At 44.2% G+C, this 57,671-nt stretch carries 47 protein-coding genes, 1 tRNA gene and 2 riboswitches (2 of these 50 cut by a window edge); of the genes, 25 read left to right on the top strand and 23 right to left on the bottom strand.

Annotated elements, in window-relative coordinates; genetic code table 11:
• The 9 genes from Q0230_RS13580 to Q0230_RS13540 form a co-directional block, all read right to left on the bottom strand.
• Window positions 1–433, bottom strand: partial view of a lipopolysaccharide biosynthesis protein gene (locus Q0230_RS13580; protein ID WP_298610697.1) — the 5' portion only. The gene continues 1,013 nt to the left of window position 1, outside the view; the window shows 433 of its 1,446 coding nt (coding positions 1–433); it begins with the start codon at window positions 431–433; its stop codon lies off the left edge, out of view.
• 1 nt (window position 434) lies between these two features.
• Entirely contained in the window at window positions 435–1,496 is a 1,062-nt protein-coding gene (locus Q0230_RS13575; protein ID WP_298610696.1) for a glycosyltransferase, read from the bottom strand.
• Window positions 1,493–2,692, bottom strand: coding sequence for an O-antigen ligase (locus Q0230_RS13570; protein ID WP_298610695.1), 1,200 nt, complete (start codon window positions 2,690–2,692; stop codon window positions 1,493–1,495). Before Q0230_RS13570 ends, Q0230_RS13575 begins: the two co-directional genes overlap by 4 nt.
• Entirely contained in the window at window positions 2,680–3,795 is a 1,116-nt protein-coding gene (locus Q0230_RS13565) for a glycosyltransferase family 4 protein (RefSeq protein WP_298610863.1), read from the bottom strand. Before Q0230_RS13565 ends, Q0230_RS13570 begins: the two co-directional genes overlap by 13 nt.
• Window positions 3,752–5,308 carry a hypothetical protein gene (locus Q0230_RS13560; protein WP_298610694.1) on the bottom strand — a complete coding sequence of 519 codons (1,557 nt, stop codon included), beginning with the start codon at window positions 5,306–5,308 and terminating at the stop codon, window positions 3,752–3,754. Before Q0230_RS13560 ends, Q0230_RS13565 begins: the two co-directional genes overlap by 44 nt.
• Before the next feature lie 85 nt (window positions 5,309–5,393).
• Window positions 5,394–6,917: an EAL domain-containing protein gene (locus Q0230_RS13555; protein ID WP_298610693.1), complete on the bottom strand. Its 1,524-nt coding sequence runs from the start codon at window positions 6,915–6,917 to the stop codon at window positions 5,394–5,396.
• Window positions 6,918–7,021: 104 nt separating this feature from the next.
• Window positions 7,022–8,683: a hypothetical protein gene (locus Q0230_RS13550; protein ID WP_298610692.1), complete on the bottom strand. Its 1,662-nt coding sequence runs from the start codon at window positions 8,681–8,683 to the stop codon at window positions 7,022–7,024.
• Window positions 8,684–8,776: 93 nt separating this feature from the next.
• Entirely contained in the window at window positions 8,777–11,233 is a 2,457-nt protein-coding gene (locus Q0230_RS13545) for an FtsX-like permease family protein (RefSeq protein ID WP_298610690.1), read from the bottom strand.
• On the bottom strand, window positions 11,230–11,940 hold the full coding sequence (locus Q0230_RS13540) for an ABC transporter ATP-binding protein (protein WP_367274139.1): 711 nt from the start codon (window positions 11,938–11,940) through the stop codon (window positions 11,230–11,232). The genes Q0230_RS13545 and Q0230_RS13540 overlap by 4 nt, the downstream gene beginning before the upstream one ends.
• A gap of 210 nt (window positions 11,941–12,150) precedes the next feature.
• Here Q0230_RS13540 and Q0230_RS13535 point away from each other — a divergent pair, with 210 nt between their 5' ends.
• Complete coding sequence (locus Q0230_RS13535; RefSeq protein WP_298610689.1) at window positions 12,151–12,858, top strand: GntR family transcriptional regulator; 708 nt, start codon at window positions 12,151–12,153, stop codon at window positions 12,856–12,858.
• A gap of 3 nt (window positions 12,859–12,861) precedes the next feature.
• Here Q0230_RS13535 and Q0230_RS13530 read toward each other — a convergent pair whose 3' ends face one another.
• The 5 genes from Q0230_RS13530 to Q0230_RS13510 form a co-directional block, all read right to left on the bottom strand.
• Window positions 12,862–13,395 (bottom strand): membrane integrity-associated transporter subunit PqiC, encoded by a 534-nt coding sequence (locus Q0230_RS13530; protein ID WP_298610687.1) that lies wholly within the window; start codon window positions 13,393–13,395, stop codon window positions 12,862–12,864.
• 17 nt (window positions 13,396–13,412) lie between these two features.
• On the bottom strand, window positions 13,413–15,317 hold the full coding sequence (locus tag Q0230_RS13525; RefSeq protein WP_298610685.1) for an MlaD family protein: 1,905 nt from the start codon (window positions 15,315–15,317) through the stop codon (window positions 13,413–13,415).
• Between the two features lie 33 nt (window positions 15,318–15,350).
• Window positions 15,351–15,974, bottom strand: coding sequence for a paraquat-inducible protein A (locus Q0230_RS13520; RefSeq protein ID WP_298610683.1), 624 nt, complete (start codon window positions 15,972–15,974; stop codon window positions 15,351–15,353).
• A 7-nt stretch (window positions 15,975–15,981) separates the two neighbouring features.
• Window positions 15,982–16,593 carry a paraquat-inducible protein A gene (locus tag Q0230_RS13515; RefSeq protein ID WP_298610682.1) on the bottom strand — a complete coding sequence of 204 codons (612 nt, stop codon included), beginning with the start codon at window positions 16,591–16,593 and terminating at the stop codon, window positions 15,982–15,984.
• Between the two features lie 113 nt (window positions 16,594–16,706).
• Window positions 16,707–17,888, bottom strand: coding sequence for a DUF481 domain-containing protein (locus Q0230_RS13510; protein ID WP_298610681.1), 1,182 nt, complete (start codon window positions 17,886–17,888; stop codon window positions 16,707–16,709).
• A gap of 180 nt (window positions 17,889–18,068) precedes the next feature.
• On the opposite strand from Q0230_RS13510, the gene Q0230_RS13505 reads away from it, so the two are divergent.
• The 6 genes from Q0230_RS13505 to Q0230_RS13480 all read left to right on the top strand — a co-directional run bounded on the left by Q0230_RS13505 (window position 18,069) and on the right by Q0230_RS13480 (window position 24,362).
• On the top strand, window positions 18,069–18,530 hold the full coding sequence (locus Q0230_RS13505) for a RimK/LysX family protein (RefSeq protein WP_298610680.1): 462 nt from the start codon (window positions 18,069–18,071) through the stop codon (window positions 18,528–18,530).
• Window positions 18,531–18,570: 40 nt separating this feature from the next.
• On the top strand, window positions 18,571–19,476 hold the full coding sequence (gene rimK / locus Q0230_RS13500) for a 30S ribosomal protein S6--L-glutamate ligase (protein WP_298610679.1): 906 nt from the start codon (window positions 18,571–18,573) through the stop codon (window positions 19,474–19,476).
• A 31-nt stretch (window positions 19,477–19,507) separates the two neighbouring features.
• Window positions 19,508–20,539, top strand: a complete 1,032-nt coding sequence (locus Q0230_RS13495) for a succinylglutamate desuccinylase/aspartoacylase family protein (protein WP_298610678.1) — start codon at window positions 19,508–19,510, stop codon at window positions 20,537–20,539.
• Window positions 20,502–22,904 (top strand): mechanosensitive ion channel domain-containing protein, encoded by a 2,403-nt coding sequence (locus Q0230_RS13490; RefSeq protein ID WP_298610677.1) that lies wholly within the window; start codon window positions 20,502–20,504, stop codon window positions 22,902–22,904. Before Q0230_RS13495 ends, Q0230_RS13490 begins: the two co-directional genes overlap by 38 nt.
• A 23-nt stretch (window positions 22,905–22,927) precedes the next feature.
• Window positions 22,928–23,002 (top strand) — tRNA-Arg (locus Q0230_RS13485).
• 142 nt (window positions 23,003–23,144) lie between these two features.
• Entirely contained in the window at window positions 23,145–24,362 is a 1,218-nt protein-coding gene (locus Q0230_RS13480; RefSeq protein WP_298610676.1) for an MFS transporter, read from the top strand.
• Here the strand turns inward: Q0230_RS13480 and Q0230_RS13475 are convergent.
• The 4 genes from Q0230_RS13475 to Q0230_RS13460 all read right to left on the bottom strand — a co-directional run bounded on the left by Q0230_RS13475 (window position 24,324) and on the right by Q0230_RS13460 (window position 30,440).
• Window positions 24,324–25,613: a hypothetical protein gene (locus Q0230_RS13475; RefSeq protein ID WP_298610675.1), complete on the bottom strand. Its 1,290-nt coding sequence runs from the start codon at window positions 25,611–25,613 to the stop codon at window positions 24,324–24,326. The genes Q0230_RS13480 and Q0230_RS13475 overlap by 39 nt on opposite strands.
• Before the next feature lie 3 nt (window positions 25,614–25,616).
• On the bottom strand, window positions 25,617–27,194 hold the full coding sequence (gene guaA, locus Q0230_RS13470) for a glutamine-hydrolyzing GMP synthase (RefSeq protein ID WP_298610674.1): 1,578 nt from the start codon (window positions 27,192–27,194) through the stop codon (window positions 25,617–25,619).
• Window positions 27,195–27,282: 88 nt separating this feature from the next.
• Entirely contained in the window at window positions 27,283–28,740 is a 1,458-nt protein-coding gene (guaB, locus tag Q0230_RS13465) for an IMP dehydrogenase (protein ID WP_298610673.1), read from the bottom strand.
• A 131-nt stretch (window positions 28,741–28,871) separates the two neighbouring features.
• The gene (locus Q0230_RS13460) at window positions 28,872–30,440 is read right to left on the bottom strand and encodes a hypothetical protein (RefSeq protein ID WP_298610672.1); all 1,569 of its coding nucleotides are present in this window, start codon (window positions 30,438–30,440) and stop codon (window positions 28,872–28,874) included.
• Window positions 30,441–30,880: 440 nt separating this feature from the next.
• On the opposite strand from Q0230_RS13460, the gene xseA reads away from it, so the two are divergent.
• Entirely contained in the window at window positions 30,881–32,224 is a 1,344-nt protein-coding gene (gene xseA, locus Q0230_RS13455) for an exodeoxyribonuclease VII large subunit (RefSeq protein ID WP_298610670.1), read from the top strand.
• 15 nt (window positions 32,225–32,239) lie between these two features.
• Here xseA and trxA read toward each other — a convergent pair whose 3' ends face one another.
• Both trxA and Q0230_RS13445 read right to left on the bottom strand, forming a co-directional pair.
• Entirely contained in the window at window positions 32,240–33,109 is an 870-nt protein-coding gene (gene trxA / locus Q0230_RS13450) for a thioredoxin (protein WP_298610669.1), read from the bottom strand.
• A 154-nt stretch (window positions 33,110–33,263) separates the two neighbouring features.
• Window positions 33,264–35,585 (bottom strand): DVUA0089 family protein, encoded by a 2,322-nt coding sequence (locus Q0230_RS13445; protein WP_298610668.1) that lies wholly within the window; start codon window positions 35,583–35,585, stop codon window positions 33,264–33,266.
• Window positions 35,586–35,838: 253 nt separating this feature from the next.
• Window positions 35,839–35,923: riboswitch (S-adenosyl-L-homocysteine riboswitch) on the top strand.
• A gap of 25 nt (window positions 35,924–35,948) precedes the next feature.
• Here Q0230_RS13445 and metK point away from each other — a divergent pair.
• Window positions 35,949–37,109 (top strand): methionine adenosyltransferase, encoded by a 1,161-nt coding sequence (metK, locus tag Q0230_RS13440; protein ID WP_298610667.1) that lies wholly within the window; start codon window positions 35,949–35,951, stop codon window positions 37,107–37,109.
• 8 nt (window positions 37,110–37,117) lie between these two features.
• A riboswitch (S-adenosyl-L-homocysteine riboswitch) is annotated at window positions 37,118–37,215 on the top strand.
• 22 nt (window positions 37,216–37,237) lie between these two features.
• Window positions 37,238–38,656: an adenosylhomocysteinase gene (gene ahcY / locus Q0230_RS13435; RefSeq protein WP_298610862.1), complete on the top strand. Its 1,419-nt coding sequence runs from the start codon at window positions 37,238–37,240 to the stop codon at window positions 38,654–38,656.
• 56 nt (window positions 38,657–38,712) lie between these two features.
• On the opposite strand, the gene Q0230_RS13430 is transcribed toward ahcY, so the two are convergent.
• Together Q0230_RS13430 and Q0230_RS13425 are read right to left on the bottom strand one after the other, a co-directional pair.
• The gene (locus Q0230_RS13430; RefSeq protein ID WP_298610666.1) at window positions 38,713–39,066 is read right to left on the bottom strand and encodes a YajD family HNH nuclease; all 354 of its coding nucleotides are present in this window, start codon (window positions 39,064–39,066) and stop codon (window positions 38,713–38,715) included.
• Window positions 39,067–39,224: 158 nt separating this feature from the next.
• A complete protein-coding gene (locus tag Q0230_RS13425) occupies window positions 39,225–41,339 on the bottom strand; it encodes a molybdopterin-dependent oxidoreductase (protein WP_298610665.1) in 2,115 nt (704 codons plus the stop codon).
• 89 nt (window positions 41,340–41,428) lie between these two features.
• On the opposite strand from Q0230_RS13425, the gene Q0230_RS13420 reads away from it, so the two are divergent.
• The 8 genes from Q0230_RS13420 (at window position 41,429) to dapE (ending at window position 48,662) form a co-directional block, all read left to right on the top strand.
• Window positions 41,429–42,376, top strand: coding sequence for an ADP-ribosylglycohydrolase family protein (locus Q0230_RS13420; RefSeq protein WP_298610664.1), 948 nt, complete (start codon window positions 41,429–41,431; stop codon window positions 42,374–42,376).
• A 374-nt stretch (window positions 42,377–42,750) separates the two neighbouring features.
• Complete coding sequence (gene purB / locus Q0230_RS13415) at window positions 42,751–44,118, top strand: adenylosuccinate lyase (protein WP_298610663.1); 1,368 nt, start codon at window positions 42,751–42,753, stop codon at window positions 44,116–44,118.
• Window positions 44,115–44,975, top strand: a complete 861-nt coding sequence (locus tag Q0230_RS13410; protein WP_298610661.1) for a cupin domain-containing protein — start codon at window positions 44,115–44,117, stop codon at window positions 44,973–44,975. The genes purB and Q0230_RS13410 overlap by 4 nt, the downstream gene beginning before the upstream one ends.
• 86 nt (window positions 44,976–45,061) lie before the next feature.
• Window positions 45,062–45,298 (top strand): hypothetical protein, encoded by a 237-nt coding sequence (locus tag Q0230_RS13405; protein WP_298610660.1) that lies wholly within the window; start codon window positions 45,062–45,064, stop codon window positions 45,296–45,298.
• 36 nt (window positions 45,299–45,334) lie between these two features.
• Complete coding sequence (cysG, locus tag Q0230_RS13400; protein WP_298610659.1) at window positions 45,335–46,774, top strand: siroheme synthase CysG; 1,440 nt, start codon at window positions 45,335–45,337, stop codon at window positions 46,772–46,774.
• 3 nt (window positions 46,775–46,777) lie between these two features.
• Entirely contained in the window at window positions 46,778–47,149 is a 372-nt protein-coding gene (locus Q0230_RS13395) for a S24 family peptidase (RefSeq protein WP_298610658.1), read from the top strand.
• Window positions 47,149–47,496, top strand: a complete 348-nt coding sequence (locus Q0230_RS13390; protein ID WP_298610657.1) for an ArsC family reductase — start codon at window positions 47,149–47,151, stop codon at window positions 47,494–47,496. The genes Q0230_RS13395 and Q0230_RS13390 overlap by 1 nt, the downstream gene beginning before the upstream one ends.
• 38 nt (window positions 47,497–47,534) lie before the next feature.
• Entirely contained in the window at window positions 47,535–48,662 is a 1,128-nt protein-coding gene (gene dapE / locus Q0230_RS13385) for a succinyl-diaminopimelate desuccinylase (protein WP_298610656.1), read from the top strand.
• 25 nt (window positions 48,663–48,687) lie between these two features.
• Here the strand turns inward: dapE and Q0230_RS13380 are convergent, their stop codons facing one another.
• Window positions 48,688–49,134, bottom strand: coding sequence for a DNA-binding protein (locus tag Q0230_RS13380; RefSeq protein ID WP_298610655.1), 447 nt, complete (start codon window positions 49,132–49,134; stop codon window positions 48,688–48,690).
• A 227-nt stretch (window positions 49,135–49,361) separates the two neighbouring features.
• On the opposite strand from Q0230_RS13380, the gene Q0230_RS13375 reads away from it, so the two are divergent.
• From Q0230_RS13375 to rsxD, 7 genes are all read left to right on the top strand, one after another.
• Window positions 49,362–51,536 carry an LPS-assembly protein LptD gene (locus Q0230_RS13375; RefSeq protein ID WP_298610654.1) on the top strand — a complete coding sequence of 725 codons (2,175 nt, stop codon included), beginning with the start codon at window positions 49,362–49,364 and terminating at the stop codon, window positions 51,534–51,536.
• Window positions 51,523–52,857, top strand: a complete 1,335-nt coding sequence (locus Q0230_RS13370; RefSeq protein WP_298610653.1) for a peptidylprolyl isomerase — start codon at window positions 51,523–51,525, stop codon at window positions 52,855–52,857. Before Q0230_RS13375 ends, Q0230_RS13370 begins: the two co-directional genes overlap by 14 nt.
• Window positions 52,858–52,875: 18 nt before the next feature.
• Window positions 52,876–53,868, top strand: a complete 993-nt coding sequence (gene pdxA / locus Q0230_RS13365) for a 4-hydroxythreonine-4-phosphate dehydrogenase PdxA (RefSeq protein WP_298610652.1) — start codon at window positions 52,876–52,878, stop codon at window positions 53,866–53,868.
• Between the two features lie 240 nt (window positions 53,869–54,108).
• Entirely contained in the window at window positions 54,109–54,690 is a 582-nt protein-coding gene (gene rsxA / locus Q0230_RS13360) for an electron transport complex subunit RsxA (RefSeq protein ID WP_298610861.1), read from the top strand.
• Between the two features lies 1 nt (window position 54,691).
• Window positions 54,692–55,246: an electron transport complex subunit RsxB gene (gene rsxB / locus Q0230_RS13355; RefSeq protein WP_298610651.1), complete on the top strand. Its 555-nt coding sequence runs from the start codon at window positions 54,692–54,694 to the stop codon at window positions 55,244–55,246.
• Complete coding sequence (rsxC, locus tag Q0230_RS13350; protein ID WP_298610650.1) at window positions 55,246–56,847, top strand: electron transport complex subunit RsxC; 1,602 nt, start codon at window positions 55,246–55,248, stop codon at window positions 56,845–56,847. The genes rsxB and rsxC overlap by 1 nt, the downstream gene beginning before the upstream one ends.
• On the top strand, window positions 56,844–57,671 hold the 5' portion of the coding sequence (rsxD, locus tag Q0230_RS13345) for an electron transport complex subunit RsxD (RefSeq protein WP_298610649.1). 207 nt of this gene lie beyond the right edge of the window; the window shows 828 of its 1,035 coding nt (coding positions 1–828); its start codon is at window positions 56,844–56,846; its stop codon lies beyond the right edge, outside the window. Before rsxC ends, rsxD begins: the two co-directional genes overlap by 4 nt.

Genomic DNA, 57,671 nt, shown 5'->3' with positions numbered 1-57,671 from the left:
TGACACGAATGAGTTCAATTTTCAAATAGCGCTCAGCTTGAAGACTAGCAGAATTAATACGCTGATAAGCCATATAAAGTGCATTGCTAATCATTAAACTCGCTAAAGCCGCCGTCATAAGAGCATCTGCTGTGAAAGCAAAGTAACTGACTGCGCCTAGTAAAATTACCATACTGCCAATAGCAAGAACAATTAAGAGTAAGCTAATCAGTTCAGCTTGCTTAAAATCAGTATCATTCCAATAGCGTAGCAAGGCAACATAAAGCCAATTAAACAAAATAATATTCGCACTATTTGCCACGATCAGCAGGGTACTATAAATCCCATAAGCTTCTGGGCTAATCCAACGTGTGTAGACCGCAAGTGTGAGAAAGGCAACGAATGCAGGAATCCCGTGGGCTAGTAGGTAGAGAATGCTATGGCGCATCTGCATCTCAGACTGCCAACCAAGCATCAGCAACTTGGCGAATATCATTACCTTGCACTGAGCTAGGAGCTTGTCGAGAAAGACGCTCACGTAATTGTGCATCTGTACACAAACGCTCTATACCACCTGCTAGTGCTGTTTCGCTCATTGCTGCCAATAAGCCGTTTTCACCATCACGTATAATTTCGCGTGGCCCACTTGGACAATCTGTACTTAAAACGGGACAACCTAAGCTTAAAGCCTCAATCAAAACAACTGGATAAGCCTCTGTATCACTACTCATAACCAAGTATTCTGCTCGAGTCATATATTTATAAGGATTAGACTCATAACCTAAAAGCAATACACGTTCATTTAAGCCCAAAGCTTGGATTTGTTTCTCTAAGCTGGCTCTCAATTCACCCTCGCCTAAAATGACCAGTAAGCATTTAGCGGAAACATTCGCTTGAGCATAGGCAGCAATAAGGCGGTCAAAGCGTTTTAAATGATTTAAGCGCCCTACCGCTAAAATGAAAGGCTGATCAAGCTGAATATTTTCCTTAGCCCGTTGATGCACTAAATCCGTCATCACCGGATTATAAATACGCACTACATTGTCTAATTGTAGCCGAGTTTGCAGTTTATTCTGCATGCTATTAGTGAGAGCCACGACTTTATAAGCACGCCTAAAAGCAAGCTTAATAATTGTTTGCTGACGTTCAGTCCATTCATCTGGATCAATATGAACTGATACCCGTGCTAAGGGACTGGCTAAAGCACAAGGCACATTAGCAGACTCTAAAAAAGAAAAAATATGCGTAAACTGTTCACGCTTAAAAATCTTGCGAAAAGTCCAAACTCGCTCTGCTAATAATCTTAACTGGTTAAATAGACCACCTTCACGGGAAGGCATAGAGAGATGTAAGTGCTTAGCAGGTGTTTGTAAATAACCTGATTTTTTCTTTTCTTCAAAAGTGATTACAGTCACATCATGCCCACGTTGATGAAACTCCGTAGCCAAATCAGCAGCTACCTTTTCCGCTCCACCTGGCATGCCTAAATCACCAATAACAATTGCTATTTTTTTCATGCCAGCCTCAATTGATAGTTTTGATTAATTTGCTGAGGTTGATACTCAAGATTAGCTTTAATTACAATAAATAAATAAGCGAACCAAATAAACATACGCCCATTCAAAGTTAAAGTAAACTGACCTGCAATGGCAATAAATAATAGAGAGAGCATTAACAGGCGTTGTTCAGTTGGTATTTTAAAAGCCTGCAACAATACTGTAATAATAACTGCTAAATAAGTCAGTAAACCAACAATACCTTGCTCTACCATAATAGCAATATAACTATTATGCGCAGTATAATCGATATTGTATTTATTAATCACTCGTCGAAATGAACTTAAACCATTACCAAAAAAGGGAGCTTCATTAATTTCCAACCAGGCTCGGGACCAAGTAATACTACGCGAGCTTAGAGTGCCTTGACTTAATTCAGTACCTGAAGAAAATAAACGATCTAAAGTTTTTTGTGGCACCATACTTGTTACACCTAAGGCGATTACTACGAAAAAACCTAGACCAACTAATTTCCAAATAAATTTGGTACGCCAAAACCAAGGGATCAACCCAATAAAACCCAGTAAGGCAGTGATAAAGCCGGTTCGTGAACCCGTAATAAAAATCCCAAAGAGAACAATGGGAATATAAACTAAACCTAGACCACGCAACAACCATGACTTAGCAAGCAATAATAAATACAAAGCCATTGGCAAACCCAATGATAATTGCAAGGAGGTTTCATTAGCGTCAAAACCTCTAATTTCATGTCTAACTGTGGTACTATTAGGATCATAACCACGAACTAGAAAATAAGTTAGGCCAATTGCGCCCAATAAATACGCAGCAAAAGCCAAGTTTAAATCTTGTTCAGTACGCACTACTTGAAAAGCAAGCAAAACTGCCATAAATAAATAGAGATATTCTTTAATCGATTGCTCACTATTAATGGCAAGGCTGGTTTCATAATTAACAGGCATCCAAGTCCAGAGAAAGCTAAATAGCATCCAGCAAATATAGGCGGTCATGGTGATAAAAAACCAAGGTGACCCACGCATACTATCACCACTAATGATTAGTAATGCCACCATTCCAAATAATAATAGGCCTGATATTTTCACTAATGCTAATCCGGCAATAGTCCATAAACCATCCGTTGGAACTGCAAAAATGAACAACAGTAGACAAAGCAAGGCTAATTTTCTTATGCTTTCCATGCTAACGCCTCCCATTGAGTTGCAATCGCATCCACTGATAAATGGGCTACTGACGATGCAGCATTGTGACTTAAGTGTTGATATAAAGGTTTATTAAAAAAAAGCTCATCCAACGCATCACGTAAAGCTAAAGTATTTTCGACAGGTACTAATAAACCATTCTGCCCATGCTGAATAATTTCATTTGGTCCAGTCGCACAATCTGTAGAAACGACAGGTTTACCAATCGCTAAAGCCTCAATCAATACCATGGGAAAGCCCTCATGATCACTAGAGAGAGCCAAAAACTCAGCCTTAGCTATATTAGGATGTGGATTTTCTATATTACCAGGCATTAAGACCTGACCACTCAAGCCTAGATCATCAATTTGCTTTTTTAGTTGGGAACGTAAACTACCCTCCCCCAAAATCAAAAGTTTTGCCTCATGGCGTAACTTGCTCTCAGCATAGGCTTGTAAAAGTCGATCAAGGCGTTTTTGTAATTCTAGACGTCCCACTGCAATAATATATTTTCCATCTACATGAACTGCAGCTTCTTGTTGAGCATAATAAGCTAAACGCCCAAAATCCACTGGATTATAAATAGTGCCTAAGAGAGTACTGGGAGGTAATTTATTTCTAAATACCTGCATAGCCACTTGTGAAACACATATTATTTTTTTTGCTTTAGGAAATAAATATTTTGCGAGCTTCCATTCAGCATTAGAAAAATATAAATCTGGATTACAGTGATTAGAAGCAATGGTTTGTGGATTAACTAGAATTGAAGGGAAACTCGCAGATTCCATAATTGCAATAACTAGGTCAAAATTTGTTTTTTGATAAACTTTCTTCAAGCGCCAAGCACGCTTTAATAAAATTATTCCACGCTCAATAAAACTTTCTCCAGAAGGTAAGTCTAAATTAATTAACTCTCCACCAACTGGATAACCTACTTGATTATCAAACAGGATCAGACTGACTTTATAACCTTTTTTTTGCCAATAAATTGACAATTCAGAAACGACTTTCTCAGCCCCTCCCCGTCCTAGGGAATGAATGACGAAGGCAATTTTTTTGTTAGACATATGCTTTCTGCCAACGCTTACGCGTATAAATACCATCACTGATGACAGTATTCCCTAGGCAAGAAAAGGAATGCATCCCATGTAAAGATGCTTGGCCTTGAGGAATACACTGAGCTACCGTTTTTTCTTTATAAGTATGCTCATTCCACTCGATAATGGCATTTAGATTCAAGCCACGTCCGTAAGAGCCTGCACAATTTTGAGACGGCCGGTAGATTACCCCATCACGCTCAAATAAAGCACCCGCAGAGCGGGCTTTATCTGCATGATTTATAATAGGATTAGCTGGATGTGCTTGCCAATGATCAGCTAGCAAATCATCTGCTGAGAACAAATAAAGCAGTTCATTTGGCGAAGTACTTGGATGAGGGCGTAAATTGACAAACATCCACCAACGCCCTAAATACTGATAAAAAGTAGCATCATAAGCATCGATATTCGTCATTAAGGATTTTACAAACTCCCACTGATCAGGAAACCGTACACAACGATACAAATCTATCGTGCGATTTTCTGCCGACTCTGGAACTAAATACCAAAGACCTTCACTCTTAAAAACAAAAGGGTAAGATAGGTGATAATCTTTTTCTAAAACAATTAGAGGTTCTGGTTTAGTCGAACAGTCCTGTAGCTTCAAACAAACTAAGCGACCACGCTGAGTAGCTTCAACATATTCTTCAAAAAAAACATATTGCTCCCCGTTTTCTTCTATCAAGCAAGGATCAGCAACAAAACCTGTAGCCACAGTGTACAGAACTTGTGCTTGATCGGTTTTTTTAAAATTTTGTACTGGATCTTGCTCAGATTTTAATAAGATCCAAGTTTTATTGAGTGCCAGCTTATAAACTAAGCGTTTGATATGTGCGTAAAGAAATCCAAGTGCTAATACTAAAAAATTTTCTGTCCATAAAGCGCAATAACAAATACTTTCTAAGCTAACTACTTTATCAATTAAGGTAGCAAGATGGCGGCTTTGGATAAAGCTTTTACCATATTCAAATCTAGCAGCCTGCTGGCAGAGTACTGGCATAAATTCGAGCATCTTCCATAGCAAATTATCTCGTGTTTTACTCAGCAAACATTGCTTACTCGTATAAGAAACCCATAAATAGCGTGGTTTTGTAAAATAACTGCTGTAAACCATTACACCGCTAAGGATACCTTCTTGATTTAAATTAAACTCTTGTATACCTGCCCAGCTGACATCTCGTTCTAAGTGACTATTATAAAAATAATGCCAAACTCCATAATTCGAATGCTCAATTAGATAACGAGGTAACTTAGAACTACTACTTAAGTTAATTACTAGATTAATTGCTTTTTCGAAATACTGTTGTCTAGCACTATCAGCTGTTAATTTGATAAAGCTCCCATCAAATAAACCACTAATATTTTCAAGTTGGTCCGCAGCTTCAGTGGCTTCTAATAGTTTAGATTCCAATCGTTGTATTTTTTTGAAAAAACTAAACTTTGCTGGATTTAATGGCCAACCTTTAGGTTTATCTGCTAATAAAACCAATTCAATTTTTAAGCCTTCTTGAGTAGCCAAACGTCTCAACATAGCTACTTGCCAGGCAGGTAAGTAAATATCTTCAATGACTAAAGCAATCGTAAGTGGATGATTTTTCATAGGCTTAGCGTGTAAACTTATTCAAGATTTCACCTTGCAAATACGTAGCGGCCGTTAAACACAGCAAATTAAGAGAAGTAATATCACGTACCCCATCGACAATAACGGCTAGCTCAGCTTGGGAAAAAGTCTGAATCAAATCATAGAGCTGTTGTGAAACAACTTGCTGCCCCACTATGGAGTGGGCCAACTCGGGAGCTAGGCGTACTAATTGAATATCTAATTGTTTAATTTGAGCCAACAGGGAGGCATTAACTGAACTCACTTGGTCTAAAGCTAAACGCGCACCGCTATGTTTTAAAGCCGGCAAGACTTGGCGTGCCAACACGGAATGAGCAAGGCAAGCATCTACTGGGATAGCAAGCACTAATTGGCGTGCTAGACGCTGATTAGCATTCAACAGCTTTACTAAGGCTTTTACTTGGGTGGCTTGCTTAAATATCCAGTCTCCTAAACTAATTAAAATTAGATTATTGTTATTTTGTTTGCGCTGTAATAAAGGATGTAATAAAGCACTACGCACATTCCACCAATCTAATTGAAAACGCCCGCGCTGCTGTGCACTTCGAACCAAGCTTGTATAATTTAATGTCTTACCATTCGCTAGCAGTAAATTCGGCTCAGCCACTAATAAGGAGGCATGGGTATTCGCATGTAGATTTAAAGTTTCCTGAAACTGTGCTTGTAATTTCTGTCCTGCCCCATTCTTTCCAGGAGGATGTGCAACCACAGGTTGACTCCAAGGATTTGGTAAGTTTTGTTCTTTGGCTTCTACTAATGCGTGTACATGTAATTGCACACAGCGCTGACCACGAAATACTGAAGGAATAAAGCGTATTTCAGCGCGGAATGGCTTGTTATCAAACCGCTTTAAAGTCAATAGTAGCTTGTTGGAAGGACAAGCACTACGTTCAGCATTCGCACATAAAGAGCTAAAGACCTCACGTTCATCTGTAGAAATTAAACGCAATAACGGAGTCGCTAAGGCCTCAGATTCTGAGCTAAAGCCAAATAAGGATAGATAGGCCACATTGGCATGTAAATGCCGTCCACGGGCTACAAAGGCTACAGGTTCACGTGCATAATCGACTAGCCATTGACAGCGTAGCTCGGCAATACTGAGCAAATGTTTACACTGCCGAAAGCGATGTTTTAAGCTGCTATAATTTAATAGATAGTCGATTTGCTGCTGAAGTAAGTCCGCGTCCCCAACAGAAATGGCACACAATTCAACTGCTAATACCCGAGTGCTTAAAGGTTCCCAATGTCGTTGAGAAACTTTGACACAAATCGAATCAGGGGAACGCTGTTGGATTAAATCTAGAATACGCTCTTCGCGTTGTTGCATTAAATCGCTGGGGCAAAAGACTAAGGCTGGTGCAGCGACTAAGGCAGTTTCTAACTCAGCCCAGCTTTTGGCATAGTTTAGTTGGATTTCAAAATGAGTCTTGCGTAGAGCAGCCTCCAAGATTTGGCTAAAGGTGACGCTCTGATGAACAATGACACAAGACACAGTATGCTGACTCATACTGTGGAAGATACCAAGTTATCGGCTAGGCAAAAGTCAGAAGGCCGGTTTTCCCGACCATCGTATCGAGTGGCTTGACAGACTGATTAAGCTATCAAATTTATCTATAGCTCTGCCCATAGACTATCAAAATCATCCTCAGCTGGTTTTTTATCTTCCTCGGTAAGCAGCTTATAGCGGAAATGTGCAAAAGTACCTAGACATTCATCAAGTGAGGATAAGACCACTTGTTCTGCACGGCCTTGTAAATCAATCGCTACTTTATCGCCCGTCTGAAAAATATACGAAGGTAAAATTAATACTGGATCTTCACGCAAACCATCGACTCTCGGTAACATTAAACCTTGTTGTGGAAATTTATTGGTAACCTCGCGGTTTAAGACTGCACTTGCTGTTAAAGTTTGTACTTTAATCGAGAGTAACTCTACGCCGCAATATAAGCCCTGCTTAGCAATATACTCCATCCATTTAACCACACCGACTACCCAGCCATTATCATCATGGGAAATGTCACGTAACCCAATTAACTCACCAACACGAACCGCAGAACTTTCCTTATGTGTCCAACGCAAACCATAGCCACCAATACTACTATTAATCAAATCCCAGATTTGCATATTACTCGTCAGCTCAGCGATATTGCGTTTACTCCCTGTGACTAAACTCGCTTCACCATATAACATATTATCAAATAAAATATCCTCCTCACGCTTTTGAGCAGAACTACCACCACGATAGGCTTGATGTATAGCGTCTAATACCCCTTGCATCCCCAATACAACCGCCATCTTTTCTTCTTTAGGGAAACGGTTAAATTGACGATTACGAATCGAGGTTAAATGAAAAACCATGCGTTTCAGTAAATTTCGGCTTAGACCATTTCTTAAAATTAAACCTGAATTTTGTTCTTTAGATATTTCCTGAATCTGTCGATCTAAATCTAAAATAACTGGCGCTAGATTAAAAACTCGGACAGTCGGTGAATGCGGTAAGTCTCGATAGGGCATAATCACAGCAGGTTCATCGTTATTTAGTATAGCCGCATGAACGAAATCCTGATTAGCCTCTAAATGCGTAGGCTCATTAGAAATTTTTATTAAATGCGTAACCGACTGTACATACCGTGCAATTCGTACAACTTCTTCTTGGCGCAAGCTATAGGGCTTAAAGAGTGTTAATACATTTAATTGAACATATCGCTCTTCAATACTATTGGCACCCTCACGCCCATCACTCAGACGCGTTTTATCTAAGCCATATTCACTAGCTAATAGATACATATGATGAATATCATGCCAAATTGATTCGCGAGTTCGCACATACACCGAATAAGTACTAATCAAATACAAACCTAAATAGTCAATTACTCGATAAATTGCGGTTTGCAAAGCACGTTTATTCACCTCATCGCGAGTGATCATATCCAGCGCAGCTAATTGATAAAGACCTGAAAACTCTAGGAGTAAAGATTGGTTTAGATCGAAAATACGCTGACCGCGCTCAGGTAAAGGAAAAGCTCGACAACTCAAATGCCGATTAAGATTTTTCAGCATTAATTCGAAGGTAGGACGTAAGCGCTCGCCAAGACGAATCCGTACCACAGGAGAGAGTGAGCGCCGATTCAAATCGGCTAGGCCATGATAGACACGCTTAGTCGTATCACCAAAGTCGGTAATCGATAAAGAATCAATCCATTCTTTCGCTTTCGACTCACTTAAAGGAATCGTGTAACGCGAAATATCCTGACGTTCTGCTGTCGTGTCCATCCCTACCTCACTCAGATACGGTTGCTTATTTTTATAATTACCTCCGATTGTAGCTAATATTTTACCGATAAACTTGAGTCAACCGATAAACTGTTAAGTTTTCAACAAGACCATCGGTGCTACTCGCAATAAACTACGCAAATTTAACCAAGCCGCACTTGCCACCAGCACAGCACCAACCAAAGCTCCAAGAATAATTAGCCATGGATTGAGGCTGACAGTTAAATCAAACATATAATAACCTAAGAGATTTGCCGCTAGCATCGTTAAGCTGCCTGCTAATACGCCAGCTAAACCGCCCAAGAGTAAAAACTCCAGCCAAATACGCTGACGCAAACCTTGCGAGCTTGCCCCTAAGGACTTTAAAACAGCTAACTCGCGTTGACGCTCAGGCCTCTGTGCCTGCAAAGCCGACCACAACACTAACAACCCGGTCACCAACGTAAAAGCAAACACCCCTTGCACTGCTAGCGTCGCTTGTTCAACCAACGAACGCACTTGCCCCAAAATCGCGCTAGTATCAATCGCGGTAATGCTCGGAAATTGGTGAATTAGCTGCGGAATCAACTCGGGCTTAGTGCTTGGTACATGTAAGCTGGTAATGAAGGTATAAGGCTTATCGAGTAAAGCTCCGGGCGCTGCAATCACAAAGAAATTCGGTTGCATACTGTCCCAACGAACCTCCCGCACACTGGTAATTTTTTCAGTAAAGCGTTGCCCCGCAATATCAAAACTTAAACTATCACCTAATTTAAACCCTAAAGTTTCACCAATGCCTTTTTCAATGGAGAAACCTTGAGTTTGCGTATCAAACCATTTGCCCTCTAACAAGGTATTACTTTCAGGGAAATTCGCAAAAGAAGAAAGGTTAAACTCACGCTCCAACATGCGCTTAGCTTCAGCCTTGGGATAATCTTCAGACGTAACAGGCTGTTGATTAATTTCCACTAAGCGCCCGCGAATCATTGGATAGAGCGTGGCTTGTAATTGGTTCTGCTGAAAAAACTGCTCTACCGGCGCTTGCTCATTAGCCTGAATATTAATCAAGAAATAATTAGGCGCATCTGTAGGTACACTCGCTTGCCAACGATTGATCAAATCGGTACGCAAGGCAGTGAGCAATAATAGAGTGAATAACCCCATCGCGAACACGACGACTAATAGCAAGGAGCGGCGACTTTGGCGCATCAGTGCCAACCATTGCCAAGCAGGGCGAGTACTTAGGCGTGCCAAGCCATTTAAGACTAATTTAGTGACCCACCAAAACAACAAAACCGCAACAATTAAGCCGAAAAACACCCAAACCGTTAAACGCAACTCGCGTGCTTGAATCCATAGCAAAAGAAAAATAGCCGGTAAAATACTTAAAATGAGCACCTTGGCTAAAGTTTTCTGTGCTGGCAAACTGCCCTGCAAAATCTGCATAGGCGAGGTATCTAATAAACGTAATAAGGCCGGCAAGGCAAAACCTGTGACCATTACTAAAGCCGTCACAATACTGACCCAAGCTGAAGTCCAACTTGCACCAGGAAGATCAATCGCTACCACCTGTACTAACCAGTGTGCGAGCAAAGCTTGCAAGAAAAAGCCTGCCATTGCACCTAATACACCAGCGATTAAAGCGAGCAGCCAGAGATTACCTAGATAATCAACTAAAATGCGCCGCCGTGCTAACCCAAAAGCCTTAAGCACGGCCACCGAACGGGTTTCATGCCGAACTAAGCTAGCCGCCGTCAGGACAATCGCTGCCCCGGCTAAGACCACACTAAGCAGTGCCGCTAAACCTAAAAACCGCCCTGCTCTTTGTAAAGCTTGCTCAACATTCTGCGCACCCTCCTGCAAAGAGCGAATCCGCTCAGTCGGCGTTAGCTTGGCTTCTAAATTAGCTTTTAGCTCACGAATAACTTGCTCTGAACCGGTGAAAAGTAAAGAAAATTCCGCGCGACTTGCGGGCGATAATAAGCCCGTGGCGGGTAAATCCGCCAAAGGGATGATCACTTGCGGCGCAATCTGGAAAAAATTCACTCCTTGAGAGGGGTCTTTTGTCACTGCAGTTGTTAGAGCAAATTGGCTTTTGCCTAAGACTACGGTGGCATCCATTGGCACTTGGAGGGCATGAAATAAACGCGGCTCAGCCCAGACCTGACCACTCGCAGGTAATTGTCCTTTTAAGGAGATACTTGCCGCATTTAAGTTCTTGGTACCCTGTAATTCGCCTATCAAGGGATAAGAGGTCGACACCGCTTTCACTTGAACCAACTGAGTAGACTCATCAAAGGACAACATACTGCGGAAACTAATCACCTCAGCCCTATTTGCGCCTAACTTAGCGGCAAGTTGCCGATAGTCATCTGGCAAAGGCCTTGAGGAGCTTACGACTAAATCGCCCCCTAAAACTTGGCTAGCCTGGCGTTCCATTGCGGACTCAACCCGATCAGTGAAAAACCCTACCGCTGCAACCGCTAAGGCTGAAATCCATAAAGCTAAGAATAACAGGCGCATTTCTGACAAACGCCAACGTCGTGCCCATTGCCGCCAGTACACGTTCATGCTGATGGCTCCTGTTGTTGCAAACGCCCGTCAGCAAGGCGATACCAAACATCACATTGAGCCGCTAAGGACTCATCATGAGTGACTAAGACCAATGTTGTTTGATAGTCGTGCTGTAGACGAAATAGTAAAGCAGCCACTTCTTGGCCTGTGTGCCGATCTAAATTACCAGTAGGTTCATCCGCAAATAGCAGTTTCGGCTGAGTGACAAAAGCCCGGGCTAAGGCCACTCGTTGCTGCTCACCACCGGATAATTTGGTAACTAATTGTTGAGCACGTGCAGCTAAACCGACTTGCTCTAATGCGGTTAAAGCACGTTGTGTTAGATCACCGCTATTGTTGCCTAGTTCAAGCGGTAATAAGACATTTTCCAGCGCGGTTAAATGCTCTAATAAATGGAAAGACTGGAAAACAAAGCCAACTTTACCCAAGCGCAAAGCAGCCCGCTGATCTTCTGATAACGTCGTTAACGCCTGCCCAAATAAAGCAATATTACCCGCACTCGGTAAATCTAAACCGGCTAATAAACCTAGCAAGGTGCTTTTACCCGAACCGGAAGCACCTGTTATTGCGACTGAAGTTCCACAGGAGATACTTAAGTTAATATCAGAAAGAATGCTTAAGGTAGCTTGATTATTATTGGCATCGGCAGCGAGCACTTGTTTTTGGAGATGGCTGACAGCGATTACAGTCTCAATTTCACTCATATCTAGCAGTAGTCGGCAAAATAAAGCAGCTACTATACAGAGATCTACTCAGCCTCACATTTGCGCCCTGAACCATCATGGTTATTAATTCATTTTGACTGAAATAAAATTGTCGACAATCTTGTGTATATTCTTTAAAAAACAGTCTCTTTGGACTATGATCGTCAACATAAAAACACAGAACACGTAAATCGACTTGAGACCACTAGCATGCCATTTCACCCTGCCTGTCATTCTTATGAACCAGTGACGATTGCTGATCGCCTGTTCTTAGATTTGCGTCGTGCCATCTTGGAAGGCGAACTACCTGCAGGCAAAAAGATCAGTGAACCTGAACTTGCCAGTATTTATGGGGTAAGCCGTGGTTCGCTACGCGAAGCAATTAGCAAACTCGAAAACTGTAACCTCGTCACTCGCCGCCCCAATATTGGTGCGCGTATTGTCAACTTTTCGATTGATCAGTTGATGGAAATTTATCAAATTCGCGAAGCGATGGAAGGCATGGCGGCACGCTTGGCAGCGAAGAATATGACTGAGGCTGAATTAGCTCATCTTAAATCCTTAGTTGCGCGTCACAAAGATAGCCTGTTGCACACGGAGCGCCCTGCTAAAACCGATTATAGTCAAGATGCAGATGTCGACTTCCATTTCTGTATTATTCAGGGCAGTAAAAATCAACGCTTACTGACGATGCTCTGCCAAGACTTATATGATTTAGTGCGTTTTTACCGGATGCGTTTAAGCCCTGCTTTTTCTAGCACCGCTATGCAAGAACATGAATTGATTGTGCAAGCTTTAGAGCGGCGTGATGGCGAAATGGCTGAATTACTCATGCGTTACCATGTGCGTGCGTCGCGGGATCGCGCTAAGCAGCGTTTAGAAAGTATGAGCCCTGAAGAGTTAGGCAGTCATCACTAAGCTTTAGGGCAAAACCGCTAGCACTTGGCGAATTAAATCGCCGATTAATTCATTCTGCACCTGTACGACATCCTGCAATTCTTTGCCAGCCACAGGCCGTTTAAAACTCATACTGCCGGCTTTAATCAACCGATTGGAAGAGCCTTGTAATAATTGCCAACTGCCGCGCAGTTTAGCCTCAGCTTGCGGCGCACCATCAAACTCCAAAATACTCACAGCTAAATAATACTGTGGCGTTTGCTCTAACTCCCAAGGGGCTACTTGCACCCGCGCACTGGGTAAAGCGGCTTGCAAGCCTGAAACTAAACTTTCATTCACCTCATCGCGTAATACGCCTGCCCACTGTGCCTGCTCAGAGACTTCAACTCTGAAATTATCCTTACGTACCACCATGCCTTGCCGATCTAACAGGCTGGGTAAACGAATCCGTGCAACACCAATACTAGTCACAGGTTTATGCTGGCTTTCCACCGAGCTTAGATTAGGGGTACCCAAAGTATAATATTGTGGCTTGACACTGCTACAAGCGCTCAACACCAAACAACTCAACAGAATTAACGCTCTTCCCAATCTTTCTTACCCTGAATTAACGCCTCTGGCTGACGCTGTAAAGTTTCTGTGAGCGCACGTACAGCACGTGACATCGCGGTGACTTCATCTAACATTTCAGTGACTTGATATTGAGTCGGCGAGTTTTGCGCTAATAAGCGATCCAGATGTGTCAAAGAAATTTGTAAGCGCTGTAAAGTCTTATCAAACTCCACGGAGCTGCGATTAAAATCTGTGCCCGCTTGTTTAGCTGTCCCTGTCATACTGGTGAGTGATTGGTTTAAAGTGCCAGATACTTTATCTAAGTCACTAGTAACCGCCTTTAATGAGCTATTCAAAGTACTAGAGACTTTGTCGACATTCGCACCCACCTGATTTAAAGCCTCAGTCAAGCTGGCGGTAGCCTTATCCAGATTGGTATTTACCCCTGGCAGGGTTTTAGTTTGAACCTGGTGTAAAACTGCACGCGCATCGGTGACAGCTTTTTTAGCCTCAGTCATGGTGGCTTCGGTGGCGACTAGGACTTTGTTAGCATTATCCACCGTTTTATCTAATTGGCCGCTCTCAATAAACCCTCGCACACCACCTAGAGTAGACTTCAAATCATCCGCAATACTGGAAGCCATTTTTGACAGTTCTTCCACAGGGGTGGGTGAAGTCGGAAAGACATCGTAGAACTGCCCTTTCGTAATACTATCGGGTTTAGCTTTTTCGTCTAAGCTTAAACCGACAAACATTTGCCCTGTAAGCAGATTGCCATTTTCTAATTTAGCGCGCATGCCGCGCTCGACCAAACTAGCCATAAACTTAGGCGCTTCGGCTAAAGTTAATTCCTCAGAAAAGCGTTGTGGCTCAATTGAAACCAGTACTGGAATACGCACATCCAAAGACTTAGGATCTAAATGCAGCTTAATCTTTTCGACCTGCCCCACCCGAATCCCTTGGAATTCGACTGGAGCTTTTTCGGCCAAACCACGCAAAGAGCCATTAAAATATAAGGTGTAGTATAAACGATCTTGGTATTGCTTTTCGCGACTGCTGGGTAAGTCGGGATAGAGATTGAAGACGGTGTTAGCAGCACTCACTGGTAAACTTTTGTTTTCCTCGGGCGGCGTTTCAAAAGCAATACCACCAATTAATAAGGAAGTTAAAGATTCCATCCGCACTTCAGCGCCCACCGAATCGACACGCACATCAATCCCACTCACATCCCAGAAGCGGGTGTTTTTATTGATTAAGCGGTAATAAGGTTCACTGACAAACACATCCAGCTCTACCTTGCCGCTATCGGCTGATAAGCGATAATTGATGATTTCTCCAACCTGCAGCTGCTTATAAAATATCGGTGTACCAATATCGAGAGAACCCATCGAATCAGTGATTAGCTTAAATTCGCGGCCGGGTCGATTGGGTTTAGTCGCAGGCGGCTCTTCTAAAGCCTGATAGCAGATCGAGGTTTCATTCTCTTTGAGTTCACCTTCGGCACGCTGGGGCAACATCCCGATATAAGTACCCGAGAAAAGAGTGGTAATTCCTGAAATTTCTGCACCGCGAATACGTGGACGAACCACCCAAAACTGTGCACTACAATCTAGCACATCGCTAATATCCCGATTTAAGGCCAAGGTGACTAAGGGGTCCATATTCGCATCAAACTTGACACTTTTAACCTTACCCACATTGACCGCTTTATAGCGTACTTGGGTATTGCCAGGATCAATGCCCTCAGCACTGGGAAAATGCACTGTGATAATGGTGCCTTGCTGCAGCCAATTTTGCACTAAGAGCCATAAACCAATCAAAGCAGCCGCTAACGGCAATAACCAGACAGGCGAAGGCCAACGCTGGCGACGTACTTTCACCACTGGGATAGCTGTTGGTTCAGGGAGATTGTTAGTACCCGAATTCAAAATACCGCGTTTCCTAATTGCGCGCTTCTTAATTTACGGCGAATTATTGTTATCAACCGATGCCCAAATCAAACGCTCATCTAAATGTGCAGCTGCGAGCATGGTTAATACGACCACAGCGGCAAAGCAAAAGGTGCCTGCATTTGCTTCGATATGCGCTAAATTCCCGAATTGTACCAGCCCTGAGAGGATCGCGACTACAAATACATCCACCATCGACCAACGCCCAATAAACTCCGTCACTCGAAACAACCACATACGTTCTTGTTGGCGTTTGTTCTCGCCACGCTGAATCGTAATCAGCAGATAAGATAGTGTAATTAATTTTAATAGCGGTATAACGATACTGGCCAAGAAAATCAGCACCGCTAAAGGCCATTGCCCTGCTTGATAGAGATGGATCACTCCGCCCACAATCGTATCCGGCTGCCCTTTACCCAATAGATAAACGCTCATCACAGGCATTAAGTTCGCCGGAATATACAAAATAGTGGCTGCTAATAGTAAAGCCCAGATGGTTTGTAGGTTAGTGTGCTCAGTCCGTAAATGATGCCCACAACGTGCACAGTATAAAAAGTCATGCTTATGCAAAAGCGCTGGTCGCTGCCCAACACAGCCACAGACTTTGCAATGAATCAATTGAATTGAGGTGGTCATACCAGTATTAAACTGAATTAGGACAAGCTTTCAAGGCTCGCCAAACTGTAAAACGATCTAGGTTTGCGGTTAAAGCCGCCATACTGAGTACTAAAAAGATAAATGCCCAAAAAGCAGAGCCCATCACTAAGACCGCAATATCCCCTAATTTAACCACTGCCACTAATAAGCCTAACATGAAGACCTCTAACATGCCCCAAGGCTTCAGCTCACTCAGCCAACGGAAAATTTGAATCGCCCAATACGGCTGCCAAGCCAAGCGGATCGTTAATAAGACCCATAACAAACCTAATAGCTCAAAGAGAGGAAAAATTATTAAATTGAGTGCCAATAAAGCAGATAGCCAGTAATAATCTTGCTCCCAGAATGCCGCAGTCGCTTTCCAGATAGTCAGCTCTTGTGTGACTCCTTGTGCTTTTAAGGCAATTAAAGGAAAGGCATTTGCCATAACAAACAAAATTAACCCAGTAACAGCCAAAGCTAAACAAGCATCCAACATATATTTGCGCTGTCGATACAGCACTGAGGAGCAGCGTACACAGCAAGCTTCCTCACCATTCTTAATAGCTTGATAGCTATTCAACTGCCCACAATGGGTACAAGCAAATGGATCAGTCATTGATTTTTAAGTGCCTAACAGCCTCTATCTAGGAGGCACTCAACTTAGCATACTTAGACATAAAAAAAGGAGAGTCAGTGACTCTCCTTGGTGTTTATCCGCAAACTTTGGGATTAACGTAAGCGATAGGTTACACCCATAGTTAAAGCACGGTCAGTACCATCAGCCGAAGCTTGATCAATAGAACTACTACCATTCACATTCGTAATACTTGCAGTTGTGGTAAAGTCTAAAGAATTAGCAATTTCATAGAAAAATGTAGAACTTAGAACATTAGTTGTTACATCATCCCCATTCAGGGTATTTTTAGAATAGAGTAACTGCCATGCATTTTCCCAATCAATGCGATCATCAATTTCGTGAGTTACTGATAAAGTATTGTCAAAATCATAGCCATTATCGCCATCATTGAGGATCGCGTTAAAGTTTGCCTTATCAGAGAATTGAGTTTGGTTGCTTAAGGGACGGTGATATTCACCACCGACTTCTAATAGAGGCTTATCAGTTAAACCATCAAAGTTCGACCCCATATAGCCTAAGCCTGCACGGACTTTCCAACCAATACGACGTGTAGAAATGCGCTCATCAAACAATACATCACGAGCTTTTAGAGTACCAGCAGCACCTAAGCTATTGGCTAAACCACTTTGCTGAACAGCTGCTTCGATATCAGAAATCCATTTAATTTCATAATCTTTAGAGCCGTAGCGGGCTTTATACTCATCTTGCTTAGAAATAATACGAGCAATATCTTGGTAAGTTTGTACACTAGGCTTTGAACGTAAAACATTACGACGCACTAGCTCATCTACGACACGAATAGCCTTTGCCATTGGGGTAACATTAGTTACACGACCATAACCAACCCCAACCGTTGCTTCTGTATACATATCATCAATGCCGCTAACTTTCTTAGCAGCAGCCGAGCCGTACCAAAAGGCACCATTACTACCAGGTACAAAATAATTATCTACACTCACACCCGCTGAGGCTGTATAGCTATCTACACTTTCAGAACCTTTCTTACCATCACGGCTTACACCGCCAGTCACAGCACCACCAAAATTCACATCACGATCAGGAGTACTAATTGTACGGTCATACTCAGCCTTTAAATTCAATGAGTAAGCATTTTGGTCATCATCTCGGTTCTTGTGAAAATCTAAAGCACCCGTCACATAAGCATCTTCATAAGCGCTTGTGCCTTCTTTGTAATCGTATAAAGTAACCTCAGCTTGTGCAGCGCCCACGCCTAGGAAAAGACCTATAGTTGAAGCTAGTATTGTCTTTTTCATTGTTCATTCTCCTGATAATAAAATAATCAATATTATTTAAATCTTATGGTTTCTAAGATGACTGTAGCATTAAAACAACAAACTACACTATCTGTAAATATACTAAGCTTAGCAGCCCTTTGTGAAAAATTGCCAAAGCTTACAAACTAGTGGGGAATTAATCGTCTTTAGGTAAAGCAAATGGATAGTCTGTCTATTGGATGGCGAGAATGGGTAGCTCTACCCGATTTAGGTATTCCCGCTATTAAAACAAAAGTGGATACAGGGGCTAAAACCTCAACATTACATGCCCAGCAAATCGAGGTTTTTCAAATAAATAAACAAGATTTCCTGCGATTCAACTTGCAGCCTATTCGGCGTTATCCAAAGCTAATTATTCACTGTCAAGCTCTGATTTTTGATCAACGTTTTATCACCGATTCTGGTGGTCGGCGTGAATTAAGATATGTCATTCAAACCTTAATCAGTATAGCTGATAGAACCTGGCCGCTTGAGATTACCCTTACTAATCGTAATAGTATGCAATTTCGCATGTTGCTTGGGCGTAGTGCTTTACAGCAAGGCGGACTAATCGTTCATCCACAAAATTCTTATGTTTGCGGTAAAAAATCCATCAAAAAATACTATAGTCTGCCACAGTAGTAAATGACAACTACTGTACTCAGCCCCCCTAGGATCGACCATGAAACTTGCGCTGCTCACTCGAAACCCGAAGCTTTATTCTACGCAGCGTTTAGCGCAAGCCGCTCAAGCGCGTGATCATGAAATTCAATTACTAGACACCTTACGCTGTTATTTAGCGATTAAACAACCAACCCCACTGGTTTATTATCAAGGCCAAGCTTTAGAGCAAATCGATGCGGTATTGCCACGGATTGGTGCCTCGATTGGCTATTATGGAACCGCTGTGGTACGCCAATTTGAGCTAATGGGAACTTATACCCTCAATACTGCGCAAGCGATTAATGCTTCACGTGATAAATTATTGACAGCCCAATTACTTACTCAGCAAGGTTTAAATATTCCTTACTCAGGATTCATGCATCATCAAGAAGATATTCGCGCGACTGCGCAATTAGTCGGGGGTGCACCTTTAGTTATTAAGCTCCTAGAAGGCACACAAGGGTTAGGGGTGATACTGGCAGAAAAGCAACAACTAGTAGACAGTGTAGCTGAAGGCTTGCACGCAGTGAAAGCAGCTATTTTATTGCAAGAATTCATCGCTGAAGCAGAAGGTGCTGATATTCGCTGTCTAGTTCTAGGTGAGGAAGTCATTGCCAGCATGCAACGTCAAGCTGCTAAAGGGGAGTTTCGTTCCAATCTACATCGGGGAGGCAGCGCTGCTGCTATTAGTTTGAGTCCTGAGGAAACTACTTTAGCCATTCAAGCGACTCAAGCTTTAGGTTTAGAGTTCGCTGGTGTCGATCTGATTCGCACCCAGCGTGGCCCTGCTATTTTAGAAGTAAACTCTTCTCCTGGTTTAGAAGGGATTGAAGCCCTTACTGGAACGAATATTGCTGAACTAGTGATTAAGTTTATTGAAGATCGTTTAGAATCGCGCCACACTGTCAAGCCAACAACTAGCTAAGCATTGCATTAAGGCTATTGGGGCAAGCATCTTGACAACTCAAACACCTATTCTGGTGGGAGATCGCACCATCACCGCTGGTGAACAGCGCTATGTGCATCTGCCACTCCCACATTTATATACCCATGCACGTATTTCTATGCCCGTCTATGTGATGCATGGTGTACAAGCTGGCCCACGCTTATTCATTTCTGCAGCTATACACGGTGATGAAATCAACGGGGTTGAAATCATTCGCCGCGTACTTAGCACTGTAGATATTAAAACCTTCAGTGGTACTTTATTAGCTGTACCAGTAGTAAATGTTTATGGTTTCTTAGATAAATCACGTTATCTTCCTGATCGTCGTGATCTTAATCGGTCTTTCCCTGGTTCTGAACATGGTTCCATGGCAGCCCAATTAGCGCATCAATTTTTACACGAAGTAGCAAGCTTATGTACGCATGGGATTGATCTACATACCGCTGCACTGGGACGGAACAATTTCCCGCAAATTCGAGCACACTTTAAACAAGACCCTGAATTGCTAAGCATGGCTCAAGCCTTTAATCCCCCCTTGATTTTAAGTACTGCGTTAAGAGAGGGTTCTTTGCGTGAGGCTAGTTTTAGGCGGGCAATTAAAGTGATTTTGTATGAAGCGGGTGAAGCCCTGCGTTTTGGTGAAGAGGCGATTCAAATTGGCGTAGATGGTATATTTTCAGTGATGCGCCATTTGGGGATGTTGCCTGCTATTGACACGGCCGTTCCCAAACCCGAACCGTTATTAAGTGATAGCAGTGCTTGGGTACGCGCACCCCAAAGTGGTATTTTGCACATTAAAGTGGGTTTAGGTACTCAAGTCATGCAGGGTGAACTGTTAGGGCATGTAGCAGATCCTTTTGGTGCACATCTTGAGAAAATATACTCGCCCAAAAATGGTTTAATTATTGGTGTCAGCACCTTACCGCTCGTACATGAAGGTGAAGCGATTTTTCACCTTGCACATCTGATGCAATCCGATACGATTGCCAGCGCTGAGCCTCAGCATGAAATTGAGCCAGAACCCGAGCCTGCTAGCCTTTAATCGCATGAATAGTCTGAATTTATTACGTACTCTGTTACTCATTCTTCTTTGTTGTTTACCACTCAGTAGCTGGAGTGCTGAAGAAACTACTGCAGTTACTGAAGCAACTGCTGCTACTCCTTCTTTGACTTTAGAAGACCATACTAAAGTCTTGGAAGACGCGGAAAAACGCTTAAGCATCAAAACCTCAGCCGCAGAACTCTTAGACCCCATCGCCTTGGAAGCTTTAAATGCAAATCAATTTGCAACCGCTTGTATCAGCCAACAAGAGGCTGAGCAAACTAAGGTTAAACAAGGCTTGGATAGTATTGGTACCGAACCTGCCCAAGAAGACAAAGAGCTACAAAACAAACGTAAAGATTTAGATAAGCAAAAAAAAGAGGTGGAAACCCGTCTGGCTCAATGCCGGTTGTTGGCTTTACGTGCTACTCAGATTCAAGAACAAGTCAGCCTTAATAAACAAACGATTGTTAAAGAGCGCTTGTTCGCCGCCAGCCCTTCGGCTTTAAGCTTTGCCTTACAGACCTTACAACAACCTAGTTTGTGGGCAACTGAAACTCAGCAAATTATCTCTACCTTATTAGCCTTACCGATTAATTATCGGAATGTCACCATTGCTTTAATGTACGGTTTTGCGGGTCTATTAGCTGGCTTGGTTTGGAGCATTTATAAGCACACTTACTCACAGCAAGATATTTCTGTATTAGTTGCGACCAGCCCAACCTTTGCTTCAGTCTGGCGTAGCATTATTCGCTTTATGGCTTGGATTTTGCTGTTTGGTTTAACCAGTTTGGCCTTGTTGTATAACCATCCGGGTGTAACCGCCATTAATGAGCTGGCCTCTACCCTATTTTTGTTCACGATTAGCTATGTGATTATCAGCGCCATGCTGCGCCCAGCTACTAAGAGCAAAGACTTTACGCCAGTTATTCCCGAAACTAGCAAAAAGCTTTATTACTGGGCACGCACTTTTCTACTCGCCATTTTATTGGGCTTGCTCTTCCATTCAACCTTATTTGATATGGAACCGCCCAGCAGCTTAGTCGGCTTGATTCGGATTGTTCTAGGAACTTTTTCTAGCTTAGCTCTGATTCGTCTTTTATGGCTATTGCGGCGCTATGTACCTTGGTTACAACAATATCGCTTATATATATTGGGCGCAGTGGCTTTGGGTGCAGCGATTGTTGCCTTGTGGTTAGGTTATCGGAATTTCTTCGTTTTCCTCTTCAACGGCACATTTGGCACTTTATTTGTCATTTTAGTCGGTTGGCTCCTGCTGCGTATCCCCACTGAAATCTTTGATGGCATTGATGAAGGCGTTGCACCGTGGCAAAAACGCTTACGCAAGCGCTTAGGGATTGAAGATGGTAAACGCGTCCCCGGCTTAATTTGGCTACGTTTAGCGCATGCCGTCGCGATTTTCTCCTTAATGGGCTTAGTGTTATTACGCCTCTGGGGTATGTCTGAACAGTCCCTAGAATTGATGCTGACTAAGCTAATGGATGGCATCAAAATCGGCAGCTTCAGCCTTGAACCGATGCGAATTATTATTGGCTTGTTGTCCCTAGCTATTTTAATCAGCCTGACTCATCTGATTAAAAGTAGCTTAGCCAATCACTGGTTGAACCGCACTAACATGACTCGTGGTGCTAAAGAAACCACAGTGACGATTGCAGGCTATATAGGCATTATTCTCTCGATTTTAATTGGCCTCTCAATTGCCGGTATCCAATTTACTAATCTAGCAATTATTGCAGGTGCCTTATCGGTTGGGATTGGTTTTGGTTTACAAAATATTGTTAATAACTTCGTCTCAGGATTAATTTTATTGTTTGAGCGCCCGATTCGTAAAGGTGATTGGATTCGCGTGGGCACGACAGAAGGCTATGTCAAAGACATTAATATTCGCTCGACCGTGATTCAAACCTTTGATCGCTCAGATATTATTGTGCCGAACTCTGAACTCATCGCTAACCAAGTCACCAATATGATGCTGAGTAATCAATATGGCCGAGTGATTATTCCTATCGGCGTTTCCTATGGCTCCGATCCAGAAAAAGTCTTATTTATCCTCCGTGGTGTGGGTGAAGCCAATCCTGCCGTACTGCGCGAATATGGCGAATTAAAAGTACAAGTGTTCTTTCGAGGTTTTGCAGAAAGCTCGCTTAACTTTGAACTCCGCTGTGTGATTAAAGATGTGGAAAAACAAATGGTTGTGACCAGCGAGCTAAACTTAGCGATTGAGAAGGCTTTCCGAGAAGCCAAGATTGATATGCCCTATCCGCAGCGCACGATTCATATTGCCTCTGACTCCGCACCGCTGAAAGCACCGCAAAAGACTAGTAAACCTGCGGATTTAAGCTAGAATACCCCAAACTTTCACCCAGCGGCCTCATAGTTCAATGGATAAAACGACCCCCTCCTAAGGGGTAGCTACAGGTTCGATTCCTGTTGGGGCCGCCAGCTAGCTGTTTATATGATCTCTAGAAACTTGAAGTGTCTTTGCCACTTAACCACGATTAGTTAAGTATTAGCTACTTATTGATTAATTACATAAAGACTTAATGCTAAGCTTCTCCAATCCGCTTAAGGGAGCTTAACCTAGATGCAAACTCAATTTACTCAGACACCCAGTCAAACAGAAACCTCAAACTCAGCCAACACCTTTTTGGGTCTGGTCATTTGCATCTATACGTTTATTGTCACTCTTGATCTAATGATTTTACCCTTTATTTATCAAGGTTTAAGTTCCAATCAACTTGAATCCACTCTTGAGCTAAGTACATTATTTAATCTTAACATAGCAGGCTTAGTCGTTTCTGGTATATTTGCCTATTTTTGGTTAAGTCGAGTTTCTTGGCAATTAGTAGCTTTAGCTTCTGGATTATTATTCGCAGCTTGCCTAATACTTACTAGCTTTTTACAAGGCAGCATGAGCTTAGTTATTTTATTTTTTTTAAAGGGTTTTGCTGCTGGCTGCTTAGAGGTTTTATGTTTTGTAAGTGCTGGACTTAGTCAAGAAAAGATACGTCTATTTGCTTGCGCAACGCTTGGTGCACTCTTAGCTCAAGCTTTTTATTTAGTAATCAGTTGGTGGCTAGCTAGCTTTCTCTACTACTCAACTTATTACTGGCTCTTAGCTATAGTTACTTTGCTAAGCTTAAGCTTGATTCAAGCGTTTAAAGCTCCACAACTGATTAGGCCTAGTATGAACAGAACTAAGTCCTTGTCTAGTGAAGAAAAATTAAAAATAGGTTTAGGCTTACTCATTCTCTTTTGTTGGTCTTTAGCGATTAACTTAAGCAGTAATAGCACGAATTTAGCCTTACTTATTTACAACCACTCTAGTAGTGATAAAACTTGGATTGAATGGATATATTTTGCTAGTTATTTTTTTAATTTATTAATAATTATTCTAGTATTAGCTTTAGGTAAGCTACTAAATAACTTCTCAGTGCAGGTAAGTGCTTATGTTTTACTGACTAGTTGCTTATTATTTTTAACAGGGATTCATTTCCTACATTTGCAGTTAACGCTTATTATAGTGCTGCTTAGTATTGTTATACATGCTTGCATCGTTTTTCTAAAGCCCATATTACTAGCTAGCCTTACTAGTATTCAAGTCAGCTACAACTACCTCAATAGTTTGTATTTAGCTAGTTTAACCAGCTTGTTAGTGAATAACTTCATAAACCCCATGTTTAACGGTGATCTTAATAACAAGGATCATTTACCTATGCTATTTATTAGCCTAGATTTATTAGTAATCGCTGGTTTGGCACTTTTATTTAGCCAAGCCCGCACCAAGCAGCATCAATACTAAAGAACTAAGTAGCCACATCAGCATTACATATTTAAGACTCCAACGAAACGCATCATGGCCTGACACACCAAACTGCCCATGCAACATGACATTCGTGCCGGAAATAGGGTTCGCCACGACACCTAAACTCCACATACTTAAGAATAAAGTTGCTAAGAGTTCTAAATTAGGTTGCAAGGGTAAAACTAGTGGACCAACTACTGAAATACTAATAATCGGATGAATCCCCAGCATGGATACCAGAATTGCTCCGCCTAGCAATAGGGACGCTTCTACCCCGCCAAACTGCTTGAGAAGCTGAAATTCGCCAACAGTGCCTAATAAAGTCTGCAAACCTAAAGTTAATACTCCAGCCCCTAAAAATAAGGCTAACTCCCGCCCCATACGCGGGGCTGCATCCAACAGGCTCTGCCTAAATTGCGGCCAAGCCGTCTGTTTATTTCTCAGTAGCAATACCAGAAAAACTACAGTAATTGAGCTAATTGAGACCAAAGCTAGCACAGTGATAGTGGGTAATAGCACATGTAGACCAATCACCAAAGCCGCCAAGGTAGTTGGAATGATTAGGCTGTTTAAATGCATCGGATAGCCCGGAAAATCTCGTACTTTTTGTAAGCGCCAGCCGCCAGCCAATACAGCCATTAAAGCTAAAGAAACCAGCGTTAAGATTAAGCCATAAGCTATGACCTCTAATAATTGCGCGCCGGGTGCATAAGTTAGTGCCACCCCCATTGCAGCAAAGAATGGAGACCAAAAAGCGGCGGCAGAAAAGGCTTGCCCCATTAAGCTTACGGTATCACGACGCAATAAACCGAGTGTATGATAGCGACCTGCTACTAACACCAAGATAGATAAATTAATAACTGCGCCTAAGACATGAATGCCCAGCATAGTTTTAAGAAAAGCCATGCGACCCTGTGGCAATGCTCCTGCTTCCGCGGCAGGAATAGCTACTAAGCGCAAGAAACTCACACTATACAGCATCACCAATAAGCTATTATTTTGCACTAGCAAATTAGGCAGCACGAGTGAAGCACCTCGGCTTACACCCCAAAACAAAAGCACAGCACCTAAACCCGCCAGTACCAGAAACTGAAGCAGGTTACGCCAAGGGGTGAAGGTAAACAGCAGCGCAAGACTTAACCAAGCGCATAAACCACTGAGCCAAGCTGGAATACTTGGCTCAGCAATATGCAGGAAGTTGAAAATAGCCATAAACGCTAGCAGGATACTAGCGCTTAGTCTCAACATGGCTTATTCCCACTCAATCGTAGCAGGTGGCTTTCCAGAGACATCATAGACTACACGCGAAATACCCTTGATTTCATTAATAATTCGGCGTGACACTAAATCGAGGAAATCATAAGGCAAATGCGCCCAGCGAGCCGTCATAAAATCAATCGTTTCCACCGCACGTAAAGCAATCACATAGTCATAACAACGCCCATCGCCCATCACACCGACCGATTTCACTGGTAAGAACACGGCAAAAGCTTGCGAGGTTTTCTCATAGAGATCATGGCGATAGAGTTCTTGAATAAAAATATGATCAGCCAAACGCAGGAGATCAGCGAATTCTTTCTTCACCTCACCCAGAATACGCACGCCTAAACCTGGCCCTGGGAAAGGATGGCGGTAAACCATTTCATGTGGCAAACCTAATTCCACCCCGATCACACGCACTTCATCTTTGAATAATTCACGTAATGGCTCGACCAATTTTAGTTTCATATTTTCTGGCAAACCGCCGACATTATGATGCGATTTAATCACATGCGCTTTGCCGGTTTTACTGCCTGCAGATTCAATCACATCAGGATAAATCGTGCCTTGCGCTAGCCATTTAGCATTAGAAAGCTTTTGCGATTCTTCATCGAAAATCTCCACAAATAAACGGCCAATGATTTTGCGCTTTTTCTCTGGATCAGTTTCACCCGCTAAGCCAGTTAAGAATCGTGCTTCAGCATTCACGCGAATCACTTTTACGCCCATATGTTGCGCAAAAGTCGCCATCACTTGATCGCCTTCTTGATGGCGCAACAAGCCAGTATCAACGAATACACAAGTGAGCTGCTGGCCAATGGCACGATGCAAAAGTGCTGCAACGACTGAAGAGTCCACCCCGCCGGATAAACCTAAGATCACCTCATCTTGACCGACTTGCTCACGCACCCGCTCAATGCTGTCTTCAATAATATTGGCAGTCGTCCATAAACGTGCACAGCCGCAAATGTCACACACAAAGCGCTCTAATAAACGCTTACCTTGACGGGTATGGGTCACTTCAGGGTGGAATTGCACTGCGTAGAACTGGCGCTCTTCATCTGCCATACCAGCAATTGGCGCACCCTCAGAGCTAGCCATTAATTTAAAACCCGCTGGCAACTCAGTGACTTTATCGCCATGAGACATCCACACATCCAGCATACCGAAACCTTCTGCTGTCACATGATCCTCAATACCTTGAAGTAATTGCGTATGACCACGAGCACGCACTTGTGCATAGCCAAATTCACGGTGATCCGAATTTTCAACTTTGCCACCCAATTGAGCAGCCATAGTTTGCATTCCATAGCAAATCCCTAATACAGGCACACCCAAGGTAAAGACATTTGCAGGAGCAAATGGCGCATCTCCCGCCGTAACGGATTCAGGCCCCCCAGAAAGAATAATCCCTTTTGCGCCAAACGCAGCAACTTCTGCCTCACTCACATCCCAAGGATAAATTTCGCAATACACACCCACCTCGCGCACACGTCGCGCAATCAATTGGGTGTATTGCGCACCGAAATCGAGGATTAAAATACGTTGGGAATGAATATCTTGGCTCATAAGTCAACTCTCAAAAAAAAATCCCCTAAACGGGGAATGAGTTGCAGCTGGTAAAAGCACTTAAGACTCTACCAGCTTGCAGCTTGCCTTAAACGCGGTAGTTTGGTGACTCTTTAGTAATTGTCACATCATGCACATGTGATTCACGCATACCTGCACTAGTAATCCGCATGAACTCTGGTTTGGTACGCATTTCTTCTAAATTGGCACAGCCCACATAGCCCATACTAGCGCGTAAACCGCCCATGAGCTGGTGCACAATCGCCGATAAAGGACCTTTGTGTGGAACTCGCCCTTCAATCCCTTCCGGAACTAATTTATCCACTGCATTTTCTGATTCTTGGAAATAGCGGTCGCTCGAACCTTGTGCCATCGCCCCCAAAGAACCCATGCCACGATAAGATTTGTAGGAACGACCTTGGAATAATTCAACTTCACCCGGCGCTTCATCTGTGCCCGCAAATAAACCACCTAACATGACCAAATGCGCACCAGCAGCAAGGGCTTTAGCGATGTCACCAGAGAAACGAATCCCGCCGTCGGCAATTAAAGGCACATCGGTTCCATTCAGTGCGGCAGCTACATTCATTACTGCGGTAATTTGCGGCACACCCACACCTGCCACAATCCGTGTGGTACAAATTGAACCAGGGCCAATCCCTACCTTCACAGCATCAGCACCTGCTTCAACTAAAGCTAAAGCGGCTGCACCAGTAGCAATATTGCCGCCAATCACTTGAATGTGGGGAAAGTTGGTTTTCACCCAACGTACTCGATCTAGTACACCTTGCGAGTGACCATGAGCGGTATCTACCACGATGACATCGACACCGGCCTCACTCAAAGCGGCAACTCGCTCTTCCGTGCCATGTCCAACCCCAACTGCAGCGCCTACACGCAAGCGACCCTGATCATCTTTACAAGCATTGGGGTAGTCATGCGATTTTTGAATATCTTTAACGGTAATCAGACCACGTAACTGGAACTGATCATTCACCACCAGAACTTTTTCAATCCGGTGTTTATGGAGTAAATACTGAATTTCATCTTTTTCAGCACCCTCGTTCACAGTCACTAAACGCTCTTTGGGAGTCATAATAGTACTGACCGGGGCATCCAGATGCGTTTCAAAACGTAAATCACGCCCCGTAACAATCCCCACTAAATCCTCGCCTTGCACCACTGGCACACCGGAAATTCTACGCGCCCGGGTCAGTTCTAAAACATCGCGGATGGTGGCATCGGGCGTTACGGTAATCGGCTCTTTGATAATTCCACTTTCGTATTTTTTAACTTCAGCGACTTCTTGAGCTTGCTTAGCAATACTCATATTTTTATGGATGATCCCCATACCACCTTCTTGGGCTAAAGCAATCGCTAAACGTGCTTCAGTGACGGTATCCATCGCCGCAGAAACTAGGGGTAAATTCAGATGAATACTACGAGTCAGGCGGGTTTGCAGATTGGTATTGGCTGGCATCACAGTGGAATGGGCAGGAACCAGCAAGACATCATCGAAAGTGAGGGCTTCCTGAAGAATACGCATAGGGGGTCATCCGGCTCTTAAAATAAAAGCGCTTCATTATAAGGTTTGGTCTAGATGCGGTAAACTGCTATCACACAAATGTCAGCAAGTGCTGATTTTCATAAAAGTTTATTACTCGCATCGACAACAAACTAAGGCTTTTTAGGTAAAGCGGGTATGTGTGCCCATAACTGTTGCAACACCCGATGAGCACCGCCTGGAAGATAATGCATCACCTGTTGGCTCGCTTGGAAAAAATCAGGGTAATCCCCCACCAGTTTTAGGTATTCATGCCGCCCCTGCTCTAGCTTATTATTACAATGTAGCAACGCAGTACGCAGCATGGGTGTCCAAAAATGCTTGAGCCTAATCCTTTTTGCTTCTTGCATAGCTTTTAGATAATGTCCTTGTTGAAAATGACACACACAGAGGGGAAGATGGTACCAATCTGGATAATTAGGGCTGAGATTAATACTCCCTTGGAGCAAGTTAGCTCCAAGCTCCCAATCACCTAAAGCTAAGTAAATCAAGCCAAGCTGCACATCCAGATAGCTATCTAAAGCATTCAGCGTTTGAGCTTGCTCTAAAGCAAGTCGGCAAGCGTCATAATCCTCTCGAAAGAGGCAGGCTAAAGCATAATAAAGCTGCGAATAAGGATTATCGGGTGCCCATTGCAACATGAGACTAGAGGCACGAATAATTTTAGCTTTTGGATCAGCAATCACATTAAATTTCATTGCATACTCAGTAAAGCAATGATTGGCATAAACAAATAAAGCGATGACATCCTGCGGAAAAGCTTCTAAGCGCTGTTGACAGCTACGAAAGCTTTGCTCAAAGCTACTAGCAGAGTTTGTCCAGATAAACTGACGTACTGCCACCAAGACTTGATGTTGTGCTGCAATCGGCTTACTGGAATCTAGTAACTGCCGCGCCCAATGACTATGAATAATGCCTGGATCATAAGCTACAATTTCATGTGCCAGTCGTTTAAAAACTAGCTCAAGTAAGTTTGGCTCAGGATAAGTTGTTCCCAAAGATAGGCTGAGCGCCCAAATGATTTGTTGAGTATGGGTTTGTACCAAGCTCGATTTTAGGTTAAAACCCTTTTCATCAACATATAAATCCAGCAATTGAACAAAATCCGCACCAGATGGCAGCCCACTATCTAGCGTAAAGCAAGTCGACTTACTGATTTCCTCGGCCAATAAGATTTGGCAAAAACTAAAGCGCCTGAGGCTTTTCACATAATCACGCCCAAACTGACTGATATAAAACCAATCCCGCTCCTTATCTGGGGTAAAGCTTCTAGGCACACAAAGCAGGCTAGGCCCTTGGGAAAAAACAGCAGTATGGGACAAAATAGGATAATGAGTAGAATTAGTGTTATCCCTTAGTGTGGGTTGATAACTGCCTTTTGCTAGCTTAATTTGTAAGGCATTATGCCGCCCTTCCGTAGCATAGTAGTCATCTAACTGCTTACGTAAACGCCCCACTTGTACTCTTACTAGTGGATCAATGCCTGAATCAAAGTCAGTTGATTTACCGAAAACTTCAACTGCAATTTGGTTTTGAGTAAGCTGTTGTTTTTTATCTAGAAGGGTTGGTTTAACTAGATAACTGAGCAAGCGTTTTAAACTTCTCCGTGAACGGAAACAGCGACTGGATAAAACCCGCTCTAACTCAGCCTCTATAAGACGTGTATCTAACTCTGACTGCATTATCTACTTGGTGGCAAAGTGCTTCCCACAAGTATAACAGTGATAATGAAAAAGTTTTCTAGAAAAAAGACGCTGCCACCAACTAGGGTGCCTGCGCCTAGCATTAGCACCACAATGCGGGCAGGCAAATAAATTTGCACCTAGGACAATTTTACGGGAATGATTTACCTCTATGGGTTTTGCCATAATCACTTTCGCTACCCTAAGGCCAAAAATAGACTTTTACACACCTGACACTAGTTACAATTTAATCAACTCGACCTTAGTCACGCTAGTAACAAATATCTGTTACTATGTCATTTCTGTAGAAAAGCAAAATATTTAAGCAAATTGTTTTATCCCCGATCAAATAACAACCTGAGTCGTCAACCATCAAGCTTTAATTGATACATTTAGTTAAAACTTTATTGATTAGCCTAAGTGATTAACACAACGAAATAATGACTAACCAACGCCTAGTTCTGAGTGTATCTCAGCTCAATGCTGACGTGAGCCAATTACTCCTGCAGGGTTTTCCAGCCTTATGGATAGAGGGTGAAATTTCGAATCTTTCCCGCCCAAGCTCTGGACACCTTTATTTTGTGCTGAAAGATAGCCAAGCTCAATTGCGTTGTGCTTTGTTTCGCCCTAAAGCTTTTGGTTTACGTATCAAGCCTGAGAACGGCAGTAAAGTTTTAGCCTATGGCCGGATTGGTTTATACGAACCACGAGGAGAGTATCAGTTCATTGTCGAGTGCATGGAAGCGGCTGGTGAGGGTGAACTACAAAGACGTTTTGAAGAACTTAAACAGCGCTTAGCTGCAGCCGGTTTATTTGCCTACGAACACAAAAAAGCGTTACCTCGCTATCCAAAATGCATTGGCATTATTACTTCGCCGACTGGGGCTGCAGTACAAGATATTTTAAATGTACTGCAAAGACGCTGCCCACAAATTCTAGTCTTGATTTATCCTGTGGCTGTCCAAGGTGAAACCGCTGCATCACAAATTGTCCGCGCTTTGCAGCAAGCAAATCGTGAGTCTTTATGTGAGGTACTTATTTTGGCGCGTGGAGGCGGGTCTTTAGAGGATTTATGGGCCTTTAACGAAGCCATAGTTGCGGAGGCAATTCATGCAAGCGTCATACCCGTCATTAGTGGAGTTGGGCATGAAATCGATTTTACGATTGCCGATTTTGTAGCTGATGTTCGCGCACCCACGCCTTCAGCTGCTGCTGAACTAGTTAGCCCTGATACAGAAGGTTTAAATAAACAAGTTAATACTTTAAAAACGCAGTTACAGCGCTGTATCCAACACACTTTAGCCTTGCAAACCCAGCAACTGCATCAGTTATACCAACGCCTGCAACGTCAACATCCGCTCAATAATCTACAGCAAAAAGCGCAGCGTTTAGATGAGTTAGAACTGCGTTTACAACGCGCCCTAGGGCTGAAACTTGAACGAATGCATTTGCGTCTGCAAATTTTGCAACAACGTTTACAATGGCAAAATCCTGAGCCACAAATCCAACACTTACAAGCTCAATTACAACAAAACCATCAGCTTTTATTGCGATTAATGGAGCAAAAACTGACGCAACAGCGTCAGGCCTTGGGTTTACAGGCAGCACGTTTACAAGCCTATAGTCCACTAGCGACTCTAGATCGAGGCTATGCACTAGTCTTAACTCAAAAGCAGCAAGTGATTAAAAGTGTGCAACAAGTAAAAACTGGGGAGTTTGTACAGATACGCTTACAAGACGGAAGCTTAGACTGCCAAGTATTGGCCACTAAACTAGAGGTTTAGTGGCTGAATAATGTTTTAATACAGCAATGAGAACATTTTACTACGATATTTTTTCACTAACGGATCACTAGCACCTAAGAGATCAAAGCTTGCAATCAAACCTTGGCGCCCCGCATCCTCACCAAAACTACGATCAGCTTTCATCACTTTTAAATACAACTCTAAACCTTCTTCAGTGCGACCTTGAGCAACGCGAATTTTTGCTAACTCAATCATAGCAGCATAATCTTGCGGATTTTGTGTAATTCGCTGCTCCAGTGCTGAAGTATCTTGACCTTCAGACTGCTCTTTTAAGCGCGCTAATTTAATCTCTGCACGTAGCTTTTGCATCAACTCAGGTGCTACTGAAGTCTCTGGAATTTCATTGAGCATAACTTCAGCTTGATTAATATCACCCGACTCTAGCAACATCCCAGCTAAATCAAGCGCCGCCTCATGGAAATCAGGTTCATGTTGTAAAACCTGCCCCATTAGACTCATCGCTCCCGCCAGATCACCCTCCTCTTTCATCATTAAAGCTTGTTGACGATAAGGCTCTGTAGGGCGAGTACGGTGCTTATTTAAGAATTTACGTACGTCTGCCTCAGGTAAGGCTCCCATAAACTCATCAACAATTTTACCCTCTTTAAATAGCTTAATGGTGGGTAGACTACGCACCCCTAGTTGAGCCGCTAAGGCTTGGTTCTGATCGGTATTGACCTTTACTAAAATAAATGCACCGCGATATTCATCGACTAGTTTATGCAGAATAGGCGTTAAGGTTTTACAGGGCTGACACCAATCCGCCCAAAAATCCACAATCACGGGGACTTGTCGGGAGTTTTGAAGCACAAGCTGAGTGAAATTCTGCGTATTCGCTTCAAAAATAAAAGGTGAATCTGCCATACAAAACAATCCTATAGAAAGACGAGAATGTCCTAACAATAAGGCTGAAAAAGAAAATTACAAGCCCAAATAGCAAAAACCGGCTCTTTTCCAAGAACCGGCTTGTCGGAGTCAGGCAAACTAGCCTGGTGTGGAACGCGATGATCTCAGTAGACTAGCGCACAATACTCACATTAACTCTTGCACTAGCTTTACCGCCACGACCATCACTGATCGTGTAGCTTAAAGTATCGGAACCAGTACGATAACCTGCTTTATAGATCAACTCCTTACCAGTGCTACTAATAATCGCATAACCCCGTTGACCTGATTTCACACTGATAATTTTCAAAGCATCGCCGTCAGGGTCAGAGTCATTGTTTAGCACAGGAATCGTAATCGTTTGCCCAATTCCTAATTTTATTGAATCAGTTACAGCAACCGGCAGGCGATTTACTGTAGACACCGGAGCTGCCGCCACATTCACAGTGACAGTGGCCGTAGCGCTAGCACCGAAATTATCATTAATTGTATACGTAAAACTATCAGTGCCCACGAACCCACTAGTTGGTTTGTAAGACACCCCTGCACTGGTAAAGCTGACTGTACCATTAGCCCCTTGAGTTACCGCTTTCACTGCCAAAGGATCTTTTTCAGGGTCCGTATCATTAGCTAATACATTGACAGTGACACTAGAAGTATTCACCACTCCAACACTATCAGCATTCGCCACTGGAGCTTGGTTAGTTAAAGTATTTACAGTCGCTACTGCTGAACTATTAGTCGTATTACCTGCAGCATCACGTGCCTTTACTGTAAAACTATAGCTAGTATTTGCAGCTAAACCCGTTAAAGTGAAATCAGGTGATGCCACCCAACCACTATCTACACATCCTACCCCGCCCGCTGTACACGCAAAATAATACTGTACACTACCACTCTCGTCGGTGGCTGTGCTGGCGGTCATGTGAATACTGCTACGATCTTTGGCCTCAGGCGCAACGACAAAAGTCAATGGATTTGGATTAGGTGCAGTGGTATCAGGGGCAGCTACTGGCAAAACACCTTCAATAAAATACTGACCTAAACTGGCATAATCCGTGTAATTAACACTACCTACGCCATCAACCGCTAAATAATAAGTCCCTGCTGCTAAATTAGTATTTATCCCTGCATCGGTTTCATTGGTGGGATCACTATTAGCAATTAAATTACCTGCACCATCATAAAGACTTAAGGAAATATCTAAGTTACCACCGCGTTCAGCATTCGCCTCCCGTAAAGGGGTGGCTTGTAAAACCACATTACCTGCACCGGTATTAAAGCTAAACACATCAACATCAGTACGGGTACTGATGACACCTTTATTAATTTTTGATCGATCCAATGGACTGGTTACAGGTGTGCTTGCAAATACATGCCCTGTTGAATCAATAACTAAAGGAGTAGCTCCAGAACGAGTGTTACTGTGATCATCAGCAATCGGATTAAGTTTAGCAGTAATTATCGCAATATCATCTTCAGTTTGATTTGCGTCCGCATATTCACCTTTACTCCATTGAGTTAGTTGGGAGTCATAACTCGAACCCATAATGGGTGCCCAGCTAATCATGCCACTGCCTTGTCCCCAATAATAACCTGTGGTGGATGAGCCATCATGTGACAAACCTAAATTGTGACCTAACTCATGTGAAACGACCTCTGCAATATTATCGGGACCACCCACTTGATCCTGATACGCAAAAGCAGGGGAATATTTACTGGCAAAATCAGAGATTCCCCAGACATCAATATAAGCTACCCCACCTGAATTATTCGCAGGCATCGGTATACCATTCACATCCATACTAGAGGTAATTAATGCTCTGCCAACTGTTGGCCCAAAACTAGCTGGTAATTCGGTTGTCACATCAATACCAAACGGTGCAAAATCTTCGGCTACCCGCCGCCAAACTTCAAAAATATTCGCTTTTTCGGTATCACTGAAACTACTGGTTATACCGTCAATATCATAAGGCTTAGCACTGTAACTAGGACTAGTCGCAGAGTTCCAAGCAGTGTTAGTAATCACTTCACCGTCAAAATCTAAATAGACGATATTGGCAGCACCCGGATTACTATGTAATTTAAAAACATCAATTCCTACTGGTAGAGCAGCGGCAGCTTCTATTGTACGAGCTGCGGCAGTCAGTTGTGCATTTGCATTGACTGGATCAGCAATATAAATGCCACCATTATCATCTATACGCATATAAGGAATATCACGGTCATGGAAACGCAATTTATCTAATTTAGCTTTAGCCAAATCACGTGCCTTAGGTGATAGTTTATTCAACTTATCTTTCAGTTTACCCGCAGGCAAATCACCAATTTGGAAAGGATTGTTGACCCCATAACTTCTACCTTTTGCCTGCGCCTGAGCACTCAGCGAAGCTGAACCTAATAGAATAGACACGCTCACACCGAACATGATCTGTACAAACTTATTTTTTTGCATGAAGTTGACACTCTTCAATATTTTTTGGTTTGGGGACTGGCTTGGCGGCAGAGCTATGTTTTTAAATTATGTCGCCATTCATTAACTTAATATAGCTTAAACTGAACGCTAGCCTGCTAACAAGCACCGTTCAGCGGTTTTAATAAAAGTTTTGGCATAAGCTTATCGGTTAAAAGCAGATGCATCCTAATTAAGTTTCAGTTATGCTTGCAGGCCATTTTTCACAGCACAAACGACTGCTTGAAAAAGCTCGACTACTGAGGAGCGTTGCGACAGGTTTTCCTGCCAGGCTCAGTGAGTTGAAGGACAATTTAAAGATACAACGGCGCTCAGTCATCATTAATAGTTTATAGGAGATTGATAATGACTGAGGCGTACTTGTTCACCTCTGAGTCTGTATCAGAAGGCCATCCCGACAAAATGTGCGACCAGATTTCTGATGCGATTCTGGACGCAATCATTGCTAAAGATAAATACGCGCGCGTTGCTTGCGAAACCCTGACCAAAACTGGCATGGTGGTTCTCGCAGGCGAAATCACCACTACAGCTGAAATCGACTACGAAAATATCGTGCGTGGTGTAGTGAATGATATTGGCTACAACAACTCAGAAATCGGTTTTGATGGTCATACCTGTGCTGTCATCAATGCACTCGGCAAGCAATCACCTGACATCGCGATGGGCGTTGACCGCGCGAAACCAGAAGATCAAGGTGCGGGCGACCAAGGTTTAATGTTCGGTTATGCCAGCAATGAAACCGACGTATTAATGCCAGCTGCGTTAACTTATGCGCATTTGATGGTTAAGAAACAAGCGGAAGTACGTAAAAATGGCACGCTGCCTTGGTTACGTCCTGATGCAAAATCACAAGTCACTGTGCGTTATGAAAATGGCAAAATTGTAGCGATTGACGCCGTGGTTCTATCTACTCAACACAGCCCTGACATAAGCTTAGATGATCTACGCGTTGCGGTGATGGAACATGTCATTTTCCCAGTGCTGCCAACTGAATGGCTGCATAAAGATACTAAATTCCACATCAATCCAACTGGCAATTTCGTGATCGGTGGTCCAGTGGGTGACTGTGGCTTAACCGGCCGTAAAATCATTGTAGATAGCTACGGTGGGATGGCTCGTCATGGTGGTGGCGCGTTCTCTGGAAAAGACCCCTCCAAAGTAGACCGTTCTGCCGCTTATGCAGGCCGCTATGTAGCGAAGAATATCGTCGCTGCAGGTTTAGCGGAGCGTTGTGAAATCCAAGTGTCTTATGCGATTGGTGTGGCTCAGCCAACTTCGATCACAGTTGAGACGTTTGGTACGAATAAAGTTGATCCTAAGCTGATCACTAACTTAGTCCGTGAGCACTTCGACTTACGTCCGTATGGCATTACCAAAATGTTGGATCTGTTACGTCCGATCTATCGCCCAACCGCCAGTTATGGTCACTTTGGCCGTAACGACTTAGATTTACCGTGGGAAAAGACTGATAAAGCTGCCGCACTGCGTTCTGCTGCCGGTCTATAAATTTTCCTCAGCCTGAGGAGCGCTGCAACGGTTAGCGATGCCCATCAATAGCTCGCTAACCGCTAGGCTCAGGCGATCATTCCTTGATTAACTGCGCTCATTCAATTGAAACATTCGGAGATTGAATGATGAACGCGAAAGCAAATACCGCTCACGACTATATCGTCGCTGACCTAAAATTGGCCGATTGGGGCCGCAAAGAAATCAAAATCGCTGAAACCGAAATGCCGGGCTTAATGACGATTCGTGAAGAATATGCCAAAAGCCAGCCGCTCAAAGGCGCGCGTGTTGCTGGCTCTTTACACATGACTATCCAAACAGCCGTGTTGATTGAGACTTTAAAGGCTCTCGGTGCAGACGTGCGTTGGGCTTCTTGCAATATTTTCTCAACCCAAGATCACGCTGCAGCAGCCATCGCAGCCGCTGGCATTCCGGTATTTGCTTACAAAGGCGAAAACTTGGAAGAATATTGGGATTACACTCATAAAATTTTCGAGTGGGCGGATGGCGGCACACCAAATATGATTCTGGATGATGGTGGCGACGCTACTCTACTGCTGCATTTAGGTGCGCGCGCTGAAAAAGACCTTAGTATCGTGTCTAAGCCAAGTTCGGAAGAAGAAACTTATTTGTATGCTGCGATTCGTCGTCGTGTAGAAGAACAACCTGGTTGGTATAGCAAAAACTTGGCTGCGATCCGTGGTGTAACCGAAGAAACTACGACCGGCGTACACCGCTTATACCAAATGCATGCGAAAGGCGAGCTGAAATTCCCAGCCATCAATGTTAATGACTCTGTCACTAAGTCTAAATTCGACAATTTATACGGCTGCCGCGAGTCTTTAGTTGACGGTATCAAGCGTGCTACTGACGTGATGGTTGCCGGTAAAATCGCAGTCGTTGCAGGTTACGGTGACGTGGGCAAAGGTTCTGCGCAAGCATTACGTGCTTTATCCGCTCAAGTATGGGTGACTGAAATTGACCCCATCTGTGCCTTACAAGCGGCGATGGAAGGTTATCGTGTAGTGACGATGGATTATGCTGCTGATAAAGCTGACATTTTCGTCACCGCGACCGGTAACTATCATGTTATTACTCACGATCACATGGCGAAGATGAAAGACCAAGCTATCGTGTGCAATATCGGTCACTTTGACAATGAAATTGACGTCGCTTCTTTGGAAAAATACGAGTGGGATGAGATCAAGCCACAAGTGGATCACATCATTTTCCCAGACGGCAAACGCATTATCATGTTGGCTAAGGGGCGTTTAGTAAACTTAGGTTGCGGTACAGGCCACCCTTCTTACGTGATGTCTTCCTCTTTCGCGAACCAAACTATCGCGCAAATCGAATTATGGCAAGAACGTGATTCTGGCAAATACCCAATCGATGTTTATACCTTACCTAAGCATTTGGACGAGAAAGTGGCACGCTTACAATTGAAGAAATTGAATGCGCAATTGACACAATTGACTGAGCAACAAGCAAATTACATTAATGTTGCCGTTCAAGGTCCATACAAAGCGGATCATTATCGTTATTAATTCGTTAAGAACTTACCCGCTATTTCGTTGGAAGTAGCGGGTCTTCCTGAAAATCACTAGCCTTTCTTCTGCATCCTCGCCTTCAAATCCGCAAACGGATTATAAGTCGCTCCCGCCGAGCCTGTATCCCCTGCTGAACCACCATAGGCCGCCTCTGTTAGTTTCTGATGCTCATAATCGTGACAGTACAAACACAGCAGCTCCCAGTTACTGCCATCACTCGGATTATGATCATGATTATGATCACGGTGATGCACAGTGAGTTCGCGCAGATTGCTGTGATTGAATTCACGCCCGCAACGCCCACACACCCACGGATACAATTTTAAAGCTTGCTCACGATAGCCTTTAGCGCGATCTTCCGCTTGGCGACGTGCTTTTAAGATAATTTCTTGCTCTTTCGCATTCATCTTTGATTCCTCGCTAATCAACCATAAGCTTTAGTGACGTTTATCTGTGCTTGCTGGCATAAGATGTTAGTTCAACTACGATAACACGAATTAACCCTTAAAATCACAGAGTCCTACTGTGCATAGGACAATCGAAGTGGCTCACGAAGATATATCACTTAGTCAAAGGCTAACGGTTCAGTAGCAGCCCGCTTAATTTGACACAACAAGGATTTAAACGGCGGAAAACCACTAATCGGATCAAGGCTTTGATCATCCGTTAGTTCATTAATATTCGCACTATTCCAGCCGTGGAAAGCATGCACCACCCCTAGCTTCATCTTATCAGTTACTTCAGCGCGGAAAATCACTTGGCCACGCGGCGAGCTAATTTCTACTGTATCGCCGTTTTGAATGTGACGCTCGGCTGCATCGTTTGGATGGATTTGTACACGCGGATAAGGATCGAGTTTTAACATCGGTGCCACATTGTGCTGTTGAGAATGGGTGAAGTATTTTTGCCGCCCACCTGAGGTTAACACTAAAGGAAACTCCGCTAATAACTCAGGGGTAGAAAGCGGGCTTTCGGCTGGTTCGCGATAAATTGGTAAGCCATCATAGCCTTTTTGCTTCAGCTCGACCGAGTCGAATTCAATCTTGCCCGTGGCGGTTTTGAAGCCATTAATTCGCCACTGCCGATCCGCATCCAAAAAACCGCGCTCGACCAACTCCTCAATCACCGGACTATAAACAATCACGCCTTCAGGATTGGCATAGGCTTCTTCGCGTACTTCTTTGGGTAAGCCTTGCGCCATTTCTGCCCATGAAGCTTCCAAATCACCATGCCAGAATTGCTCGGCCATGCCAAAACACACACCCAGCTCCAGAAAAATCTGCCCATCCGGTTTGGCCTCACCGCGTGGCGGTAAAGCTTGATGGCGATATTTCACTTCCCCCTGATAGGCACAGCCCGGATAGGCAATTAAGGCGGGGCGCTCCATGCTGGTCGCAGCAGGCAAGACAATATCGGCTTGCAAGGTGGCAGGATTATGGAAAAAGTCAGAAACCGCAAAGAAATCCAGTGTGCTTAAAGCCTGTTCCATACGTTTAGAATTTGCCCACATTGCGGTATTAATGCCCATTGCCAGCAGTGCCCGCATTGGCTGTGGTTTGCCCTCCAGAATACAATCGGGCATCAGCATACTTTGTCCCGCAGGCCAATATTTCGTCCAAATCGGGAATACTTCGTCGCCAATCCGTGGCGGCAATTCATTCACGCAAACATCGAATAACTCAATCGGTTTGGGTAGCACTTTGTCATTGAAAAAACGATTCCCACCTTCACGGTCAATCATGCCGAGCACAGCAGAGAGCAGAATCATGGCACGGTGATTTTGAAAGCCATTGCTATGCTGCACCGTCGAGGTGGGCGACATCGCAATTTGCGAGGGTAAAGTCGTAGCAAACATTTCTACTGCGGCACGTAAATCCATCTCTTGAATGCCGCAAATTTCAGCTACACGACTGGGGGTAAACTCGCGAATATACTCACGAAAAGGGGCTAAACCATTGGCCCATTCATCCAAAAATGCCTGATCTTGCCAACCATTTTCAAAGATTAAATGATGGAAACCAAGTGCCAAAGCGCCATCCGTGCCGGGGCGAATTTGTAGGTGAATATCCGCGAGTTCAGCCGTTTCGGTGCGACGCGGATCGACCACAATCATTTTGCGATTTTTCTTCTTTTTCGCTAAATGATGATTTTCAAAGGGAGGAATCGAGCCGGAAGCATTCGTCGACCAGACCAAGACACATTTGGTTTTAGGTGACTCGACCGTAGACGTGGTTTTCAGCTTATAACCATAAGTCAGTTTTTCCGCGACCATCGTGGCCGAGAAGCAACAGCCGGATTCGGTGAGATAATTCGGGCTACCAAAGGCATGCGCCAAACGCTGCAATTGCGGACGTGCCTCCTTGGTATAACCCGCGAAAAATCCCACCGCAGGCGCACCATATTTGGCTTTGGCTTTATTCAATTCCGCAACAATCGTATCCAGCGCCTCATCCCAAGAAATCCGTTCAAACTCCCCCGCCCCTTTAGCACCCACACGCTTCAAGGGATACAACAAACGTTCTGGATGATACTGCCGCTCCAACTGCATCTGCCCACGTGGACAATTTGGCAAACCATCCACCGCGATGGCTTCTTGTTGCGCATTCAAAGTCACTGTGAAAGCGCAGTTAGCATCGCACTCGTAACAGGTGGTGTGCTTGATGGTGTTGGGGCTGGTCATGGTCGACATCTCATTATTGGAATGCTGCGTATAATAACGAATGTGAGTAAGGATGCATTTTTCATTAAAAATTAAGAGGTGCTAAAACAATGTTTGGTTCATTAACACGTAAGCAACGCATTCAAGGCGGATTATGGGGTTTATTAATTGGCGATGCGTTGGGTGTGCCTTATGAGTTTCATCAACCAGCCGATTTGCCGCCTAAAGCACAGCTTGAAATGCAACCACCCTCTGGATTTAGGCGAGCGCATGCTGGTGTACCTTGTGGTACTTGGTCAGATGATGGGGCGCAGGCTTTGGTTTTATTAGCATCCTTGTTAAACCAGAAGGGTTTGCAGCTTGAAGATTTTGCGCGACGCTTAATCAACTGGTACGAGCATGGCTATATGGCAGTGGATTTTCGGGTGTTTGATGTGGGCGTACAAACGGCTACTGCGATTCGAAAACTGATGGCTGGCATTGTGCCAGAGCAAGCGGGTGGAGTGGATGTCTCCGCTAATGGCAATGGATCCTTGATGCGCGTATTACCGTTGGCTTTGTGGCATCAAGGCACTGATGAAGAATTGGTTTATTTAGCACAGCAACAATCCTTGGTGACACACCGGCATTTGCGCTCGCAAGTTTGCTGTGCTTTGTATTGTTTATGGGCACGCGGCTTATTAAATGAGGATGACTTGGCTTGGGAACATGCTGTTACGATTTTGCGGCATATTTTTGGTGAAAACTCCGAAGCTTATACTGAATTGGAGCTTCATATTCGCCCTGATGAAATGCCACTTGGCAAAGGTAGCGGCTATGTGGTGGATAGTTTGAATTCAGTACGCATGGTCGTGTTGCAAGAGAATAGCTATGAAGATGTGGTAAAAGCTGCGCTTGCGCTTGGACACGATACCGATACAACCGCTTGTATTGCGGGTGGTTTGGCGGGGATTAAATATGGAGTGCATGCGATTCCTGAACGTTGGCTGCAGGCTTTGCGCGGGAAGGATTTGGTGGAGCCATTATTGGCTGATTTATTAAAATCAAACTATAAGTAACTAGCATTAGTCACCCTGTATCGTCCTATTGGTTCAAAAGAATTAGTGTTAATCGAGCAAAGTGGTTTCGCTCGTTGGCCGCCATGCTTGCCAGAACAATCGATTTTTTATCCAGTTACCAATGAAGCCTATGCCAAGCAAAATTATGAAATCCAAAAAGTAGGGGTGCGATTCATACCAAATGGTGGATTCCGGCAGAGGAGCTGGAAGCGTTAAACGATAATATCGTGGGCTTGATTGAAGTGCTTGGGGCATATCGTTAGGCAACTTTCTTTCATAGCTGTTACTACTACAGAGAATTGATTAGAGACTCCCCTCCCCCGCATTTTCAGTTACAATAGCGCCCTTTCGATCACTCCCCGATAGGATCTGCTATGGAACTTTCAGCCCTCACGGCCCTTGCCCCCGTTGATGGTCGTTATGCCAGCAAAACCGCTGAGCTACGCCCTTGGTTTAGTGAGTACGGTTTAATTTATCACCGCGTGTTAGTGGAAATTCGTTGGCTACAAATGCTCGCGCGCCATCCACACATTACGGAAGTTCCTGATTTATCAGCAGCCGCGAATGAGTTTCTAGAAAAGGTTGTACAAGACTTTGATGAGGAAGATGCGCGTGCTGTCAAAGCCATCGAGCGCACCACTAATCATGATGTGAAAGCGATTGAATACTTCCTCAAGGATAAAGTCGCTGAGCAAGCTGAACTTAAGGCTATTAGTGAGTTCATTCACTTTGCCTGCACGTCTGAAGATATTAATAATCTTTCCTATGCACTGATGCTGCAAGGTGGCATGCGCCAAGTAATGGAGCCAGAAATGCAGCGTACGGTGGCAGCGATTCGCGACCTTGCCCAGCGCTATGCAGACCAGCCTATGCTCTCACGCACCCACGGCCAAGCTGCCTCACCGACAACTTTAGGTAAGGAAATGGCGAATGTAGCTTATCGTTTACAGCGCCAACTCGATCAAGTCCAAACCTGTGAATACCTTGGCAAAATCAATGGTGCAGTCGGTAACTATAATGCGCATTTGAGTGCTTATCCCGATATCGATTGGCAAACGACGGCAGAGCAATTCGTCACTAGCCTTGGCCTAAACTGGAACCCTTACACCACCCAAATCGAACCACATGATTACATTGCAGAAATCTTCGATGCAGTGGCGCGCTTTAATACGATTTTAATCGACTTCAATCGTGATATTTGGGGCTATATTTCTTTAGGCCATTTCAAGCAAAAAGTTGTAGCGGGTGAAGTCGGTTCTTCGACTATGCCGCATAAAGTGAACCCGATTGATTTTGAAAATGCCGAAGGCAATTTAGGTATTGCCAATGCTTTACTCACGCATTTAGCGCAGAAGCTGCCCATTTCGCGTTGGCAGCGTGATCTAACTGACTCCACGGTGCTACGTACTTTAGGCGTGGGCTTAGGTCACAGTTTGATCGCTTATCAATCTGCTTTAAAAGGTATCTCTAAACTCGAAGCTAACCCTGCCAGTATGCAAGCCGATTTAGATGCGAATTGGGAAGTGCTCGCCGAACCGATTCAAACCGTCATGCGCCGCTATGGGATTGAGCAGCCTTATGAAAAGCTTAAAGCTTTAACCCGTGGGCAACGCATTACGCCTGAAGGCTTACGCGAATTTATTGCCAACTTAGACATGCCCGAAGCTGCCAAAGCTGAACTCAGTAGACTCACACCGAGCACCTATATTGGAAATGCAGCCGCGCAGGCTAAAAAACTATGAGCTTGATTCAACCCAATCAGACTCTCACCCAGTTAGGCGAGCTTTCCACCGAAGAATTCTTGCGCGATTTTTGGCAGCAAAAACCGCTGCTGATTCGCCAAGCCTTTCCCAATTTCCAATCACCGCTTAGTTCTAATGAATTAGCGGGTTTGGCTTGTGATACGGATACCGCACGTTTGGTGCTAGAAAAAGGCGGCACTAGCCCTTGGGAAGTGCGCCACGGGCCTTTACGTAAAAAGGACTTCAATAAGTTACCCGCTACGCATTGGACGCTGCTGGTGAATGATATTGAAAAATTGCTGCCTGAATTTGCCGAGATCATCGAACCTTTCCGCTTTATTCCTGATTGGCGGATTGATGATCTGATGATTAGTTATGCGGTGGATGGCGGTTCAGTGGGGCCGCATGTGGATGCCTATGATGTTTTTCTTTTGCAGGCACAAGGACAACGCCACTGGCAAATTAGCCATCAGACTTGCGCGGAAGATAACTATATTCCTGATATTGACTTGCGGATTATGCGCGAGTTTGTAGCCGACGAGGAATGGACCTTAGAACCAGGGGATATGTTGTATTTGCCCCCCGATGTGCCGCATTACGGGGTTGCTGTCGGTGAATGCATGACCTACTCGATTGGCTTTCGAGCGCCCAGCCGTGCCGATTTATTGGAAGATTTATTAGGGCAGATTTTAGAGCAGCCAGAGATGCAAGAGCGCTTCCGTGATCCTAAGCGCCGTTTACAAGCTGACCCTAGCGAATTAGCCGAGGCTGACTTAGAGCGTTTGACCGAATTTGTCCTAGCGGCACTGCCTGATCGGGCAGCGATTCGTCGTTGGTTGCAGGAAACTTTAGGCTAAATCCATGCCTATCTCCATTTGGGGCTATAGCCGCTTAGGCGCTTCGCCCCTAATAATGTTGAATTCAGCTCCCATCTGAGGTTCGCATGCCTTATTATGTTTTTCGCATCACTCAAACCACTCCAATCTTGAAAACTCTGGAGCATCAAGGCACTCATGCAGCTTATCAAGCAGCACGCCAGCAAGTACGTAGCTTACGAGCAGCAGCTGCACCCAGTGATAAAGCCAGCTATAAACTTATCTTCGCTGCCAACCAACTGGAGGCCGAAGAGCGTTTACAGGAACAGCGTGAGCAACCTGTGTTGATGGAATGGGAAAAGTAAGCCATCCTTACCAGTCACCCGCTAGGAGATCTGAGATTGAAACGCTACCCTATTTTCATGTGCTTAGAGCAGCGCCCGTGCTTAGTCGTGGGTGGAGGCAAAGTAGCACTGCGTAAAACCGAATCTCTCCTACAAAGTGGTGCTAGACCTACACTCATTGCGCCAGAGTTGGATAGTGAGCTAGTCAATCTTTTGCAGCAGTACCCCAATCAAACCACTTGGCAGCCGCGTGAATTCCAAGACCAAGATATTGCAGGTCATTCTCTCGTTATTGCCGCCACTAATAACCCAACTGTTAATGCACGGGTTGCAGAGCTGGCTAATGCGCGACAAGTCCCTGTGAATGTGGTTGATAATCAAGCGGCTTGTAGTTTTATTCTGCCCTCAGTGGTGGATCGTTCACCGGTGATGATTGCTGTGTCTACTGGTGGGGCTTCGCCAGTCTTAGCACGTCAATTACGGATGAAATTGGAAACCATGATTCCCTCATCTTGTGGGCAATTAGCTGCGATCACTGAAGAATACCGTGAAATAGTCAAGCAACGCTTTGCTGATCCTGAACAGCGTAAACAATTTTGGGAACAGACCTTACGAGGTCCATTTGCTGAATTAGTTTATGCCGGTAACGTCAGTGCAGCTCGGCACATGCTGAACGAGTTACTAACTCAAGCGGACGCCACTAGCTCAGTTGGTGAAGTTTATTTAGTCGGTGCAGGCCCAGGTGATCCCGATTTACTCACTTTTCGCGCCCTACGCTTAATGCAGCAAGCGGATGTGGTAGTCTATGACCGCTTAGTCGCTAAATCGATTCTAGAGATGGCGAGCCAAACTGCGGAACGTATTTATGTCGGCAAAGAAAAGTCTAAGCATGCTGTTCCTCAAGAAGGGATTAATGCGCTGTTGGTACGTTTAGCCAAACAGGGAAAGCGGGTCTTACGTCTCAAAGGTGGTGATCCTTTTATCTTTGGGCGAGGCGGCGAAGAAATTGAGACTTTGGCTGAAAATGGCATTCCTTTTCAAGTCGTGCCGGGGATCACTGCTGCTTCAGGCTGTGCTTCTTATGCAGGGATTCCGTTAACCCATCGCGATTATGCCCAATCCTGTACCTTTGCCACGGGTCATTTAAAAGATGGCACCATTGATCTTGATTGGGAAAAACTCGCTCAGCCACGCCAAACGGTAGTGTTCTATATGGGTCTAACTGGAATTGAAGTGATTAGCCGTGAATTGATCAAGCATGGCACCCCCAGCACTATGCCAGCAGCCTTAATTGAGCAAGGCACTACCCGCAATCAACGGGTGCATATTGGTACACTAGCCACTTTGCCAGAGTTGGTAAAACAAGGTTCAGTACGTGCCCCGACCTTGACCATCGTCGGCGAAGTAGTGCAACTGCATGAAAAACTACATTGGTATCAGCCAGAACGTCATGTCACCGCTAGTGAATTCAGTCGCACTCCAAAGCCACAGGAATAGAGCATGACCAGTTTTAAAGAAATCAAAATTACGGTTGACGATAGCTTTAAACAAAACATCAGCGAAGGCAGTAGCTGCTCCGAATCTGAGCCTTTCGCGCTCCAAGTGATTGATCAGAGTATGGAGCCAGAATTTGCGCAAGGTTGTATTATTATTATCGATCCAACAGGGATAGTACGGGATGGTGCTTTCGTATTTGCGAAAGATACTCAAGCCGAGTATATTTTTCGCCGCTTACGCATCACGGCAGGCCGCTATTATTTAGAGGCTTTGCAAGCTCACTATCCGAGTTTTGAAATTCGCCCTGAGCAAATTCAAGGGATTATCACCCAGCGTGCTGGTAAGCGCCGTTCTTATCACAAATGGTATGACTAATGATCATTGTTTATGGGATTAGTAACTGCGATACAGTACGCAAAGCCTGTCAATGGCTGGATGAACGTGCCATTGCCTATGAATTCCACGATTTCCGCAAAGATGGCTTAAATCCAGTCCAATTGCGTGCTTGGGTAGACGAGCTAGGCTGGGAGCAATTCATCAATCGCCGTGGCACCACTTGGCGCAATTTGCCAGAAACCACTCGCAACAACATGAATGAAACCCTAGCGCTAGCCGTGATGGAAGATCAGCCGAGTATTATCAAACGTCCTTTGCTGGATCTAGGTTCGCGCCGAATTTTGGGGTTTGATCCTGAAGAATGGAAAAATCTGTTTCAGAATTAAGCTAAACTCTCCCACTCCTTTAACCACAACTAACCACCATGTCAGATACTTTAGCACTTACTCAGCAACTGATTGCTTTACCTTCAGTGACTCCTGTCGATCATGGCTGCCAACAGCTGATAGCTGAACACTTGGCTCCCTTAGGATTTAAAGCTGAATATTTAAACTTTGAAGATGTGGAAAATCTCTGGCTGCGCCGTGGCACCGAAGGCCCGGTATTTTGTTTTGCGGGTCATACCGATGTTGTGCCCACTGGCCCGTTAGCTGCTTGGGAAAGCGCGCCTTTTCAACCGGAAATTCGCGATGGTATGCTCTATGGGCGAGGTGCTGCAGATATGAAAGGTAGCATTGCTGCCTTTGTGATTGCTGCTGAAAACTTTGTACGCGAGCACCCTGAGCATCAAGGCTCAATTGCTATGCTCATCACTAGCGATGAGGAAGGCCCTTCTAAATACGGCACGGTTAAAGTCGTGGAAACTTTAGAAGCACGCAACGAAAAAATCACTTGGTGTTTAGTGGGTGAACCCTCTAGCTCTAAACAACTCGGTGATATTATTAAAAATGGTCGCCGTGGTTCACTCAATGCCAAATTGACTGTCAATGGTAAACAAGGGCATGTCGCCTACCCGCAGCTTGCCGACAATCCGATTCATCGGGTCGCACCCGCACTCGCCGAGTTAGCCGCCGAGGTTTGGGATCATGGCAATGAATTTTTTCCACCCACTAGCTTTCAAATTTCTAATTTAAATTCGGGTACGGGTGCCAATAATGTTATACCTGGAAGTTTAGAAGCTTTAATTAATTTTCGCTTTTCTACAGAACTCACTGAAGCCGAAATTAAACTCCGCACTGAAACTATTCTAAATAAATATGTAACAAATTATTACTTAGATTGGAGCTTATCAGGTAATCCATTTTTAACTGGCCGTGGAAATTTAGTTAGTGCTACGGTTAAAGCCATTCAAGAAGTAGTTAATATTGAAACTGAATTGTCGACATCTGGCGGAACTTCAGATGGAAGATTTATTGCACCAACGGGTGCAGAAGTTGTAGAGCTGGGGCCTTGCAATGCAACCATCCATCAAATTAATGAATGTGTAGCCATTAGTGATTTAGAAAAATTGACAGTAATCTATCAGAGGATACTAGAAAATTTGCTCCTCTGATATTAGATAAGATTATAATTATAATTTATTTCAGTGTCTTACGAGGTCGACCCCGTTTACGCTTATCAATCTGTGCTTCTGCAAGCTCTGCATCGCCCCAATTAATCAACGTATCATACAGATGCGTTGCTACTTCCTCTAGGCGTGCACCTAGAGCTTGCTGGTAGTACAGATCACGTTTACGCAACAAGTCTAATTCCTGCTCCAAACGTACCACGGTCGCTTCATAACGTTCTTGCAGTTGCTCAATTGTAGTCTGTAATTGATCAATTTTACTACTATATTCACTTTTTAACTGCCGTTTCTCTTCAGCAGCTTGTTGCCTAACCTCAGAGATAGTTGCTGAAATAGCGCCTTTAGGTCGCCCTCGTTTCTTTAATGGTTGTTGATTCATCACATCGGACCCACCATTATTGCCAGACATATCTAAACTATCATCGTAAAATGACACCACACCCAATGCATTTTCCATAATGCCCCCCTTAATTTGAGTTTATACAGAGTTCACTCAAGCGCAATGGATAAATATTACACAAGACATTTTTATTTGTAAAATTTATTACGAAATGTAAATTTCTATTTAATTTCATCATCGCTATCTCTCTACGGTTAGACTGTTACATTTGTTAAACATTGTCTGTTCATCCAGAGTATGCGATGTTATGCCCTTAGAACAGAGCATAAAAATCAAGGAAATTCATGTTTTTTTCATCTCAGGCGAGATTACTCGTGATGGGTTTGTCCTGTAGTCCGAGTTTGCTGTATGCCCAAAGTTCTTGGGAAACTTGCCCGCTCCCTACATCAACGATTAAACAGACTAAGCCTTTACGTCCTGCCAATTTAGACAAAATGGCTATTTATCTAGAGGCTGACCAAGCTCTGTTTCGGGAGCAAGGTGATTCAGAACTGACTGGTCATGTTTATATTAGCCAAAATGATCAGGAATTAAGCGCAACACAAGCGCTCTATAATCGCCAAACAGGCAAGGTTTTAGCGCAAGGAGCGGTTAATTTCCAAAGCCCAACTGTCCATGTGACTGGCCAAGAACTTGAGTACAACTTAAATAGTGGCTTAGGTAGTCTCACTGGGGTTGCTTACCTATTAAATGGCAGTGACGGCCGTGGTGCTAGTAGTGAGCTGATTCAAGAAAGTTCACAAGTAACCCGCTTAAAAAATGCTAGCTACACAACCTGCCCTGTCGGTGTGAATAGCTGGAGCTTGAAAGCAGAAGATATCAAACTAGATCGTAGTACCGAGCAGGGCACTGCGCGCCAAGTCACACTGCAGATTCATGACCGTCCTTTTTTATATTTGCCTTATTTTTCCTTCCCACTGACTGATCAGCGTAAGTCAGGTTTTTTAATGCCTAATTTTGGTACTAATGAGCAAAGTGGCCTGCGCGTCAGTGTGCCTTATTATTGGAATCTTGCCCCTAATTATGACCTCACTACGACCACAAATATGCTCAGTAAGCGTGGCCTACAGTTAGAAAATGAATTTCGCTATTTGACGGAACTGCAGCGGGGTACGGTACAATATGATGTACTTCCCAGTGATCAAGAGCGTCATAATGAATTACGCTATCACTTTGATATTCAACATCTAAGCCAGTTTGATAAACATAATCAGCTCAAGCTACAAGCGGCTGGTGTTTCCGACAAAGATTATTTTGATGATTTAGGCAATTCACTTGCCGTCAGCAGTATCGTTAATTTGGAGCGCACACTCAGTTATACCAGTGATAATGAAGAATGGGATTTTTCTGCTTTAGCGCAAAGTTACCAAATCTTAGACAGTAGCTCTGAAAACTATGCTCGCTTACCACAACTACAAGCCACCTGGACTCCCCAGCTGGCTGAGAATGCACCTAAGCTTAGTGCTAGCAGTGAGTACACTTACTTTTCTCGGAACAAAAACGATAATGGACATCGCTTAGCGACTCAAGTCACGCTTAAACAGCGCTTTGAGAATCCTGCTGCTTTCATTGAGCCAAAACTGAAACTCACTCAAACCAGCTATCAGCTAGAGCAAGCGACTAATAAAAGCATTACCCGAACCTTAACTACGGCTGCGGTAGATGCTGGTTTATTCTTTGAACGTCCTTTAAAAGATGGTAAACGCTTACAGACGCTTGAGCCACGCATTTACTACACTTATACACCCTACCGTGATCAGTCCGCTATTCCAGTCTTTGACTCTTCAGAGCGCACTTTAAGTTATAGCCAGTTGTTCACTGATAATGACTTCACCGGTAAAGACCGAATTGCGGATAATAACCGTCTCTCCACCTCACTGACCACACGAGTTCAAGAGTTAGATAAAGGTCGGGAAATTTTCCGTGCGAGTGTGGGACAAATGTATTATTTTTCAGACCGCAAAGTCACCTTGCCGGATGAAACCGCCAAAACGGGTTCACGCTCTGAACTCGTGATGGAAATGGCGGGTGAATTGAATGACTCCACACGGGTATCTGGAACCGCTTTCGGCGATGTGAAAGCTAAACAAGTATCAGCTAGTCAATTACGGGTGAATTATCAAGATCAAAAGCAGCGGATTTTGAATTTAGGGTATAGTCAGCGCAAAGGTGAATATGAATCAGCCCAAATTGCTTTTGCGACTCCAGTGACTCAAAACTGGACCTTAGTCGGGGCACATGAGCAAGACTTAAAAAATGATCGCAGCCTAGAAACCTTAGTGGGACTTGAGTATCAAAGCTGTTGTTGGAAAAGCCGCTTAGCGGCACGCAATTATTTATTATCAGACAATACCACTTATGATGATGCTGTGTTTGTAGAGCTTGAACTGAAAGGTTTAGGTAGTTTCGGCAGTGGTACACGTAACTTGATGGAAAATCGAATTTATGGCTATAAATAGCACCCAATCTTTGACGACCACTTGGCGCAAATGCTTACCTGCTGCACTGTTAATAGGTGCTTTGGCGGTCGTGAGTCATCCACTGCATGCGGAAGCTTTAGATCAAATTGCGGTTGTGGTGAATAGTGAGGTGATTCTCTACAGCGAAGTGCAGCAACGCATGCAGATGCTCCGTGCTAGCAAAGCTGGAAAAGGTTTAGCGGGTGCTGATCTAACCCGTGCTGCGGTCGATGAACTCGTCACTGAACGCTTACAAGCGCAATATGCGAAAGAAAATGGCATTAATGTGGATGATGCGACGGTCGATCGGGCTATGGACAGTATTGCACGGCAAAATCGGATGGATATGCGTACTTTCCAAGCAGCTTTGCAAAAAGCGGGGATCAGCATGGCTGCTTTACGCGAGCAAACTCGGCGCAAAATTACCGCTGATTTAGTGCGTAAACAAATGGGCGGCAGCAAAGTCGCGGTCTCTGACCGGGAAGTGAATGATTTAATCGCGAGCCAAAGCCAGAAAATTACCGCCGGCGAGCGTTATCGTTTACAGCATATCTTGATCACTGCCCCGAATGGAGCAACCATTGAACAAGTCAATGCCGCACGCAATAAAGCTGAAGACTTAAGAAAACGGGTGGCAAATGGCGAAGACTTCTCCAGTATGGCCAAGCAGTTTTCTGATAATAATGCGGCAGATAATGGCGGTGACCTAGGTTGGCAAGCGGCTGACGCCTTACCCAGCTCCTTTGTGCGTGCTTTATCTTTAATGCAAGTAGGCGATATTTCACCGGTAGTACGTGACCAGAATGGTTTCCATGTTCTCAAGCTCTTAGAGCGCGAAGGGGGTAAGCGTGCAACTGCTGCTGAATCCCATGTACGGCATATTCTGATCAGTACACAGAAATATCCACCAGCCGAAGCCAAGCAAAAAATCGATGAAATTTATCAGCAGTTGCAAGCTGGCGCTGATTTCGCACAATTAGCGAAGGCTAATTCAGATGATCCTGGTAGTGCTGCCCGTGGTGGGGATTTAGGTTGGGCAAAAGCAGGGCAGATGGTCGCGCCCTTTGAGCAAACCATGAATACACAAGCCCCCAATACCGTGAGTCAGCCTTTCCAAACCCAATTTGGCTGGCATATTTTAGAAGTCTTAGAGCGTAAACAAGCCGATCAATCCGCCGATCAAATTCGTGAGAAAGCCACGAGTTATTTAGGTGGTCGCAAGGAAGAGGAACAATACAAAGCCTGGTTGCAAAGTTTACGAAATGGCGCTTATATTGATTATCGCCTGCAAGGTGCAGCACCCAACTTACAACTAAAGTAACCCCCGCAAAGGATGCTTATGAATAAGCGTATACGACTGGCTTTAACCACCGGCGAACCTGCTGGTATTGGCCCTGATTTAGTCTTGCAGTTAGCCAGTCAAACGCATTGGACTGAAGATGTCATTGCTTTAGCCGACATTGAAATGCTACGAGCGCGTGCGCGTTTACTAAACCTCTCTCTGCGCTTACGCCCTTATACACCGGATCAATTCCAAGAGCCTTGCCAACAAGGTGAGTTATTTGTACTGCATATCCCTTGTACCGCGCCTGTGGTTCCCGGTAGTTTGGATAGCCGTAATGCCGCTTATGTTTTAGAGCTACTGAAACACGCTACTAGCGGTTGTCAAGCGGGCGAATTTGCTGCCCTGGTCACCGCCCCCTTACACAAAGGCATTATTAATGAAGCTGGTGTACCTTTTACTGGACATACTGAGTTTTTAGCAGAGCTTACCAATGCACCCTTGCCTGTCATGATGCTGGCTAGCGGCAATTTGCGCGTCGCCTTAGCTACCACGCACTTACCTTTAAATAAAGTGAGTGCGGCGATTACAGCGCCTTTATTACGCAAGGTGTTAAAGATTCTAGATCAAGACTTACGGACTAAATTCGGCATTAAACAGCCGCGTATCTTAGTCTGTGGACTCAATCCACATGCAGGCGAAGGCGGTTATTTAGGAATGGAAGAAATTGATGTCTTGATTCCGACTATTCGTCAACTCCAGCAGCAAGGCTTGCATCTTACTGGCCCATTGCCCGCTGATACTTTATTTACACCCCGTCATTTGCAACAAGCGGATGCGGTACTCGCAATGTATCATGATCAAGGCTTACCAGTACTCAAATATGCCGGTTTTGGTAAAGCAGTCAATATTACTTTAGGTTTGCCAATTATTCGTACTTCAGTCGATCACGGCACGGCGCTTGATTTAGCAGGCACAGGTAAAGCCGAAAGTGGTAGTTTGAAAGCGGCTATTCAATTAGCCATAGGTTTAGGGCGCAGCCAGAATTAAGGTTATAAGTGTAAAAAAAGGGCATCTCAATGATGCCCAACCGCTAGGAGGATATTGAAGCGCAAAACGCTTCAGGATCAATAATAGTTTAAAATATACTGCACTGCAACATTTTATCAGCCTATAAACTTGTTACTTATTTTAATTATTCTTTGCTTTCGGTTAAGGATTAGCAGTCTAACTATGGCAAAATATGCGCGTTTTATCCTTTAGAACAAGCAGAGCTAGTGACTGAAGATGATGACTGATTACTTGCTAATTATTGTTGGCACCGTTTGGGTGAATAATTTGGTGCTCTCCCAATTCCTTGGGCTTTGTCCTTTTATGGGCGTATCACGTAAGCTCGAAACCGCAATTGGTATGGGACTAGCGACGACTTTCGTCTTAACTCTTTCCTCAGTTAGTAGTTATCTGGTAGACACTTGGCTGCTGGAGCCTTTAGGTTTGCAATATTTACGCACCTTAAGCTTTATTTTAGTGATTGCTGCTATTGTCGGCTTTACTGAAATGGTCGTGCGTAAATCCAGCCCCGTTCTGCATAATGTTTTGGGTATTTATTTACCGCTCATTACCACTAATTGCGCCGTTTTAGGTGTAGCCTTACTTAATGTGCAAAAACAGCACGGTTTTATTGAATCCGCGCTGTATGGTATGGGTGGTGCTTTGGGCTTTACCCTAGTCATGGTGATGTTTGCGAGTATTCGTGAACGCTTAGTTGTTGCTGATATTCCGAATGTGTTTAAAGGTAATGCCATCGGTCTCATCACCGCGGGCTTAATGGCACTGAGTTTTATGGGCTTCTCTGGTTTGGTAAAGCACTAAGATGTTAAGCGCTTTATTAGTTGTAGGCAGTTTGGCAGCTATTTTTGGCTTATTGCTCGGCTTTGCCGCGATTCGCTTTAAAGTCGAAGGTGATCCGCTCGCGGATAAGATCGACAAGTTACTGCCCCAAACCCAATGTGGGCAATGCACCTTTCCAGGTTGTCGCCCTTATGCAGAAGCGATAGCCAAAGGTGAGGCTGACATCAATCAATGCCCTCCAGGCGGTGAACCGACGATTCAAGCCCTTGCGGAGCTACTTGGGGTTGAACCTAAGCCGCTCAATGCTGAAAATGGTGAAGCGCAAACTGTACCTTTAGTGGCCATTATTGACGAAGCGACTTGCATTGGTTGTACCTTGTGTATTCAAGCCTGCCCAGTGGATGCGATTGTTGGTGCAGCCAAACATATGCATACGGTCATCGAAGCAGAGTGTACTGGCTGCAAACTCTGTTTACCGCCCTGCCCCGTTGATTGCATTTTAATGGCTCCAGTGAAAACCAGCCCTACTACGTGGAAATGGCCTTATCCGATCATTCCTCTGAAAGAGGTGGCCTAATGTTTAATCTGCGTAAATTCTGGCAAAGCAGTAGCGGCTTACATCTTAAGGATTATCACAAAGAACAATCTACTCAACAGCCAGTAAGGAAGCTTACTGCTGCTAATGCGAGTGAATTAGTTATTCCCTTGCAACAACACTCAGGGCATAAACCCAAAATCATCGTTAAAGCAGGCGATTTTGTTTACAAAGGACAATGTTTAGCTGAAGCTGAAGGGGTTATCAGCGTGCCTGTGCATGCCAGTACCTCGGGCAGAATACAAGCGATTGAAGAGCGCCCCATTGCGCACCCTTCTGGTTTAACTGATTTATGTGTGATTTTAATTCCCGATGGGCAAGATAACTGGGGTGATCAGCGCTTAGTACCGATTAAAAATTATGCTGAAGCTTCTGCTACTGTCTTACGTGAACGTGTGAGCCAAGCGGGGATCGTGGGTTTAGGTGGTGCAGTCTTTCCCTCCGCGATCAAGCTAAATGTCCCCGAATCAGTACAACTCACCACCCTAGTAATTAATGGCGCTGAATGTGAGCCTTATATTACCTGTGATGATCTATTGATGCGCGAGCAGGCGAGTGAAATCATCACTGGCTGCCTGATTATGCTCAGAGCCTTGCATGAACATGCGCCCTCTCAAGGCTTAGAGTGCTTAATTGGGATTGAAGATAATAAGCCGCAAGCTATTCAAGCCATGCAAGTTGCTGCTGAGCACACGAAGGATACTCGTATTAAGATAGTACCTGTTCCTACTCAATATCCTACCGGTGGCGAACGGCAATTAATTCATATTTTAACTGGGCGCGAAGTCCCTAGTGGTAGGCGTCCGACTGATATTGGGGTGCTTTGCCATAATGTCGCCACGGCGCGTGCTATTTACCAAGCAGTCGTGTTAGGCCAGCCCTTAATTTCCCGTTATGTGACTGTCACCGGCAAAGGTGTGGTGCAACCACAGAATTTCGATGTCCCCATTGGTTTAAGTATGCACACCCTTATTCAAGCTGCGGGTGGTTATACTTCAAAAGCTAAACGCTTAATTATGGGCGGCTCTATGATGGGCGTAGCTTTACCGACTGATCAAATACCAGTCGTGAAAGCAACCAATTGTTTATGGGTCAGCGAGCAGGCGACCGAAGCTATTACCCTACCCTGTATTCGCTGTGGTCAATGTGCAGAAGCTTGCCCTGTCAATCTCTTACCGCAGCAATTGTATTGGCATGCTCGTGCGCGTAACCTTGAAAAAGTCGAGCAACATCATATTTTTGACTGCATTGAATGCGGTTGCTGTGCTTATGTCTGCCCTAGTCATATTCCGCTGGTGGATTATTATCGTTATGCTAAAGCCGATATTTACGCCCAACGTGAAGCGCGTGAAAAAGCTGATTTAGCCCGCGAACGCCACGACTTTCACCAAGAACGCCTTGAACGAGCTAAACGTGAAAAGGCCGAGAAACTAGCTAAGCATAAAGAAGTCGCACAAACTAAAACTAGCCAAGACGACAAACAAGCAGCCATTCAAGCAGCTTTAGAGCGTGCTAAAGCGAAAAAAGCTCAGCAAGCTGCCCCTGCACCTAGTGCCACTGCTGCAGAGGATAAACCAGCATGATGTTTGGTACTAAAACTTCACCGTATATGCATGCGCCGCAAAGCGTTGGGCAAGTCATGGCACAAGTCATTTATGCCCTAGTGCCAGGAACTTTAGTATTACTGTGGTTTTTTGGTTGGGGGGTGGTCACCAATTTATTACTAGGCTTGGGCTTTGCTTTAGGCTTAGAAGCTTTAATGCTCAAATTGCGCCAACGCCCCCTTATACCTTTTTTGACTGACTACAGCGCATTGGTTACTGGTTGGCTGTTAGCTGTTGCACTTCCACCCTATGCACCTTGGTGGTTACTGCTGATTGCCATGGTTTTTGCCATAGTAATTGCTAAGCATCTGTATGGTGGCTTGGGCTATAACCCCTTCAATCCTGCAATGGTTGGTTATGCAGCCGTCTTGGTGTCTTTCCCCATTGAAATGACCAGTTGGCCAACACCTGAACTTACCAGTATTGGCAATATCAGTTTAAGTGAAACTTTGCAGCAAGTCTTTCTAGGTGGCATTAGTACTTGGGATGGCCTGACCCAAGCCACCCCACTCGATACAATCAAAACACATTTAAGACTCGGTGAAACAGTCGAGCAAATTCGTCAAGGCCAAGCTTTTGGTTGGATCGCAGGTCAAGGTTGGGAATGGGTGAGTTTAGCTTGGCTGGCAGGCGGTTTATGGCTGATTTATCGCAAGATCATTAGCTGGCATATTCCAGTTGCTTTAATCGCCGCTCTGGCTGGAATGTCTATGATGTTTTGGCTAATTAATCCGCATAGTTATAGCTCACCCCTCTTCCATTTAGTCAGTGGCGCGACTATCTTAGGTGCTTTTTTTATTGCC

It is taken from the genome of uncultured Thiothrix sp., assembly GCF_937876535.1.
Classification (GTDB): Bacteria; Pseudomonadota; Gammaproteobacteria; order Thiotrichales; family Thiotrichaceae; genus Thiolinea.
This window is presented reverse-complemented; position numbering and strand designations above follow the sequence as displayed.

Coding starts and splice junctions, on each gene's coding strand:
- Q0230_RS13575 (WP_298610696.1), bottom strand. CDS start 1,496: ATGAAAAAAATAGCAATTGTTATTGGTGATTTAGGCATGCCAGGTGGA.
- Q0230_RS13570 (WP_298610695.1), bottom strand. CDS start 2,692: ATGGAAAGCATAAGAAAATTAGCCTTGCTTTGTCTACTGTTGTTCATT.
- Q0230_RS13565 (WP_298610863.1), bottom strand. CDS start 3,795: ATGGTATTTATACGCGTAAGCGTTGGCAGAAAGCATATGTCTAACAAA.
- Q0230_RS13555 (WP_298610693.1), bottom strand. CDS start 6,917: ATGAGTCAGCATACTGTGTCTTGTGTCATTGTTCATCAGAGCGTCACC.
- Q0230_RS13550 (WP_298610692.1), bottom strand. CDS start 8,683: ATGGACACGACAGCAGAACGTCAGGATATTTCGCGTTACACGATTCCT.
- Q0230_RS13545 (WP_298610690.1), bottom strand. CDS start 11,233: ATGAACGTGTACTGGCGGCAATGGGCACGACGTTGGCGTTTGTCAGAA.
- Q0230_RS13540 (WP_367274139.1), bottom strand. CDS start 11,940: ATGAGTGAAATTGAGACTGTAATCGCTGTCAGCCATCTCCAAAAACAA.
- Q0230_RS13535 (WP_298610689.1), top strand. CDS start 12,151: ATGCCATTTCACCCTGCCTGTCATTCTTATGAACCAGTGACGATTGCT.
- Q0230_RS13520 (WP_298610683.1), bottom strand. CDS start 15,974: ATGACCACCTCAATTCAATTGATTCATTGCAAAGTCTGTGGCTGTGTT.
- Q0230_RS13515 (WP_298610682.1), bottom strand. CDS start 16,593: ATGACTGATCCATTTGCTTGTACCCATTGTGGGCAGTTGAATAGCTAT.
- Q0230_RS13510 (WP_298610681.1), bottom strand. CDS start 17,888: ATGAAAAAGACAATACTAGCTTCAACTATAGGTCTTTTCCTAGGCGTG.
- Q0230_RS13505 (WP_298610680.1), top strand. CDS start 18,069: ATGGATAGTCTGTCTATTGGATGGCGAGAATGGGTAGCTCTACCCGAT.
- rimK (WP_298610679.1), top strand. CDS start 18,571: ATGAAACTTGCGCTGCTCACTCGAAACCCGAAGCTTTATTCTACGCAG.
- Q0230_RS13490 (WP_298610677.1), top strand. CDS start 20,502: ATGAAATTGAGCCAGAACCCGAGCCTGCTAGCCTTTAATCGCATGAAT.
- Q0230_RS13480 (WP_298610676.1), top strand. CDS start 23,145: ATGCAAACTCAATTTACTCAGACACCCAGTCAAACAGAAACCTCAAAC.
- Q0230_RS13475 (WP_298610675.1), bottom strand. CDS start 25,613: ATGTTGAGACTAAGCGCTAGTATCCTGCTAGCGTTTATGGCTATTTTC.
- guaA (WP_298610674.1), bottom strand. CDS start 27,194: ATGAGCCAAGATATTCATTCCCAACGTATTTTAATCCTCGATTTCGGT.
- guaB (WP_298610673.1), bottom strand. CDS start 28,740: ATGCGTATTCTTCAGGAAGCCCTCACTTTCGATGATGTCTTGCTGGTT.
- Q0230_RS13460 (WP_298610672.1), bottom strand. CDS start 30,440: ATGCAGTCAGAGTTAGATACACGTCTTATAGAGGCTGAGTTAGAGCGG.
- xseA (WP_298610670.1), top strand. CDS start 30,881: ATGACTAACCAACGCCTAGTTCTGAGTGTATCTCAGCTCAATGCTGAC.
- trxA (WP_298610669.1), bottom strand. CDS start 33,109: ATGGCAGATTCACCTTTTATTTTTGAAGCGAATACGCAGAATTTCACT.
- Q0230_RS13445 (WP_298610668.1), bottom strand. CDS start 35,585: ATGCAAAAAAATAAGTTTGTACAGATCATGTTCGGTGTGAGCGTGTCT.
- metK (WP_298610667.1), top strand. CDS start 35,949: ATGACTGAGGCGTACTTGTTCACCTCTGAGTCTGTATCAGAAGGCCAT.
- ahcY (WP_298610862.1), top strand. CDS start 37,238: ATGAACGCGAAAGCAAATACCGCTCACGACTATATCGTCGCTGACCTA.
- Q0230_RS13430 (WP_298610666.1), bottom strand. CDS start 39,066: ATGAATGCGAAAGAGCAAGAAATTATCTTAAAAGCACGTCGCCAAGCG.
- Q0230_RS13425 (WP_298610665.1), bottom strand. CDS start 41,339: ATGACCAGCCCCAACACCATCAAGCACACCACCTGTTACGAGTGCGAT.
- Q0230_RS13420 (WP_298610664.1), top strand. CDS start 41,429: ATGTTTGGTTCATTAACACGTAAGCAACGCATTCAAGGCGGATTATGG.
- purB (WP_298610663.1), top strand. CDS start 42,751: ATGGAACTTTCAGCCCTCACGGCCCTTGCCCCCGTTGATGGTCGTTAT.
- Q0230_RS13410 (WP_298610661.1), top strand. CDS start 44,115: ATGAGCTTGATTCAACCCAATCAGACTCTCACCCAGTTAGGCGAGCTT.
- Q0230_RS13405 (WP_298610660.1), top strand. CDS start 45,062: ATGCCTTATTATGTTTTTCGCATCACTCAAACCACTCCAATCTTGAAA.
- Q0230_RS13395 (WP_298610658.1), top strand. CDS start 46,778: ATGACCAGTTTTAAAGAAATCAAAATTACGGTTGACGATAGCTTTAAA.
- Q0230_RS13390 (WP_298610657.1), top strand. CDS start 47,149: ATGATCATTGTTTATGGGATTAGTAACTGCGATACAGTACGCAAAGCC.
- dapE (WP_298610656.1), top strand. CDS start 47,535: ATGTCAGATACTTTAGCACTTACTCAGCAACTGATTGCTTTACCTTCA.
- Q0230_RS13380 (WP_298610655.1), bottom strand. CDS start 49,134: ATGGAAAATGCATTGGGTGTGGTGTCATTTTACGATGATAGTTTAGAT.
- Q0230_RS13375 (WP_298610654.1), top strand. CDS start 49,362: ATGTTTTTTTCATCTCAGGCGAGATTACTCGTGATGGGTTTGTCCTGT.
- Q0230_RS13370 (WP_298610653.1), top strand. CDS start 51,523: ATGGCTATAAATAGCACCCAATCTTTGACGACCACTTGGCGCAAATGC.
- pdxA (WP_298610652.1), top strand. CDS start 52,876: ATGAATAAGCGTATACGACTGGCTTTAACCACCGGCGAACCTGCTGGT.
- rsxA (WP_298610861.1), top strand. CDS start 54,109: ATGACTGATTACTTGCTAATTATTGTTGGCACCGTTTGGGTGAATAAT.
- rsxB (WP_298610651.1), top strand. CDS start 54,692: ATGTTAAGCGCTTTATTAGTTGTAGGCAGTTTGGCAGCTATTTTTGGC.
- rsxC (WP_298610650.1), top strand. CDS start 55,246: ATGTTTAATCTGCGTAAATTCTGGCAAAGCAGTAGCGGCTTACATCTT.